At 63.2% G+C, this 56,909-nt stretch carries 49 protein-coding genes and 2 pseudogenes (1 of these 51 cut by a window edge); 35 read left to right on the top strand and 16 right to left on the bottom strand.

Features of this window, described 5'->3' with window-relative positions:
* The 6 genes from ACWGTO_RS10690 to ACWGTO_RS10715 all read left to right on the top strand — a co-directional run.
* A protein-coding gene (locus tag ACWGTO_RS10690; RefSeq protein ID WP_454574819.1) for an autotransporter assembly complex protein TamA crosses the window boundary here: on the top strand, positions 1-1,546 show its 3' portion. The gene continues 383 nt to the left of window position 1, outside the view; the window shows 1,546 of its 1,929 coding nt (coding positions 384-1,929); its start codon lies off the left edge, out of view; its stop codon occupies positions 1,544-1,546.
* Positions 1,547-1,548: 2 nt separating this feature from the next.
* On the top strand, positions 1,549-7,596 hold the full coding sequence (locus ACWGTO_RS10695; RefSeq protein WP_454574820.1) for a translocation/assembly module TamB domain-containing protein: 6,048 nt from the start codon (positions 1,549-1,551) through the stop codon (positions 7,594-7,596).
* 254 nt (positions 7,597-7,850) lie between these two features.
* Complete coding sequence (locus tag ACWGTO_RS10700; RefSeq protein ID WP_454574821.1) at positions 7,851-9,500, top strand: ABC transporter substrate-binding protein; 1,650 nt, start codon at positions 7,851-7,853, stop codon at positions 9,498-9,500.
* A 229-nt stretch (positions 9,501-9,729) separates the two neighbouring features.
* Entirely contained in the window at positions 9,730-10,764 is a 1,035-nt protein-coding gene (locus tag ACWGTO_RS10705) for an ABC transporter permease (protein WP_454574822.1), read from the top strand.
* A gap of 12 nt (positions 10,765-10,776) precedes the next feature.
* Complete coding sequence (locus ACWGTO_RS10710) at positions 10,777-11,934, top strand: ABC transporter permease (protein WP_454574823.1); 1,158 nt, start codon at positions 10,777-10,779, stop codon at positions 11,932-11,934.
* Positions 11,935-12,030: 96 nt separating this feature from the next.
* Positions 12,031-14,352 carry a dipeptide ABC transporter ATP-binding protein gene (locus ACWGTO_RS10715; RefSeq protein ID WP_454574824.1) on the top strand — a complete coding sequence of 774 codons (2,322 nt, stop codon included), beginning with the start codon at positions 12,031-12,033 and terminating at the stop codon, positions 14,350-14,352.
* A gap of 13 nt (positions 14,353-14,365) precedes the next feature.
* Here ACWGTO_RS10715 and ACWGTO_RS10720 read toward each other — a convergent pair whose 3' ends face one another.
* Positions 14,366-14,956, bottom strand: coding sequence for a transglycosylase SLT domain-containing protein (locus tag ACWGTO_RS10720; protein WP_454574825.1), 591 nt, complete (start codon positions 14,954-14,956; stop codon positions 14,366-14,368).
* 219 nt (positions 14,957-15,175) lie between these two features.
* Between ACWGTO_RS10720 and ACWGTO_RS10725 the strand changes: the two genes are divergently transcribed.
* Together ACWGTO_RS10725 and ACWGTO_RS10730 are read left to right on the top strand one after the other, a co-directional pair.
* Positions 15,176-16,714, top strand: a complete 1,539-nt coding sequence (locus ACWGTO_RS10725; protein ID WP_454574826.1) for a trimethylamine methyltransferase family protein — start codon at positions 15,176-15,178, stop codon at positions 16,712-16,714.
* 57 nt (positions 16,715-16,771) lie between these two features.
* Positions 16,772-19,198 carry a GcvT family protein gene (locus tag ACWGTO_RS10730; RefSeq protein WP_454574827.1) on the top strand — a complete coding sequence of 809 codons (2,427 nt, stop codon included), beginning with the start codon at positions 16,772-16,774 and terminating at the stop codon, positions 19,196-19,198.
* Between the two features lie 27 nt (positions 19,199-19,225).
* Here the strand turns inward: ACWGTO_RS10730 and ACWGTO_RS10735 are convergent, their stop codons facing one another.
* Positions 19,226-19,618 carry a DoxX family protein gene (locus ACWGTO_RS10735; protein WP_454574828.1) on the bottom strand — a complete coding sequence of 131 codons (393 nt, stop codon included), beginning with the start codon at positions 19,616-19,618 and terminating at the stop codon, positions 19,226-19,228.
* A 194-nt stretch (positions 19,619-19,812) separates the two neighbouring features.
* Here ACWGTO_RS10735 and ACWGTO_RS10740 point away from each other — a divergent pair, with 194 nt between their 5' ends.
* Positions 19,813-20,301: a hypothetical protein gene (locus ACWGTO_RS10740; protein WP_454574829.1), complete on the top strand. Its 489-nt coding sequence runs from the start codon at positions 19,813-19,815 to the stop codon at positions 20,299-20,301.
* A 63-nt stretch (positions 20,302-20,364) separates the two neighbouring features.
* Here the strand turns inward: ACWGTO_RS10740 and ACWGTO_RS10745 are convergent, their stop codons facing one another.
* Entirely contained in the window at positions 20,365-21,141 is a 777-nt protein-coding gene (locus tag ACWGTO_RS10745; protein WP_454574830.1) for a VOC family protein, read from the bottom strand.
* A gap of 194 nt (positions 21,142-21,335) precedes the next feature.
* Here ACWGTO_RS10745 and ACWGTO_RS10750 point away from each other — a divergent pair, with 194 nt between their 5' ends.
* The 6 genes from ACWGTO_RS10750 to ACWGTO_RS10775 all read left to right on the top strand — a co-directional run bounded on the left by ACWGTO_RS10750 (position 21,336) and on the right by ACWGTO_RS10775 (position 26,837).
* A complete protein-coding gene (locus ACWGTO_RS10750) occupies positions 21,336-22,052 on the top strand; it encodes a gamma-glutamylcyclotransferase (RefSeq protein WP_454574831.1) in 717 nt (238 codons plus the stop codon).
* Between the two features lie 136 nt (positions 22,053-22,188).
* Entirely contained in the window at positions 22,189-23,544 is a 1,356-nt protein-coding gene (locus ACWGTO_RS10755; RefSeq protein ID WP_454574832.1) for an NAD(P)-dependent oxidoreductase, read from the top strand.
* Positions 23,545-23,549: 5 nt separating this feature from the next.
* Positions 23,550-24,392, top strand: coding sequence for a class I SAM-dependent methyltransferase (locus ACWGTO_RS10760; protein WP_454574833.1), 843 nt, complete (start codon positions 23,550-23,552; stop codon positions 24,390-24,392).
* Between the two features lie 12 nt (positions 24,393-24,404).
* Positions 24,405-25,718, top strand: coding sequence for an NAD-dependent dihydropyrimidine dehydrogenase subunit PreA (gene preA, locus ACWGTO_RS10765; RefSeq protein WP_454574834.1), 1,314 nt, complete (start codon positions 24,405-24,407; stop codon positions 25,716-25,718).
* A 111-nt stretch (positions 25,719-25,829) separates the two neighbouring features.
* Positions 25,830-26,333, top strand: coding sequence for an RrF2 family transcriptional regulator (locus tag ACWGTO_RS10770; RefSeq protein WP_454574835.1), 504 nt, complete (start codon positions 25,830-25,832; stop codon positions 26,331-26,333).
* A gap of 45 nt (positions 26,334-26,378) precedes the next feature.
* Complete coding sequence (locus tag ACWGTO_RS10775; protein ID WP_454574836.1) at positions 26,379-26,837, top strand: carboxymuconolactone decarboxylase family protein; 459 nt, start codon at positions 26,379-26,381, stop codon at positions 26,835-26,837.
* A 45-nt stretch (positions 26,838-26,882) separates the two neighbouring features.
* On the opposite strand, the gene ACWGTO_RS10780 is transcribed toward ACWGTO_RS10775, so the two are convergent.
* Positions 26,883-27,602: an SDR family oxidoreductase gene (locus ACWGTO_RS10780; protein ID WP_454574837.1), complete on the bottom strand. Its 720-nt coding sequence runs from the start codon at positions 27,600-27,602 to the stop codon at positions 26,883-26,885.
* Positions 27,599-28,438: pseudogene (locus tag ACWGTO_RS10785) on the bottom strand (SDR family oxidoreductase). The gene ACWGTO_RS10780 and the pseudogene ACWGTO_RS10785 overlap by 4 nt, the downstream one beginning before the upstream one ends.
* Positions 28,439-28,541: 103 nt before the next feature.
* Here ACWGTO_RS10785 and ACWGTO_RS10790 point away from each other — a divergent pair.
* Positions 28,542-29,414, top strand: a complete 873-nt coding sequence (locus ACWGTO_RS10790; RefSeq protein ID WP_454574942.1) for a helix-turn-helix transcriptional regulator — start codon at positions 28,542-28,544, stop codon at positions 29,412-29,414.
* An 11-nt stretch (positions 29,415-29,425) separates the two neighbouring features.
* Here the strand turns inward: ACWGTO_RS10790 and ACWGTO_RS10795 are convergent, their stop codons facing one another.
* Positions 29,426-30,055, bottom strand: a complete 630-nt coding sequence (locus ACWGTO_RS10795; protein WP_454574943.1) for a TetR family transcriptional regulator C-terminal domain-containing protein — start codon at positions 30,053-30,055, stop codon at positions 29,426-29,428.
* Positions 30,056-30,309: 254 nt separating this feature from the next.
* On the opposite strand from ACWGTO_RS10795, the gene ACWGTO_RS10800 reads away from it, so the two are divergent.
* The 5 genes from ACWGTO_RS10800 (at position 30,310) to ACWGTO_RS10820 (ending at position 35,251) form a co-directional block, all read left to right on the top strand.
* Positions 30,310-31,638, top strand: a complete 1,329-nt coding sequence (locus ACWGTO_RS10800; RefSeq protein ID WP_454574838.1) for an aminotransferase class III-fold pyridoxal phosphate-dependent enzyme — start codon at positions 30,310-30,312, stop codon at positions 31,636-31,638.
* 72 nt (positions 31,639-31,710) lie between these two features.
* Positions 31,711-32,961: a Zn-dependent hydrolase gene (locus tag ACWGTO_RS10805; RefSeq protein WP_454574839.1), complete on the top strand. Its 1,251-nt coding sequence runs from the start codon at positions 31,711-31,713 to the stop codon at positions 32,959-32,961.
* Positions 32,962-33,025: 64 nt separating this feature from the next.
* Positions 33,026-34,477, top strand: coding sequence for a dihydropyrimidinase (hydA, locus tag ACWGTO_RS10810; RefSeq protein WP_112560330.1), 1,452 nt, complete (start codon positions 33,026-33,028; stop codon positions 34,475-34,477).
* Entirely contained in the window at positions 34,477-34,851 is a 375-nt protein-coding gene (locus ACWGTO_RS10815) for a hypothetical protein (protein WP_454574840.1), read from the top strand. Before hydA ends, ACWGTO_RS10815 begins: the two co-directional genes overlap by 1 nt.
* Before the next feature lie 16 nt (positions 34,852-34,867).
* A complete protein-coding gene (locus ACWGTO_RS10820; protein ID WP_454574841.1) occupies positions 34,868-35,251 on the top strand; it encodes a hypothetical protein in 384 nt (127 codons plus the stop codon).
* 17 nt (positions 35,252-35,268) lie between these two features.
* On the opposite strand, the gene ACWGTO_RS10825 is transcribed toward ACWGTO_RS10820, so the two are convergent.
* Positions 35,269-35,673 carry a cupin domain-containing protein gene (locus tag ACWGTO_RS10825; RefSeq protein WP_031193071.1) on the bottom strand — a complete coding sequence of 135 codons (405 nt, stop codon included), beginning with the start codon at positions 35,671-35,673 and terminating at the stop codon, positions 35,269-35,271.
* A gap of 116 nt (positions 35,674-35,789) precedes the next feature.
* Between ACWGTO_RS10825 and ACWGTO_RS10830 the strand changes: the two genes are divergently transcribed.
* Genes ACWGTO_RS10830 through ACWGTO_RS10850 form a run of 5 tightly spaced genes read left to right on the top strand, consistent with a single transcriptional unit; the run spans position 35,790 to position 40,147 of the window.
* Complete coding sequence (locus ACWGTO_RS10830) at positions 35,790-36,581, top strand: ABC transporter ATP-binding protein (RefSeq protein WP_454574842.1); 792 nt, start codon at positions 35,790-35,792, stop codon at positions 36,579-36,581.
* Positions 36,571-37,107 (top strand): endonuclease domain-containing protein, encoded by a 537-nt coding sequence (locus tag ACWGTO_RS10835; RefSeq protein ID WP_454574843.1) that lies wholly within the window; start codon positions 36,571-36,573, stop codon positions 37,105-37,107. The genes ACWGTO_RS10830 and ACWGTO_RS10835 overlap by 11 nt, the downstream gene beginning before the upstream one ends.
* Complete coding sequence (locus ACWGTO_RS10840) at positions 37,108-37,986, top strand: ABC transporter permease (protein ID WP_454574844.1); 879 nt, start codon at positions 37,108-37,110, stop codon at positions 37,984-37,986.
* Entirely contained in the window at positions 37,983-39,137 is a 1,155-nt protein-coding gene (locus tag ACWGTO_RS10845; protein WP_454574845.1) for an ABC transporter permease, read from the top strand. The genes ACWGTO_RS10840 and ACWGTO_RS10845 overlap by 4 nt, the downstream gene beginning before the upstream one ends.
* Positions 39,138-39,175: 38 nt before the next feature.
* A complete protein-coding gene (locus ACWGTO_RS10850; RefSeq protein ID WP_454574846.1) occupies positions 39,176-40,147 on the top strand; it encodes an ABC transporter substrate-binding protein in 972 nt (323 codons plus the stop codon).
* A gap of 48 nt (positions 40,148-40,195) precedes the next feature.
* On the opposite strand, the gene ACWGTO_RS10855 is transcribed toward ACWGTO_RS10850, so the two are convergent.
* Positions 40,196-40,654: an Lrp/AsnC family transcriptional regulator gene (locus ACWGTO_RS10855; protein ID WP_454574847.1), complete on the bottom strand. Its 459-nt coding sequence runs from the start codon at positions 40,652-40,654 to the stop codon at positions 40,196-40,198.
* A 123-nt stretch (positions 40,655-40,777) separates the two neighbouring features.
* On the opposite strand from ACWGTO_RS10855, the gene ACWGTO_RS10860 reads away from it, so the two are divergent.
* On the top strand, positions 40,778-42,061 hold the full coding sequence (locus ACWGTO_RS10860; RefSeq protein ID WP_454574848.1) for a cystathionine gamma-synthase family protein: 1,284 nt from the start codon (positions 40,778-40,780) through the stop codon (positions 42,059-42,061).
* Between the two features lie 163 nt (positions 42,062-42,224).
* Positions 42,225-42,662, top strand: coding sequence for a CHRD domain-containing protein (locus ACWGTO_RS10865; RefSeq protein WP_454574849.1), 438 nt, complete (start codon positions 42,225-42,227; stop codon positions 42,660-42,662).
* 43 nt (positions 42,663-42,705) lie between these two features.
* On the opposite strand, the gene ACWGTO_RS10870 is transcribed toward ACWGTO_RS10865, so the two are convergent.
* From ACWGTO_RS10870 to ACWGTO_RS10880, 3 genes are all read right to left on the bottom strand, one after another.
* Positions 42,706-44,355: a thiamine pyrophosphate-binding protein gene (locus ACWGTO_RS10870; protein ID WP_454574850.1), complete on the bottom strand. Its 1,650-nt coding sequence runs from the start codon at positions 44,353-44,355 to the stop codon at positions 42,706-42,708.
* Positions 44,352-45,527 (bottom strand): CaiB/BaiF CoA transferase family protein, encoded by a 1,176-nt coding sequence (locus ACWGTO_RS10875; protein ID WP_454574851.1) that lies wholly within the window; start codon positions 45,525-45,527, stop codon positions 44,352-44,354. Before ACWGTO_RS10875 ends, ACWGTO_RS10870 begins: the two co-directional genes overlap by 4 nt.
* A gap of 81 nt (positions 45,528-45,608) precedes the next feature.
* Complete coding sequence (locus ACWGTO_RS10880; protein WP_454574852.1) at positions 45,609-46,541, bottom strand: alpha/beta fold hydrolase; 933 nt, start codon at positions 46,539-46,541, stop codon at positions 45,609-45,611.
* A 171-nt stretch (positions 46,542-46,712) separates the two neighbouring features.
* Here ACWGTO_RS10880 and ACWGTO_RS10885 point away from each other — a divergent pair, with 171 nt between their 5' ends.
* The 5 genes from ACWGTO_RS10885 (at position 46,713) to ACWGTO_RS10905 (ending at position 52,349) form a co-directional block, all read left to right on the top strand.
* Complete coding sequence (locus tag ACWGTO_RS10885) at positions 46,713-47,720, top strand: ribonuclease T2 family protein (protein ID WP_454574853.1); 1,008 nt, start codon at positions 46,713-46,715, stop codon at positions 47,718-47,720.
* Positions 47,721-47,789: 69 nt separating this feature from the next.
* Positions 47,790-48,407: a hypothetical protein gene (locus tag ACWGTO_RS10890; RefSeq protein ID WP_454574854.1), complete on the top strand. Its 618-nt coding sequence runs from the start codon at positions 47,790-47,792 to the stop codon at positions 48,405-48,407.
* 224 nt (positions 48,408-48,631) lie between these two features.
* A complete protein-coding gene (gene ettA / locus ACWGTO_RS10895; RefSeq protein ID WP_454574855.1) occupies positions 48,632-50,281 on the top strand; it encodes an energy-dependent translational throttle protein EttA in 1,650 nt (549 codons plus the stop codon).
* A gap of 46 nt (positions 50,282-50,327) precedes the next feature.
* A complete protein-coding gene (gene tam / locus ACWGTO_RS10900; RefSeq protein WP_454574856.1) occupies positions 50,328-51,098 on the top strand; it encodes a trans-aconitate 2-methyltransferase in 771 nt (256 codons plus the stop codon).
* 129 nt (positions 51,099-51,227) lie between these two features.
* Positions 51,228-52,349 carry a beta-ketoacyl-ACP synthase III gene (locus ACWGTO_RS10905; protein ID WP_454574944.1) on the top strand — a complete coding sequence of 374 codons (1,122 nt, stop codon included), beginning with the start codon at positions 51,228-51,230 and terminating at the stop codon, positions 52,347-52,349.
* On the opposite strand, the gene ACWGTO_RS10910 is transcribed toward ACWGTO_RS10905, so the two are convergent.
* The 3 genes from ACWGTO_RS10910 to ACWGTO_RS10920 form a co-directional block, all read right to left on the bottom strand.
* Entirely contained in the window at positions 52,350-52,916 is a 567-nt protein-coding gene (locus ACWGTO_RS10910) for a methyltransferase family protein (RefSeq protein ID WP_454574857.1), read from the bottom strand.
* A 107-nt stretch (positions 52,917-53,023) separates the two neighbouring features.
* The gene (locus ACWGTO_RS10915) at positions 53,024-53,416 is read right to left on the bottom strand and encodes a VOC family protein (protein WP_454574945.1); all 393 of its coding nucleotides are present in this window, start codon (positions 53,414-53,416) and stop codon (positions 53,024-53,026) included.
* 32 nt (positions 53,417-53,448) lie between these two features.
* Positions 53,449-53,871 carry a hypothetical protein gene (locus ACWGTO_RS10920; RefSeq protein ID WP_454574858.1) on the bottom strand — a complete coding sequence of 141 codons (423 nt, stop codon included), beginning with the start codon at positions 53,869-53,871 and terminating at the stop codon, positions 53,449-53,451.
* 112 nt (positions 53,872-53,983) lie between these two features.
* Here ACWGTO_RS10920 and ACWGTO_RS10925 point away from each other — a divergent pair, with 112 nt between their 5' ends.
* Positions 53,984-54,655 (top strand): TetR/AcrR family transcriptional regulator, encoded by a 672-nt coding sequence (locus tag ACWGTO_RS10925; protein ID WP_454574859.1) that lies wholly within the window; start codon positions 53,984-53,986, stop codon positions 54,653-54,655.
* Entirely contained in the window at positions 54,609-55,247 is a 639-nt protein-coding gene (locus tag ACWGTO_RS10930) for an MOSC domain-containing protein (RefSeq protein WP_454574860.1), read from the top strand. The genes ACWGTO_RS10925 and ACWGTO_RS10930 overlap by 47 nt, the downstream gene beginning before the upstream one ends.
* 121 nt (positions 55,248-55,368) lie before the next feature.
* Here ACWGTO_RS10930 and ACWGTO_RS10935 read toward each other — a convergent pair whose 3' ends face one another.
* Complete coding sequence (locus ACWGTO_RS10935) at positions 55,369-56,211, bottom strand: SDR family oxidoreductase (protein ID WP_454574861.1); 843 nt, start codon at positions 56,209-56,211, stop codon at positions 55,369-55,371.
* Positions 56,212-56,358: 147 nt separating this feature from the next.
* Positions 56,359-56,706: pseudogene (locus ACWGTO_RS10940) on the bottom strand (aminotransferase class IV); the annotation flags it as partial.
* Positions 56,707-56,909 lie beyond the last annotated feature (203 nt).

Raw genomic sequence — 56,909 nt, forward strand, 5'->3', positions numbered from 1 at the left:
CACCATCACCATCCAGGGCAAGGCGCTCGACGATCTGCCGCCGGACGCCGAATTTGCCGGTCCGCAGCCGATTCCGGTGGTGATCAGCATCGCCAGCGGGCCTAAATTCACCCTCGGCAACATCAGGCTGGAAGGCGATGCCGCCGGGCTGGCGAGCGCCGATTTCGGCTTGATTGCGGGCGGCGATGCCGGTTCCGGCGCCGTGCTCAAGGGCGAGGCGCTGATCGTGCGGGCGCTGAAGCAGGAGGGGCGGCCGCTTGCCCGGATCACCGACCGGCAGGTCGTCGCCCAGCACGACACCTCGACGCTCGACGTGACGCTGACGGTGGCCGCAGGGCCGGTAGCCGGCTATGGCGACACCACCGTCGAGGGGACCGAGAAGGTCGATCGTGAGTTCACCGAATACATGACCGGGCTGAAACGCGGCCGGCAATATTCGCCTGATGAGATCGACGACGCCCGCGACCGGCTGCTCGGGCTGGAGGTGTTCAACAGTGTCACGCTGAAGGAAGCCGACGCTCTCGATGCCGACGGCAACATTCCGATCGGCGTCCAGGTCAGCGAGCGCAAGCCGCGCTATTTCGGCGTCGGCGGCACCTTCTCCAACACCGAGGGGCTCGGCCTCGAAGGCTATTGGGGCCACCGCAATCTGTTCGGCCGGGCCGAAAAGCTGCGCATCGACGGCAAGATCAGCGGCATCGGCAGCAATGATTTGAGCGAGCTCAACTACAATGCCGGCATCATGTTCGAAAAGCCGGGCGTCGTCGGGCCGGCCTCGAAATTCATTGCCAGCGTCAAGACAGTGCTCGAACATCCCGACGCCTACGACCATTTCTCGGTCAAGGGCAGCACCGGCCTGTCCTATGAGATCGACAAGAAGCAGACGGTTTCGGCTGAAATCGCGCTCGACTATTCCAGGATCACCGACGCTTTCGGCAAGCACAAATACCTGATCGCCAGCATTCCGCTGCAATATGTCTATGACAACCGCGACAACCGGCTCAATCCGACCAACGGCTTCAGGGTGCTGGCCTATGCCGAGCCGAGCTACGACATTATGAGCGGCGCCGCCTTCCTCAAGCTCAAGGGCGAGGGGTCGGCCTATCAGTCGCTCGACACGGCGTCGAAATTCGTGCTTGCCGAACGCGTCGCCCTGGGTTCGATCGTCGGCACCAGCCTCGAACATGTTCCGGCCGACCGGCGCTTCTATTCCGGCGGCGGCGGCTCGGTGCGCGGCTATGCCTATCAGGGCATCGGTCCCAAGGACATCGACAATCAGCCGATCGGCGGGCTTTCCTTCTTCGAGACATCTGTCGAGATGCGCATCGCGCTCACCGATACGATCGGCATCGTCCCGTTCGTCGATGCCGGCACCGTCTCGACCAAATCGACGCCGGACTTTTCCGACGTGAAGGTCGGCGCCGGCGTCGGTCTGCGCTATATTACCCCGTTCGGGCCGCTGCGCATCGATGCCGCCCTGCCGCTCAACCGCGATCGTGGCGACCCGCGTTTCGGCATTTATGCCGGCATCGGACAGGCGTTCTGACGATGAGGATAGTCAAACGCATCCTTCGCCTCTTTTTTTACACGCTGCTGATCGTGGCGGCGGCGGGCATCGGCGCGCTCGTCGTGCTGACCAAGACCGAGCGCGGCCGCGAAAATCTCGCCGGCATTATTTCGAATATGGCCTCATCAGGGGACAGCAAAGTCACGGTCAGCGGCATTGACGGCATCTGGTCCGGCGCGCTGACGGTGGACCATGTCGTGCTGGAAGACCGTGAAGGTGCCTGGCTGGTGGCGCGAAAGGTGGCCGTCGACTGGTCGCCCTTGGCATTGCTGTCGAAGAATTTCAGCGCTGACCGGATCGCCGCCGAGCGCATCGAACTGGCGCGACTGCCGGTAGCGAGCACCGAGCCCAGCAAGAACGGGGCGTCCGGCCTGCCGGTTTCGCTCGATATCAGAGCGATCGATCTGCCGCAGATCGCTCTCGGCCAACAACTTGCCGGTAGCGGCATTGCCGAGCTCGCCGCCAAGGGATCTGCCAAGGTCGATGCCTCGCCGCTGGCGATCGAGACGGTGCTCAACCTCACCCGCCATGACGGCAAGCAAGGCAATGTCGACGCCAACATCCATTTCGCGCCTGCCGACAACAAGCTCGACCTCGATCTCAAGGCATCCGAACCGGCCGGCGGCATCATCGCCAATCTGCTCAAGCTGCCGGGCGCGCCGCCGGTCAACATCGTCGTCTCCGGCACCGGGCCGCTGGCCAACTGGAGCGGCGTCGGCACTTTCATGGTCGACGGCCAGATCGTCACCCAGCTCACCGGCCGTCATCAGCTGACCGACAAGGGTAACCGGATAGAGGCCAAGGGCGATGGCTCGTTCGAAGACTTCCTGCCGGAACGGTTCAAGTCACTGTTTGCCGGCAAGACCAGCTTCGACCTCGCCGGCACGGCGACCGCCGCCGGCGGCGTCGACATCGAGCGCGCCGCGATCGAGAGCGACGCTGTCCACGGCACCGCCTCAGGCATGGTCGACCCGAAGGGCGCCAGCGACCTTTCGGTGGAACTCGCTTCCAAGAGTGAGCCGGTCACCGTCAATGTCGGCAGCCCGGCGCAGCCGATCATGGTGGCCATCAATAATATCACCGCGCGCGCGTTCGGCGATGGCAAGGCGCCGATGATCGACGCCAGCGCTTCACTCGTCTCGGTGGTGGCAGGCGGCTCCCAGGTGAACAATCTCGATGCGCAGATCCATTCCGACGGCTTTGACATCGAGAACCGTAGCGGCCCGGTCAAGGTGTCGCTGGCGGCCGCCGGCCTGAAGACCGACTTGGCGACGCTGGCGCCGCTGATCACCGGCAAGCTGACGGCCTCGCTTGCCGGTACGATCAGCAAGGATGAAATCTCGCTCGATGAAGGCACGCTGCGCTCAGATGCGCTCAATGCCGGGCTGACGGCCAAGGTGACGCTGGCCGACCTCGCCGTGACGCTGAAAATGAATGCCGATGCGGTGTCGACGGCGCTGCCGCCGCAGATCAGTTCGCTGCTCGGCGAACGGGTCAAGTTCTCGGCGACCGCAACCCGCGATCCTCAGGGCTCGTTTGCCGCCAATTCGATCGAGCTGACCTCCGGTTCGCTCAGCGCCAGCGGTACGGCAAGCGCGCAAGGCAGCGACATCCAGGCCGATATCAAGGGCAAGCTCGGCGACGTCTCGGTGCTGTCGCCGCTGGTTGGCGTGCCGGTCGCCGGCGGCGTCGATTTCGCACTGACGGCGAGCGGCGCGCGCAACGCGCCGGATTTTTCTGTCACGGCTGAAAGTGTCAGCCTGACGGCGTCGGGCCGGACGGTCAAGGACATCAAGCTGACCGCATCGGGCAAGGCCGACATTCTGAACCCGGCCGCCGATGTGTCGCTGACCGGCTCGGTCGACGAGCAGCCGCTTGCCATCAAGGCAGCGCTGGTGACCAGCGACGGCAAGCGCTCGATCAATGGGTTCAGCGTGGCGCTGGGCGACAACAAGGTGTCGGGCGACTTCGCGCTCGACGATCATTTCCTGCCGCTGGGCACGTTGACGCTCGCCGCTCCCGACATCGCGCCGCTGGCATCGTTGGCCGGGCAGACGGCGGCCGGTGATATCGGCGGCACTGTGGTCTTCGCCAAGGACGGCGAGGCGCCCACCGTCACCATCAATGCGGCCAGCGTGTCGGTTGCGCGCGGCGACGTCGCGGCCAAGGCAATCACCGTCAGCGCGCTGATCGCCAACTATCTCAACAGCCCGGCGATCTCCGGAACGATCAAGGCCGACAGCGTGACCTCGGGGACGACGGTGGTCAGCGGCATAGGTGTCGACCTCAAGCGCGACGGCGACTGGACCAATTTTGCCGGCGGCGCCACCATCGCCGGCATCCCGGCGACGGCTGCAGGGCGGGCGAAGATCGCCGGCGGCACGACCAGCGTCGAGATCGCATCCGGCGAGGCGACGGTGCGCGGCATCAAGGCGGCGATCACCGAGCCGTCCAGCCTGACGATCGCCGATGGCGTCACCACCATTCAAAGACTGGTGGTCGATCTGGGCGGCGGCTCAGTGACGCTTTCGGGCACGGCAGGGCAGACGCTCGATCTGGCGGCAAATTTCTCGGCGCTGCCGGCGGCGCTCGCCAACGATTTCTCGCCAGGCCTCGCTGCGGCGGGCACGCTCGACGGCACGGCGCAAATCACCGGGCCATCGGCAAATCCCGACATCCGCTTCAAGGCAAAACTGGCCGGCGCCGAAACCAGCCAGACCCGCCAGGCGGGGCTCGGGCCGCTCGATCTCGATGCGGCCGGCAGTTATTCCACGGCAGGTGGCGTGGTGCTGGACCAGGCGACGCTCAGTGGCGAAAGAATCTCCGGCAAGGCGGCCGGCACCATCAACCCGAACGGCGCCAGCGATTTCACGCTCGACCTGACATCGTCCGGCCCAAGCCTGCCGCTGACGCTTGGCAGCACCGAAAGCCCGATCAAGCTCGAAGTGCAGGCGCTGTCGGTGAAGGCGGCGGGGCGGGCCGCGCAGGCGAAGCTCGACATCTCGGCGGTGTTGCCGTCGGTGGCGACGAATTTCACCAAGGTTGAAGGCATCGCACTGGCGCTGCACTCCGATGCGTTCGATGTAAAAAGCCGAACGGGCCCGATCTCGGGCACGGTGACGGCGGAAAAGTTCGGTCTGGACAATCCAACCATCGCACCGCTGATTGCCGGCAAGATCACCGCCAAGGTCGCCGGCAGCCTGGCGGCGGACGCAATCACGATCGACAATGGCTCGGTACAGGGCGATGCACTGGCCAGCGCCTTCAATGGCCGCGTCTCCTTCGCCGACGGCGCCATCGACCTCAACCTCAACGCCGATGCACTGTCATCGGCGTTGCCGGCGGCAGTGCGCAGCGTGCTGGCCGAACGCACGCAGCTCAGCGCCACGCTGAAGCGGGATGACAAAGGCAATGTTAGCGCCAATCCGGTCAAACTGGTGTCGGGCGCGCTGACCGCCGACGGCCAGGCCAGTCTCGCCGACAACAAGCTCAGCGCCGATATCAAGGGCGCGCTATCGGACATCTCGCTGCTGTCGAAGGATGCCAAGGGCGCGGTTCGCTTCGCGCTCGATGCGCAGGGCCCGATGATGGCGCCGGACCTGTCGCTGACGGTCAACAGCGACCGGCTGCTGGTGGCGGAACGCGAAATCACCGGGCTGAAGCTGACGGCCACCGGCAAGGCCGATGCCGCCAGTCCGGCGGCCAATGTGCAACTGACCGGCAATGTCGCGGGGCAGGCGCTGCAAGGCAGTGCGGTGCTGGCGACGGCCGACGGCAAGAGCGCCATCAACGGCCTGCTGCTGTCGCTCGGCAAGAACAGGATTTCCGGCGATCTCGCGCTCGACGAGGCCTTCGTGCCGGTCGGCACCATCGCGCTCGACCTGCCCGATATCGGACCGCTGGCAGCGCTGGCGCTGGAAAAGGCCGAGGGCGATATGCGCGGCACCATCGCCTTCTCCAAGACTGCGGACGGTGCCAACGTCGCCGTCAAGGCTTCGACGGCTTCGATCACGCGCGGCGACCTCCAGGCGAAGACGGTGTCGGTCGATGCGCTGATTGCCAACTATCTCGCCGCACCGGTCATCTCAGGCAAAATTCGCGCCGACAGCGTCATCTCCGGCGGCACCGCTATCAGCGGCATCGATGTCGACCTCAAGCGCGACGGCGACTGGACCGGCTTTTCCGGCGGCGCCACCGTCAAGGGCATTCCGGCGAAAGCTGCGGGCCGGGTGAGGGTGGCAGGCGGCACCACCACCATTGAACTTGCGTCGGGCCAGGCAACCGTCCAAGGCATCAAGGCTGCTATCGCGCAGGCCTCGACCGTCAGCATCGCCAATGGCACGACGACGCTGGACAGGCTGGTGCTCAATCTCGGCGGCGGCACGGCGACGGTGACCGGCAAGGTCGGGCAGGCGCTCGACATCAATGCCGCACTGGCCAAGGTGCCGGCTTCGCTGGCCAACAGTTTCTCGCCGGGCGTCCAGGCCGCCGGGTCGATTTCCGGAACAGTCAAGGTGACTGGCGCGCCGGCCAATCCTGCCGTTGCCTTCGACATCGACGCCGGCGGGGTGCAGACATCGCAGACCCGCGGTGCCGGCCTCGGCGGCATGAACATTTCCTCGTCGGGAACGTTCGCCGGCAAGAAGCTCACCTTCAACGCGGACATCAGCGACGGCGCCGGGCTTGGTCTCAAGGGTGGCGGCACGGTGACCACAGCGGGCACGCCGGCGCTGGTGCTCGACTTCAACGGTAAGGTGCCTTTCTCGTTTCTCGCCGCCAAGCTTGCCGCGCAAGGCCTGTCGCTGAGTGGCACTGCCAACGTCAATGTCCAGGTGCGCGGCCCGGCGACATCACCCGTAATCGGCGGCACGGTCAGCACCTCAGGCGCCCGCCTCGTCGACGCGCGCTCGGGGCTTGCCGTCAATGACATTGCCGCCGATGTTTCGATCGGCAACGGCGTCGCCAGGATCAACCGCCTGACCGGCACGCTGTCGACACGCGGCAGCCTGTCGGCCTCAGGCACGGTCGGCATCAATCCGGCGCAAGGCTTACCCGCCGACCTGTCGATCAAGCTGGTCGACGGCCGCTATACTGATGGACGCGTGGTCACGGCCAATCTCGGTGGCGACCTGACCATCAAGGGACCGCTGACCTCAGCGCCGGTGATTTCGGGTACCGTCAACTTGGCCAAGACGGTCATTACCGTTCCGGAAAAACTGCCGGGATCGCTGGCGGCGCTCGGCGTCAAGCACAAGAACGCGCCGGCCAGCGTGCGGGCGCAGGACAAGGCCTTGCGGCCGGTAGCGGCCAGCGGCAGTGGCGGCAGCGGCCTCAACCTCGATGTCACCGTCAATGCGCCGAACCAGATCTTCGTCCAGGGCAGGGGTGTCGACGCCGAACTCGGCGGTTCGCTGAGGCTGACCGGCCCCGCGGCTTCGCCGCAAGCGGTCGGCACCTTCACCCTGCAGCGCGGGCGGCTGTCGATCCTCGGCAAGCGGCTGACCTTCACCGAGGGCACGGTCGGCTTTTCGGGCTCGCTGGTGCCCTATCTCAATTTGACCGCGACCTCGACAACGACGAGCACCACCGTGACGATCGTGGTATCGGGCGAGGCCACCAATCCGAAATTCACCTTCTCCTCCGTGCCTGCGCTGCCGGAGGACGAGGTGCTGGCGCAACTGATCTTCGGCCGCTCTATGTCGAACCTGTCGCCGCTGCAGATCGCACAGTTGGCCGAGGCTGCCGGGCAACTGGCCGGCGTCGGCGGCTCGACCTCGCTGCTTGAAAACCTGCGCAGTGCAATCGGCGTCGACGACCTAGATGTGACTACGGACGATCAGGGCGGTACCGCCGTGTCGGCGGGCAAATACCTGAACGACCGCACCTATGTCACGATCCAGAAGGGCGACAAGCCGGGATCGGGCAAGGCGACGATCGACCTCAATGTCGGGCGCGGCGTCAAGCTGCGCGGCGAGGCCAACGATGGCGGCGAAGCCAAGGGCGGCATTTTCTACGAGAAGGAGTATTGATCCTTCGGCCGGACTCTGGGCCCACCGGTGGAACTGGCCAAGCTTGAGTCGATGTCTCGTTTCATCGACGAAACGAGATTCCCGAGGAATCCGTCAGGCAGTAGCAAATTTGCGCCAAGACTGTCGTTATCGCGCGAACCGCTCCCCCTTCAAAGTTGCACATTCGCCAACATGTTCTCACTCCATGCCGCTTTGACATCGCGGCCTGGATGCGGAATGTTAAAAGGCGGAAAGCCAACAATGGGAGTCAAGTCATGACAATTTACAAGAGTAATGGCGATCGCGTTCCCGACCACATCCTGGCCATGGCCGAAGAAGCCAAGGCAGGCAAGGTCGATCGCCGCGAGTTCCTCGCCATGGCCAGCGTCTTCGGCGCGTCCACGGCGATGGCCTATGGCATGCTCGGTCTCGCCGTGCCGAGCGAAGCAAGAGCCGAAGACGCCCCGAAGAAGGGCGGCATCCTGAAGGTTGCTATGTGGATCAAGGATCCAAAGGATCCGCGCAAGGCCGACTGGTCGGAAATCGCCAATGCCGAGCGCCAGGCGCTGGAACCCCTAGTCAAATATACAGCCGAATATACCTTCCGCCCCTATCTGCTGGAGAGCTGGGACGTGAACGACGACGCCACCGAATACACGCTGCATGTACGCAAGGGCGTGACATGGTCGAACGGCGACGCGTTTACCGCTGACGACGTCATCTTCAACCTGAAGCGCTGGGCCGACAAGAAAGCCGAGGGCAATTCCATGCCTGGCCGTCTAGGCACTCTGGTCAAGGACGACAAGCTCGACGAAAGCGCCGTGACCAAGGTCGACGACATGACGATCAAGCTGAAGCTCGGCAAGTCCGACATCGCGCTGATCCCCAACGTATGCGACTATCCCAGCCTCCTTGTCCACAAGAGCTTCGACGAAAAGGGCGGCGATTTCAAAGCCTGCCCGATCGGCACCGGTCCGTTCGAACTGGTCTCCTACGATGTCGGCCAGAAGGTGGTCTACAAGCGCCGCGAGGACAACAAGTGGTGGGATGGCGACGTCTATCTCGACGGCATCGAGTTCATCGACTACGGCACCGATCCGGCCGCAACAGTCAGCGCCTTCGAGGCGGGCGAAGTCCATTGCAACTACGAGACCACTGCGGACTATGTGGCGATCATGGATGGTCTGGATCTGGTCAAATCGGAAGTCGTCACCGCGACGACGATCGTCTGCCGCACCAATGTCAACAACAAGCCGTATGACGACCAGAAGGTGCGGCACGCGCTGCAACTCGCGGTCGACAACAATGTCGTCCTCCAGCTCGGGATCGGCAACGCCGGCAAGGTGGCTGAAAACCATCACGTCTGCCCGATCCATCCGGAGTACTACGAACTGGCCAAGGTCGCGCGCGATCCGGCCAAGGCAAAGGCGATGCTGGCGGAAGCCGGCCAGGCCGATTTCGAGCATGAGCTGATCACGGTCGACGAGGATTGGCACAAGAACTCCGGCGACGCCATCGCCGCGCAGTTGCGTGACGCCGGCATCAAGGTGAAGCGCACGGTGCTGCCCGGCTCGACGTTCTGGAACGACTGGACCAAATATCCGCTGTCGATGACCAACTGGAACATGCGGCCGCTCGGCGTCCAGGTTCTGGCGATCGGCTACCGCACCGGTGAGGCCTGGAACGAGACTGCCTGGTCGAATCCGGAATGGGACACCAAACTCAACGCCGCACTTGGCGTTATCGACCCCGCCAAACGCAAGGAGATGATGAAGGATATCGAGCAGATCCTGCAGGATTCCGGCATCATCATCCAGCCCTTCTGGCGCAATCTGTATTGTCACTCGACGACTGCGGTGAAGGGGTATTTCATGCATCCCAGCTTCGAGCACGACCTCGGCAAGGTATGGCTCGATCAGGCGTGATCGGACCGATCACGGGAAGGGGCGCTTGCCCCTTCCCGCCACTCCCCGCACAATGCCGAAACCGGAAGCCGACGCAGCAAAATGTTGCGGACTCATCCGGGGGCATCGTGCAATAAGACAAAGGGTTGATCGCATCCGAAGGGCTCGTTTGACAGCCAGCCTCCGCCGCTAGCGGACGCGTTGGTTTCCAGACAAGCTGTAACCCCAACCAGAACGGCAGGGGACCGCCATGCTTTCTTTTATTCTCAGGCGTCTTGGCACGATGGCATTGACGATGCTGTGCCTGACGTTGGTCGTCTTTTTCCTGATCAATCTCGGGCCTAACCTGAAGAAGCTGGCGATCAGCCAGACCGAAATGCACACCTCTGCCGAACAGCTCGAAGACTGGCTGGCCAATCATGGCTACCGCCAGAACTTCTTCGTCCGCTATGGTCAATGGCTGGGCGTTCTGCCCAAGCAGCCGGTGACCGATCCGGCGACAGGCAAGCCGACCCAGCGGTTTTCCTTCTGCAATGACCCGCTGGAGCCGAAATTCTCCGGCATCCTGGAAGGCGATTTCGGCTGCTCGACCAAGTTCAAGACCACCGTCGCGTCAAAGCTCTTCCCCGCACTCGGCGCCACTGGCATCCTGATGCTCTGTGTGCTGGCGGTGATGGTGCCGATTTCGCTGCTGGTCGGCATCCTCGCCGGAATGCGCGAAGGCTCGCGAACGGATCGGACGCTGTCCGTCGCCTCGATCGCGTCGACGGCTACGCCTGAATATGTGTCGGGCGTCATCTTCACCGTCATCTTCGCCTCATGGCTCGGTTTGCTGAACGGTTCGGCCGCATCGGCCAGTCAGGGCATCACCTTCTACAATTTCACGCTGCCGGTGATGACGCTGGCGATCTACGGTATCGGCTATATCGCCCGCATGACGCGCGCCTCGATGGTCGAGGTGATGACGCAGCAATATATCCGCACCGCCCGCCTGAAGGGCCTCTCCTTCGGCAGCGTCGTCGTCAAGCACGCGCTACGCAATGCGCTGATCGCGCCCTTCACGGTCATCATGCTGCAGTTTCCCTGGCTGCTCACCGGCGTCGTCATCGTCGAGGTGATGTTCCGCTATCAGGGCTTTGGCTACACGCTGGTCGAGGCGGCGGGCAACAACGACATCGATCTCCTGCTTGGCTGTTCGCTGGTCTCGGTGTTCATCGTCCTCATCACCCAGCTCATTTCGGATGTCGGCTACGCGTTCCTCAATCCGCGTATCAGAGTGCAATAGGGGGCTGAGCGGATGCAGGTCGAATATATCGGTGCCTTCAGTATCATACTGGGCGTGATTGCCCGTTTCTGGCCGGTCTGGTTAGGGCTTGCCCTGGTGATGGGGGCGAGCTTCGCCTATAAGAAACGCCTCGGCCTCTATGGCCAGCTGTTCGACAGCGGCGTCGGCATTGTCGGTGTCGGCATCTGCCTGTTCTGGCTGTTCACGGCGATCTTCGCAGCGACCGTCGCGCCCTTCGATCCGCTCTCCCAGGTGCCGATCATGAAGGACGCGCTGCCGGGCGGGATTGAGCCGGTATCGAAGCTCATCTACTATTTCGGCGGCGACAAGCTCGCCCGCGATGTCTTCTCACGCATGGTCTATGGCAGCCAGATCGTGCTGATCATCGCACCGGCGGCGACGGGGTTCGCGCTGATGGTCGGCATTACGCTCGGCCTGCCAGCCGGTTATTATGGCGGCAGGATCGACACCGTTCTGTCGTTCCTGGCCAATCTGGTTCTGGCCTTCCCGGTGATCCTGCTGTTCTACCTCCTGGTGACGCCGGGCATCATGGACACGCCTATCCCCTATGCGATGGCCGGGTTGTTCTTCCTGTTTCCGATCATCTTCTTTTCCGTGCTGTTCTGGACCCGCTACAAAAACCGGCCGGATCGGCTCTACATTCTCATGGGGCTGACGCTGGTCATCGGCGGGTGGGTCTATGCCGGCCTGGTCTTCGATGCCGATCCGTTCAGGGTCATCCACATCGATCCCAACCAGCTCAACATCTTCGTGGCGGTGGTGTTCGCCTCCAGCCCCGGCGTGTTCCGCATCGTGCGCGGCCTGGTGATGGACATCAAGACGCGCGACTACGTGGCGGCAGCGCAGACGCGCGGTGAATCACCCTGGTACATCATGCTGTGGGAGATCCTGCCCAATGCGCGCGGACCGCTGATCGTCGATGCCTGCCTGCGCATCGGCTACACCACGATCCTGCTCGGCACGCTGGGGTACTTCGGTCTCGGCCTGGCACCGGAGAGCCCGGACTGGGGCACCGCGATCAAGGACGCCAGCCGCCTGCTGCGCTCCTTCATCCATCCGGCGTTGCCGCCGACGATCGCGCTGATGTCGTTTGTGCTGGGGCTGAACCTGCTCGCCGACTCGCTGCGCGAGCAATCGATGAAAGACTGATCTGCGGGCTCGGCCCGCAGAGCATGGTCCCTGGAAGTGGCACCCGGTTTTCGGACAAGATCATGCTCAGAGAAAAACCAAGGATTGGAGCGACCCATGAATGAGGCAGTTCGAAATCCCGGAGAACCGATCATCGAGATCGAGAACCTGTCGATCTCCTTCTTCACCCGCAAGGGCGAGATCCCTGCCGTCATGGATTTTTCCTGCACGGTAATGCCCGGCGAAGCGATGGGCATCGTCGGTGAATCCGGCTGCGGCAAGTCGACGGTGTCGCTCGGCATCATGCGCGACCTCTCCAACATCGGAAAGATCGTCGGCGGCAAGATCAAGTTCCAGGGCAAGGACATGGGCGAGCTCTCCGACGAAGAGCTGCGCGCCATTCGCGGCAACAAGATCGCCATGATCTACCAGGAGCCGATGGCGAGCCTCAATCCGGCGATGAAGGTCGGCCAGCAATTGATGGAAGTGCCGCTGATCCACGACAAGGTGTCGAAGGAAGAGGCCTACACCCGCGCGCTGGACATGGTGCGGGCGGTGAAGCTGCCCGATCCCGAGCGCATGATGCGCTCCTATCCGCACCAGCTCTCCGGCGGCCAGCAGCAGCGCATCGTCATCGCCATGGCGCTGCTGTCGAAGCCGGCGTTGCTTTTGCTCGACGAGCCGACAACGGCGCTCGATGTGACGGTGGAGGCCGGCATTGTCGACCTGGTCAAGGGACTTGGCGAGAAGTTCGGCACGTCGATGATCTTCGTGTCGCACAATCTGGGTCTCATCTTGGAAACCTGCGACAAGATCACGGTGATGTACTCGGGCGAGGCGGTGGAGACCGGCAAGATCAAGGACGTGTTCGACCGGATGCGCCATCCCTATACGCAGGGCCTGTTCCGCTCGATTCCGCTGCCCGGGGCCGACAAGAATTCGCGGCCGTTGATCTCGATCCCCGGCCAGTTGCCGCTGCCGCATGAGCGGCCGAAGGGCTGCAATTTCGGGCCCCGCTGTCACCATTTCGTCGAGGGCGTCTGCAACGCCGCCGAAATCCCGATGATCGAAGTCGCCGGCCACGAAGGGCATTTCTCGCGCTGCGTGCGCTTCAACGAGATCGACTGGGAGGCGCTGCCGCCGGGCGCCAAGAAGGTCAATGACAAGGTCGAGCCCGGTGCGCCGGTGCTCAAGATCCAGGACCTCAAGAAATACTACAAGGTCGGCGGCAGCGAGGTGTTCGGCTCGAGCGAGGGCCGTGTCGTCAAGGCCAACGAGACGATCTCGTTCGAGGCGCGTGAATCCGAGACGGTTGCCATCGTCGGCGAATCCGGCTGCGGAAAGTCGACCCTGGCCAAGGTGTTGCTCGGGCTGGAGACGGCGAGCTCCGGCAGCGTGACGCTCGGCAACAAGGAGATCCAGTCGACCGGCATCGAGAAGCGCAGCGTCGATACGGTGTCGTCGATCCAGATGGTGTTCCAGAACCCGTTCGATACGCTGAACCCCAGCCACTCGGTCGGCTCGCAGATCATCCGCACGCTGGAAAAATTCAATGTCGGCAAGACGGTGGCCGAACGCCGCAAGCGGATGCTTGAGCTGCTCGACCTGGTGAAGCTGCCGAGAGCCTTCGAGACCCGCAAGCCGCGCCAGCTGTCGGGCGGACAGAAGCAGCGCATCGGTGTGGCGCGCGCCTTTGCCGGCGATGCCAAGGTGGTGGTGGCCGACGAGCCGGTTTCGGCGCTCGACGTCTCGGTGCAGGCGGCGGTGACCGAACTGTTGATGGACATCCAGCGCAAGAACAAGACGACGATGCTGTTCATCAGCCACGATTTGTCGGTGGTGCGCTACATCGCCGACCGCGTCGTCGTCATGTATCTCGGGTACATCGTCGAGCAAGGCACGACCGACCAGATCTTCTCGCCGCCCTACCATCCCTATACCGAGGCGTTGCTGTCAGCGATCCCGATCGCCGACACCAGCGTGGTGAAGAAGCACATCGTGCTCGAGGGCGACATTCCGTCGGCGATGAACCCGCCGACCGGCTGCCCGTTCCAGACGCGCTGCGGCTACAAGAAGCTGGTGCCGGACAATCTGTGCGAGACCAAGGTGCCGCCGGTGAAGAATCTTGGCGACGGCCATATGAGCCTGTGCTGGCTGTCTGACGATGTGCTGGCCAAGATGGATCAGGTGATCAAGTTCGACAAGGAGCATGCCGCGCATGAGGGCGTGCCGGAAGACGCACCGCATGGCAGTGGTCCGGGTTCGACAGGAACAGCGCCCAACCGGCCGCGTGGCAAATCGTCGAGCGCGGAAGCGGACGAGATCGGCGAGGCCGTGGAGCAGGGCCAGGCTGGGATGCGGGCCCGTCGCAACAAAGTGGTCGACGAGGCTTCCGAAACCGGTGTTAAAAAGCCGAAAGATACGACAAGGCGGCACTAAACCGGGAAGGGTGCTAGTTTTCGCATTGCCGTAACTGCGCATCATAGTCGCGGGCCATCTTTTCGGTCGCCCGCGCATAGCCCTGCACACCGGCGTCGCCGCGATTGCCGCGGCCATAGGCGGTCCAGCCGAGATAGTAGGCGAGGTAGAGATTGTAGGTGTCGTTGCGGGCGACGCCGAAGGTGTCGGCGGTCTTGGAATGATACCAGCCGACGAAATCGACGGCATCGGCGAATTTTGTCCGCCGCGCCCCCCAGCTGCCGGTTTCGCTCTGATATTGCGACCAGGTGCCGTCGAGTGCCTGCGAAAAACCGGTGGCCGAGGAGACATGCTTCCACGGAATGAAGCCGAGCAGCTTGGTGCGTGGCGGCCTGGCGTTGCTCTTGAAGCCGGACTCCTTGCGCACCGTCGCCATCAGCACCGGAACCGGGATGCCGTATTTCTGCGAGGCGCGCTCGGCCGCCGCCTGCCAGTTGTCGAACCAGCCGTCATTCTGGTCGAAGACGGCGCAGACATTGTTGATATGCTTTGGCGGCGTCGCGCAGGCCGAGAGAGCCAGCAGGACACCAACCGCTACAATTTTACTAAAACTCGACCAACGCATGGGGAAGACGAATAGGCCGAAATCATAAAGGGAATCTTGCGGCGTTTCTTAACGGCCTGCCGGCCTGGTTGCGCTGGCTGGAGCTGGCATCACTATTCCGACCTTTTGCGTCGCTTTTGTCTTCATTCAAATACGAAAATGCCGCCTTGGCTAAAATCACGCCCGTGAAGGGCGGATTCCTGACAGCCGCGCGCCGATGCCGGCGCTCTGATGCCAGGCATGAACGAACCAAGACGCAAGCGCGGCGCAGAGCGAACCAGCAACAGGGGGCCGTCGGCCATCCCGCAACTGCCGCCCAGGAGGGTGACCAATCCCTATCCGCCGATGGCAATGCTGTCGGCTGACCAGATCGAGGCCATCCATCAGGCTTCGATGCACATTCTGGAGAATTTCGGCATCGAGGTGATGTCTCAGCGGGCGCTGTCGCTGTTCGAAACAGCTGGCGCCACGGTCGACCATGCGACGGCGAATGTCCGCATCGACAGGGGCCTTGTTGCCGAGGCGCTGAAGACCACGCGGGCGAGCTATACGCTTACCCCGCGCAATCCGGCAAACGCCATTCATCTGGGCGGCAACACGATCAATTTCACCCTCGTCGCCGGGCCGCCCAATGTGCATGACATGGAGCGTGGCCGCCGCGCCGGCAATCTGCGCGACTATGCCGATCTCACCCGGCTGGCGCAGCATTTCAACTGCATTCACATGCTGGGCAACCAGGTCTGCGCGCCGGTGGAACTTCCCGCCAACACCAGGCATATGGACACCTATTTCACCAATCTGACGCTGACCGACAAATCCTTCCATGTCTCGGCGATCGGCCGGGGCCGGGCGCTGGATGGCATCGAGATGATGGCGATTGCGCGCGGGCTGACGCTGGACGAGATGCGCGATGATCCCGGCATTGCCACCATCATCTCGGTCAACTCGCCGCGCCGCTTCGATGAGATGATGGCCGAAGGCTTGATGACCATGGCCGAGTTCGGCCAGTCGGTGGCGGTGACGCCGTTCACGCTGATGGGCGCGATGAGCCCGGTGACGCTGGCAGGCGCATTGGCGCAGCAGAATGCCGAGGCGTTGTTCGGCGTGGTGCTGACGCAGCTGGTGCGCCCCGGCGCACCGGTGATGTACGGCGCCTTCACCTCCAATGTCGACATGAAGTCGGGCGCGCCAGCCTTCGGCACGCCGGAGAACACCAAGGCCAACATTGCTTCAGGGCAATTGGCGCGGCGCTATTCTCTGCCCTACCGCACGACGCCGGGGTCGGCCTCGAATGCGGCGGACGCGCAAGGCGCCTATGAGACGTTGATGGCGCTGTGGGGCACGGTGCTGGGCCACGGCAATCTCGTCTACCACGCCGCCGGCTGGCAGGAGGGCGGGCTGACGGCGTCGTTCGAAAAGCTCATCATCGATGTCGAAATGATCCAGCACATGATGGAGTTTCTGCGCCCGATCGTCGTCGACGAGGCGGAGCTGGCGGTCGAGGCGCTTGGCGCGGTGCCGACTGGTGGCCACTTCTTCGGCGAGCCGCACACGCTGGAACGCTATGCCACCGCCTTCTACCAGCCGATGCTGTCCAACTGGCAGAACTACGAGGCGTGGCAGGAAGCCGGCGGCCTCGACACGACGGCGCGCGCGACGCGGCTGTGGAAGAAGGCGCTGGAAGACTATGTCGAGCCGGCGATGGAGCCTCCCGTGCGCGAGGCGCTGGAGGCGTATGTGGCCAAGCGCAAGGAAGCGATCGGGCAGGGCGAGCCGTGATGCTTCCCATCCTGATTCATTTCATCCATACAACTCACTGATATCAGAGAAAAATCCATGAAATCGCATGCAAAGGTCGTGGTCATTGGCGGTGGCGTCGTCGGATGCTCGGTGCTGTTCCATCTGGCACGCCATGGCTGGACCGACGTCGTGCTTCTGGAGCGCGACGAGCTGACTTCCGGCTCGACCTGGCATGCGGCCGGCGGCATGCACACCATCAATGGCGACCCCAACGTCGCCAAGCTGCAGAAATACACGATCTCGCTCTACAAGGAGATCGAGGAGCTTTCGGGTCAGGCGACCGGGGTGCACCTGACCGGCGGCGTGCTTCTGGCGGCCACCGAGGCGCGGCTCGACTGGCTGCGCGGCGTCGTTGCCAAGGGGCGTTATCTCGGTATCGACCTTGAGGAAATCTCGGCCAATGAGGCGGCCGAACTGATGCCTCTGCTCGACCCGAAACAGTTCGTCGGCGCCGTCCGCAACAAGGAGGACGGCCACCTCGATCCCTCGGGTGTGACCCACGCCTATGCCAAGGCCGCGCGGAAACTGGGCGCGGAAGTGGAGCGCTTCACCAAGGTGGAGGACGTTGTACGGCGGCCCGACGGCATGTGGCGCGTCGTCACCAACAAGGGCGAGGTCGTGGCTGAGCATGTCGTCAATGCCGGTGGTCTGTGGGCGCGGGAGGTCGGCCGCATGGTCGGGCTGGAACTGCCGGTGCTGGCCATGGAGCACATGTACCTGATCACGGAAGACATGCCCGAGGTCGCGGCGTGGAATGCCAAGACCGGCACAGAGATCATCCACGCCGTCGATTTCGACGGCGAGCTGTACCTGCGCCAGGAGCGCGGCGGCATGCTGATGGGCACTTACGAGAAGGCCAACAAGGTCTGGTCCGAGTTCTCCACACCGTGGAATTTCGGCCATGAATTGCTGGAGCCCGACATCGACCGGATCGCGCCGTCGCTCGAGGTCGGCTTTCGGCATTTCCCGGCCTTCGAGAGGACCGGCATCAAGCAGATCATCAACGGACCCTTCACCTTCGCCCCCGACGGCAATCCGCTGGTCGGGCCGGTGCGCGGCCTGCCGGGTTTCTGGGTCGCCTGCGGCGTCATGGCCGGCTTCAGCCAGGGCGGCGGCGTTGGACTGGCGCTGTCCAACTGGATGATCGAAGGCGATCCCGGCGCCGACATCTGGGCAATGGATGTTGCGCGCTATGGCGACTGGGCGACGATGGCCTATACCAACGCCAAGGTGCGCGAGAATTATTCGCGCCGTTTCTCGATCCGCTTCCCCAATGAGGAACTGCTCGCCGGACGGCAGCTGAAGACGACGCCGATCTACGATTTGTTGTCGGCCAAGGGCGCGCAATGGGGCGTGTCCTATGGGCTGGAGGTGCCGCTCTGGTATGCGCCTGAGGGCGTCAAGGACGAGTTTTCGTGGCGGCGCTCGAGCGACTTCACCCATGTCGCGAAGGAAGTTGCGACCGTCCGTGAAGGCGTCGGCCTCGCTGAGATTTCGAACTTCGCCAAATACAAGGTGACGGGCGAGGGGGCAGCCGCTTGGCTCGATCGCATCTTTGCCTGCAAGCTGCCGAAACCTGGCCGGATGACGCTGGCGCCGATGCTGAAGGACGACGGCAAGCTGATCGGTGATTTTACCCTTGCCACCATCGGCGACGGCGAATGGTTCATCGCCGGCTCGGGTGTCGCCGAGCAATATCACATGCGCTGGTTCGAGGCGCATCTACCCAAGGACGGCTCGGTCCGGATCGCGGCGCTGGGGCAAAAACTCACCGGCCTGGCGATCGCCGGGCCCAAGGCGCGGGCGGTGCTGGCGAAGGTCAGCCGCGTGGATGTCTCCAACGCAGCGTTTCCGTTCATGGCCGTCGCCAAAATGGATATCGGCATGGCGCCGTGCCTGGTTGGCCGCGTCAGCTACACCGGCGACCTCGGCTACGAGATCTGGGTGGCGCCGGAATATCAGCGCGCCGCCTTCCAGGCGCTGACTGCGGCGGGCGAGGAATTCGGCATCGGCCTGTTCGGCTCGCGCGCTCTCAATGCGCTTCGGCTGGAGAAAAACTACGGCTCATGGGTGCGGGAGTACCGGCCGATCTACGGGCCGCTGGAGGCCGGGCTCGACCGTTTCGTCGCGTATGGCAAGGAGGCGGATTTCATCGGCAAGGCGGCGGCTCTCGCCGAGCGCAAGCAAGGCGGCAAGCTCAGGCTGCGCACCTTCATCCTCGATGCCGACGATGCCGATGTCATCGGCGACGAGCCGATCTGGTTCGGCGGCGCGGTGCGCGGCTGGGTGACGTCAGGCGGCTACGCGCACCATCCGAAAAAATCCGTCGCGCTGGGCTATGTGCCGAAGGAGATCGCTGATGAGAGCGACGGGTTCGAAATCGAGCTGCTGGGCAAGCGCCACGCGGCGCGCATGCAGGCGGCGCCGCTGTTCGATGCCAATTTCGAGCGCATGCGGGGGTGACGGCTCACCTCCCTCTTGTCGTGCTTGTCAGGCGTTGCGGCGGTTGTCAAGCGCGAAGGCGCCGGCGCCGGCAAACACCAGATAGAGGAAGATGAAGCAGAAGGAGATGGCTGAATCGCCGCTGTTGTTGACCGGGAAGAAGTCGCGCGGGTAATGCGCCATGAAATAGGCGATGGCCATCTCGCCGGCGAGCAGGAAGGCAACGGGTCGGGTTAACAGCCCCAGCGCCAGCAGGATGCCGCCGGCGAATTCCAGAATGCCTGCCGTCGTCGTCAGCCCGTTAAGAGCTTGAGGCTCGGCGCTGACCGGGAAATTGAACAGCTTCTGCGAGCCATGCTCGATGAACTGCAGGGCCGTGATGATGCGCAGAATTCCGAGTGCCTGCGGCTGAAATCTGGCGAGACCGTCAAAAAGCTTCATCTAAATCTCCAATTACCCCCAGATCGCCCATAAATGATCGTCCGACGGTGGACCATTCACTTCCCAGGGCCTGTCATCAACAATCGGTGATGGTGACGTTCCACAATTCTGGGTGAATATTTTTCGCGCATGGGTTGCATTTGTATCCTTGGGGTTGTATCGATGGCGGTGTTCCAACGGGTGGTTCACGCATCATGAAAACATTCGCCATCAGCCTCTTCGCAATCATTGCAGGCACCAGCGTCGCCATGGCTCAGGACGCCGGCTGCGATGCCTTCAAATGGCCAGTTACGCGAGAGCAGACACTGTTTGCGGCAGCACCCGCCGCGCAGTCCGGCGCTGCCTTGGCGGTCGGCCACGCGGTCGACTTCACACTGGAAGCGGTGGATGAGGTCGCCTTCACCTTGCCTCCGGAACGCGCGCCGGCAGCAGGGACGTTCGGCGCGACAGCAAATGTGACCGTGCCGCCTGAAGGCGAGCTGCAGATAAGCCTCTCCGGCGAAGCCTGGATCGACGTCATCCAGGGCGACCATGCAATCAAGTCGGCAGGCTTTAGCGGGGTCAAAACCTGCCCCGGCATCCGCAAGAGCGTGCGTTTCAAGCTGCCGGCGGGGCTGGCCTCGATCCAGATCAGCGGCGCCAAGGAACAGACCATCAAGGTCGCGGTGCTGGCGCCGGAATGACGTTCTCTCTTATCGCGCCGGACGGCGCGATGAGAACTGTTCGGTTCATGCCTGTCAGCCGGATCAGCGTCCCGGCGCAATGAGGGCGAAATAGGCGCCTTGCGGATCGGTGAACTGAGCGATCCATTGGCCGGTCGGCACCGGCATCGGACCCATGACGATCTTGCCGCCATTGTCGGTGACGCGCTTGGCGGCGGCGTCGATGGCGTCGACATTGAAATAGAACAGCCACACCGGCACCGGAAGCTGCTGCGGCTTGTTCATGATGCCGCCGCCCGATTCCGGGCCGGCCGAGAAGGTCTGATAGATGCCCATCTCGCCGATGTCCATGCTGCCAGCATCGGTCCAGCCGAACTGGCTGGAATAGAAATCGAAGGCCTTCTGCCGGTCCGCTGCATAGAGCTCATGCCAGCCGACATGGCCGGATGTGGTAGACGGCAGGACGGGCTGGTCAGGCCCATTGGGCTGCAGGAACATGAAGGCAGCGCCTTGCGGGTCGGCGACGACGGAGAAACGGCCGACGCCGGGAATGTCGTCGGGTTCGCGGTGGACGGCCCCGCCGGCGTCCTTCAGCGCCTTGGTCGAGGCATCGGTATCCCTGGTGTGGATATAGCCGAGCCAGGCCGGCTTCATGCCCATTTTGGCGGCGTCCTCGGGTATGGTCATCAGCCCGCCGACGCCTCTCTCGGCGGAGTTCATCACGATGTAGCGCGGCATGCCGGGCGCCTTGTCGAAGGGTTCGGCCCGCCAGCCGACGACGGTTGTGTAGAACGCTTGCGCCGCATCGAGGTCGGTGGTCATCAGCTCGTACCAGAAGAAGGGCATTGGGAATTTTGTCATTTTGGTCTCCTCACCTTCATGCATCGATGATTGTCCGATCCATCTTAGGACGATTTCGGTGACGCGCACCCGACAGCGAACCGGAGTAAATTCAACGGCTGCGTTGACACATCGTTCCGCATTTCGCCCCACCCGGCGGCTTGCACGTGCGGCGGTTTTCGACTTTCCTTGGGCGAACGAGGGGTAGTCGTTTCATGCGCCGTATGTCGCTCACGCCTGAGCTTGTGTCACTGTGCCATCGCGAGGAGGCCGATCCCGGCCCCGACGGCAGCTGGACGCAGCTCACCGACGAGGACTTCCGCACGCTTGCCTTGCAGCTCTCCGACGAAGCCGATGCGGGGCCGCTGTGGGTGTTCGCCTATGGCTCGCTGATCTGGAAGCCGGCTTTCGATTCCGTCGAGCGCCAGCGCGCCACGGCGTTCGGCTGGCATCGCTCGTTTTGCCTCGACATAGTGCGCTGGCGCGGCAGCGTCGCGCAGCCGGGGCTGATGATGGCGCTCGAACGCGGCGGTCGATGCGATGGCGTCATCTATCGCCTACCCGAGGGCGACAAGCCTGAGCAGATCGAAAGGCTGTTGCGGCGCGAGATCGACGACCACGAGAGTGTCAGCTCAGTCCGGTGGGTTCCGGTGCGCACGGCGCAAGGGATGGTGCGGGCGCTCGGCTTCTGGGTCGGCGTGACCGGCAGGGGAACGTCGCTCGGGCAGCCGCTGGACCGGGTCGCGCAGGTGCTGGCGCGGGCCTGCGGCCATGTCGGCTCGGGTGCGGAATATCTCTACAACACCGTCAGCCACCTCGAGGAATTCGGCATCCGCGACCGCAATCTGTGGCGGCTGCAGCAACTGGTCGCCGACGAGATCCGGTCGATCTATGATGGCATTCCAGGCTCCGGCTTTTCGCCTGCAAGCTGAGGTGAAAACCCATAACATGAGTAAAAAAATCATGTTATTATCGAAACTTTTCAGAGCCTTGCGCCGAAAATTGACCAATTGATAAAAAAATAAAACGTGCTAGCCTTCCCCAAAACGAAAACATGGGGAACTGACGATGCCAGAAGGCCAGTTCAAGGACGGTATCGCCGGCGGACGGCTCCCGGCCGACCAGTATGCCGAGAATTTTTCCGACCTGCATCCGCCGCTCGATCATCACGAGGCGCTGGTCGAATCCGACCGCTGCTATTTCTGCTACGACGCGCCGTGCATGAACGCATGCCCGACCTCGATCGACATTCCGCTGTTCATCCGCCAGATCTCGACCGGCAACCCGATCGGTTCGGCCAAGACGATCTTCGACCAGAACATTCTGGGCGGCATGTGCGCCCGCGTCTGTCCGACCGAGACGCTGTGCGAAGAGGTTTGCGTGCGCGAGGTGGCGGAAGGCAAGCCGGTGCAGATCGGCCGCCTGCAGCGCTACGCCACCGATGTCGCCATGGCCGAGCACAAGCAGTTTTATCCGCGCGCGGAATCGACCGGCAAGTCGGTCGCCGTCGTCGGCGCAGGACCGGCCGGCCTTGCCGCCGCGCACCGGCTCGCCCGCCATGGCCATGAGGTGACCATTCTCGAAGCCCGTCCAAAGGCCGGCGGCCTCAACGAATATGGCATAGCCGCCTACAAGAGCATCGACAATTTTGCCCAGGCCGAGGTCGACTACGTTACCGCTGTCGGCGGCATCGACATCCAGAACGGCAAGGCGCTCGGCCGCGACTATCAGCTGTCCGACCTGATCCGGAATTACGATGCCGTCTTCCTCGGCATGGGGCATGGCGGCGTCAACGCGCTGCGTGCCGATGGCGAGGATGCCGACGGCGTCGCCAATGCGGTCGAGTTCATCGCCGAACTGCGCCAGGCCAGCGATCTCGCGAGCCTGCCGGTCGGCCGGCGCGTTGTCGTCATCGGCGGCGGCATGACGGCGATCGATGCGGCGGTGCAGTCGAAGTTGCTCGGCGCCGAAGAGGTGACGATCTGCTACCGGCGCGGCCAGGAGCACATGAACGCCTCCGAATTCGAACAGGATCTGGCCGCCGCCAACGGCGTCACCATCCGCCACTGGCTGCAGCCGAAGCGGGTCATTGCCGAAGGTGGCAAGGTGTCGGGTATCGAACTCGAATACACAACAATGAACGGCGACAGGCTTGCCGGCACTGGCGAGACGCTGACGCTCGCCGCCGACCAGGTGTTCAAGGCGATCGGCCAGAGCTTTGTGCCGGCCGCACTCAACGGCAGCGGCGCGTCGATCGAACTCGAAGCTGGCCGCATCAAGGTGGACGCGGAAGGGCGCACTTCACTCGCCAATGTCTGGGCCGGCGGTGATTGCATTTTTGGCGGCGACGATTTGACGGTCTCGGCCGTCGCGCAAGGCCGCGATGCGGCGGAGAGCATCAACAGGAGTCTGACGCAGGGATAGAGATCATGGCCTCGGTGGAATCGGGCATCGCCCGTCACTACGACGTATCGGATCTTGAGCAGCACATTCTTGCCGTGCTCGCCGATACCGGCGTGGACATTGCCCATCTGCGCGCTGGCGATCTCGAAGCGGTCGACGAATTCCACATTGGCGGTATCGCTGCCACCCGGGAACTCATCGGCCAGATGGGGTTGAAGCCGGGGGCCAGGCTGCTCGACATTGGTTCCGGCGTGGGTGGCCCAGCCCGCTTTGCCGCCAACAATGCCGGCGCCGATGTCACCGGCATTGATCTGACGCAAAGCTATGTCGACATCGCGACCAGCCTGTCGAAGCGGGTGGGAATGGCCGACAAAGTCCGGTTCGTGCAGGGCAGCGCGCTGGACATGCCGTTCGGCAACAAAAGCTTTGATACGGCCATGATCCTGCATGTCGGCATGAATCTTCCCGACAAGGCGAAGCTGATGAGCGAGGCCGCACGCGTGCTCAAGTCGGGCGGCGTCTTTGCCGTCTACGATGTGATGCGGCTGAAGTCGGGCACGCTGACCTATCCGCTGCCATGGGCATCCGACGAGAGCATGTCCTTCGTCGCCACGCCCGACGATTATCGCTCGGCTGCCGCGGCTGCAGGGTTCTCCGTAGCCGCCGAGCGCCCACGCGGCGCCTTTGCCATCGAATTCTTCGCCACGATACGAGCGCGCATGGCTGCGGCGCAGGCGGAAGGCAAAAAACCGCCGCCCGGGGTCAATCTTATCATGGGCGAGAACGCGCGGACCAAGATCGCCAATCTCACCGCCGCGCTTGAAGGCGGCATTCTCGCACCCGTCGAACTGCTTCTTCGTCTCGGTTGAAAGGGACCTGTCATGGCTGACATCCGCAACAATTTCGTCGGCATCAAATCGCCCAATCCGTTCTGGCTGGCCTCGGCGCCGCCCACCGACAAGGCCTACAATGTCATCCGCGCCTTCAAGGCGGGCTGGGGCGGTGTGGTCTGGAAGACGCTGGGCGAGGAAGGCCCGCCGGTGGTCAACGTCAACGGCCCGCGCTATGGCGCGATCTGGGGCGCGGACCGCCGCCTGCTCGGCCTCAACAATATCGAGCTCATCACCGACCGCGACCTGCAGGTCAACCTGCGCGAGATCAAGCAGGTCAAGAAGGATTGGCCCGACCGCGCCATCGTCGTCTCGCTGATGGTGCCTTGCGTCGAGGACGCCTGGAAGGCGATCCTGCCGGTGGTCGAGGAGACCGAAGCCGACGGCATCGAGCTCAATTTCGGCTGCCCGCACGGCATGTCCGAACGCGGCATGGGCGCGGCTGTCGGCCAGGTGCCGGAATATATCGAAATGGTGGTGCGCTGGTGCAAGCAGAACACCCGCATGCCTGTCATCACCAAGCTGACGCCCAATATCACCGATGTGCGCAAGCCGGCACGCGCCGCCCTTGCCGGCGGTACCGACGCGGTATCGCTGATCAACACCATCAACTCGATCACCGGCGTCGATCTCGACAGTTTCGCGCCGCAGCCGACCATCGACGGCAAGGGTTCGCATGGCGGCTATTGCGGCCCGGCGGTGAAGCCGATCGCCATGAACATGGTGGCCGAGATTGCACGCGATGCCGAAACCCGCGGCCTGCCGATCTCCGGCATTGGCGGCATCACCACCTGGCGCGACGCTGCCGAATTCATGGCGCTCGGCGCTGGCAATGTGCAGGTGTGCACCGCGGCGATGACCTACGGTTTCAAGATCGTACAGGAGATGATCGCCGGTCTGGAAAACTGGATGGACGAGAAGGGCCATGCGACGCTCGACGACATTATCGGCCGCGCCACGCCCAACGTCACCGACTGGCAGTATCTCAACCTCAACTATGTCGCCAAGGCGCATATCGACCAGGATGCCTGCATCAAATGCGGCCGCTGTCACATCGCCTGCGAGGACACCTCGCACCAGGCGATCACCAACATGGTCGACGGCAAGAGGCACTTTGAGGTCATCGAGGCCGAATGCGTCGGCTGCAATCTGTGCGTCAATGTCTGCCCGGTGGAGAACTGCATCACCATGGAGCCGCTGGCCGCCGGCGTGATGGATCAGCGCACCGGCAAGCCGGTATCGCCGGTCTACGCCAACTGGACGACGCATCCCAACAACCCGATGGCGAAGGTGGCCGCGGAATAGGGAACGCATTGATGAGAAAAAGCGGCGCCTTCGGGCGCCATTTTTTCATTTTCCTATTGCAGATAAAACTTATCCACGATATAAAATATCCATGAATAGGAGATCGCACCCATGAAGCTGGGCGAGGGCGTTGAAGCGGCCATCCATTGCGCGGCCACGCTGGCCAGCGTGGAGGGCAACAGCACCATGCCGGGAGCTGCTTTGGCGGAGTCCTTTGGGCTGTCGCCGAGTTATCTGCTGAAGCATCTCAACATGCTGACCGCAGAGCGCATCCTGGAATCGGTGCCCGGCCCGTCGGGCGGCTACCGGCTGGCGCGGCCGGCCGAGCGCATTACGCTGCTCGACATCGTGCTGGCCATCGAAGGCCGTGAGCCTGCTTTCCGCTGCGGCGAGATCCGCCAGCGCGGCCCGGTCAAGATCGATGCTTCGGCCTATGTGAAGCCCTGCGGCATCAATGCCGCGATGCTGAAGGCCGAGCGCGCCTATCGCGCGGCTCTGGCGGAAACCCGGTTGTCCGACATCGTGGCTGATTATCAAGCCGAAGGCGATCCGCGTTCGATTGCCGGCAGCTGTGCCTTTGTAGCGCGCCATCAGCGGCCGCAGAAATCCGCTTAGACCAAGCGAAATCAAACCCACCAGACAGATGTGAAAGGAAAGATGATGAAACAGAGACTGGAATTCTTCGCCAAGGCGCCCGAGATCATGAAGGCGGTGTCGGCGCTCAACAAGGCGGTCGACGACTGCGGGCTTGAGGTGGGCTTGCTGCATCTGGTCAAGCTCAGGGCGTCGCAGATCAATGGCTGCTCCTACTGCGTGGAGATGCACAGCCGCGAGGCGCGGCGCGACGGCGAGACCGAGACACGGCTCTATCTGGTTTCGGCCTGGAAGGATTCGCCGCTGTTTTCCGAGCGCGAACGTGCCGCCTTTGCCTGGACCGAGGCCACGACCCTGATCGCCAACAATAGCGTGTCGGACGAACTCTATGCCCGCACGCTCGCGCATTTCTCGGACGAGGAGTTGGTCAAGCTGTCCGTTGCGATCGGCATGATCAACACCTGGAACCGGCTCTGCATCCCCTTCCACGCCATTCACCCGATGCCGGCTGCCAAGGCTGCGTGATCGGACGCGCTGCGCGCGGATGAAAGGTCCGCGCGCCCTCATTGTTCAGGCTGCGTAGCGCAGGCCCCCGTCGCAGGTCAGCACCTGGCCGGTCATGAAACCGTTGGAAACCAGGAAGGCGATTGCGCCGGCGACGTCTTCGGCGTGGCCGATCCTGCCGACAGGGGTCTTGCCGGCATATTCGCGGAATACCGCCTGCCGCTGGTCATTGGGCAGAAAATCCCACCATGGCGTATCGATGACGCCGGGCGCCACGACGTTGACGCGCAGCGGCTTCAGCTCGACGGCGAGGATCGGCACGACAGTCAGCAGCATGCCGTTGACGGCGGCGATGCCGGCGACGCCGGGCGCCGACAATTGTGCCGACACCGCCGATATGAAGGTGACCGATCCCGATCTGTTGAGGGTCGGCAAGGCTGCCTGCAGGCATGACAGCTGCGGCCGCACCTTTTCGTCAACGCCGCCGGCGATGTCGGCAAGGTCGAGGCTTTCGAAAGGGCCAAGCCCCTTGCCGCCGCTGGCGGCGAGCACGAGGTGATCGAAAGGTCCGAGGCGCTCGAAGAACGCGCGGACTTCGTCCGGCTTCGAAGCATCGAAGGCAGCCTTCTCGGCCGCGCCGCCGAGGCTCTTCCAGGCGCTCGTCAGCTTTTCCTCATTGCGCCCGGTGATGGTCACCTTCATGCCCGGACCAAGCAGCTTGCGCGCCGTCGCCAGCCCGATGCCGGAGGAGCCGCCGATGATGACTGCGTGTTCGATCTTGCTCATGAATCCTGTTCCTTCGTTTTTGGGGAAGCCTGGCCGACGAGGTCGAGGCTTAGAGCTCGCAGTTGCTGCCGTGCCTTCGCGTCATAGGCTTGCGCGTCGGCGCGGGATTCTTTTTGGCCGTCGAAATAGAGGCCGCTGCAGCCCTCCAGCGCGGGCGATGTCGCAAGGTTGAGAATGGCCTCGGCACCGGTCTCGACCGAACTCCAAGGTGTCACGCCGGCCTGTCGGACCATGGTGGTGTCCATGTAACTCGCGGGATGCAGGGCGTTGACGGTGACGCCGCTGCCTTTCAACTGCTCTGCCAGATCGATGGTGAACAGGATCTGCGCCAGCTTGCTCTGGCAATAGGCGCGCACGCCGTCATAGCCATGGCTCAGCATGACATCGCTGAAATCGAGCGCCTGCTAGCCGGCCGAGGCGACATTGACGATGCGCGCCGGCGAACTCGCCTTGAGCAACGGCGACAGTTCCGATGTCAGCAGGAAGCCGGCGAGATAGTTGACGGCAAAGCGCAGTTCGAAGCCATCGGCGCTGAGCTGCCGCTTGGCGCCGGCGGTGCCGATGCCGGCATTGTTGATGAGGATATCGAGCCGCTCGGTGCTGGCACGCACGGCTTCGGCAAGGCGGTGGACCTCGGCCAGCGAAGCGAGGTCGGCGGCGAGAAACTCGGCCTTGCCGCCGGCAGCTTCCATTTCGGCGACGGTTGACTTGCCGCGCGGCGCATCGCGGCCATGCACCAGGACGCGCGCGCCGGCTCCACCCAGCCTTTGCGCGACGACGCGGCCGACGCCGTCGGTCGAGCCGGTGATAAGGATTGTCTTGTCTTTCACGTCCATATCGGGAGCCTCCATGTTCGCTCTGCCTGCCAAGATGGGGCGCTTTGCGCGCCGCAAACAGTTCAAACTTTATCCTGGTATCGATACTGCTATATTGAGCCTCATGGACGTTTCCGTACCATCACCCGAAGACAGCCGCCGGCGTGAGCTCGGTGCCTTTCTGCGTTCGCGCCGTGAAAGGCTTTCGCCGTCGGCCACCGGCATTGCGGCCGGCGCCAGGCGGCGCACGCCCGGCCTGAGACGCGAAGAGGTGGCGATGGTCGCTGGCGTCGGCACCACCTGGTACACCTGGCTGGAACAGGGCAGGGATGTGCGGCCTTCGGTGGAGGTGTTGACGGCGCTCAGCGAGGCCTTGTGGCTCGACGCCGCCGAGAAGCGGCATTTGTTCACGCTGGCCGGCCGCCAGCAGCCGGAGCGGCGGCGCATTACCCCGGTCAAGGTCGAAGGCCCTTTGCTGCACATGCTGCAAAGCCTGGTCCTGCAGCCGGCCTATATTGTCGGGCCGCGCTGGGATGTGCTGGCCTGGAATGCCGGGGCGGTCGCCATTTTCGGCGATTACGGGCTGTTGGAGGGCGACGCCCGCAACATCCTCCATGGCGTGTTCACCGATCCGCACCGGCGTCATTTGCTGGTCGACTGGGAACAGCTGGCGCGCGCGACCCTTGCCGCGTTTCGCGCCGAGAGCGCGAAATATACCGGCGATCCCGATTTCGAACGGCTGATCGCGCTGATGATGCGCTCAAGCCCGGAGTTCCGTGAGTGGTGGCCGCAGCGCGATGTGGTGCATCGTCTGTCCGGCAAGAAGTATCTGCGCCATCCGATCGCCGGCGCCATGGCGTTCGAGCATATGAGCCTGTCGATCGATGACGGCTCGGACATGAAGCTGATCGTCTACACGCCGCTGGCCGAACAGAATTCGATCGCCAAGCTGGAAGAACTGCTGAAAGCGCAGCCACAAGAGCTGCGCAGCGCCTGATCGTTGGCGCCTCAGCCCTTCGGCTTCAATCCGTCGATAAACAGCTGTTCGAGAAAGCGCGCCGCGTCCTCGAAGCGGCCGTCGCCGCCGCGGTCGGGGCCGAGCACGGCACGGACCTGGACGTCGAAATCGGCGTAATGCTGCGTTGTTGCCCAGATCGAGAAGATCAGGTGCCAAGGATCGGTGCGGGCGATCTTGCCGGCGCGCATCCAGCCCTTGATGACATTGGCCTTCTCGTCAACCAGCGTTTTCAGCTCGCCTTCCAAAAGTGGCATGATGCGCGGCGCGCCTTGCAGGATCTCGTTGGCGAACAGCCGGCTTTCCCTGGGAAAATCGCGCGCCATTTCGAGCTTGCGCCTGATGTAGCTCCGGAGCTCGGTCAGGGGATCGCCGATATCGTCGAGTTCCCTGAGCGGCGCCAGCCAGGTCGCCAGCAGCCGCTCCATCAGCGTCTCGTGAATGTCTTCCTTGCGGCGGAAATAATAGAGCAGGTTCGGCTTCGACATCCCCGCGGCTTCGGCGATCTGGTCGATGGTCGAGCCGCGAAAGCCGTTGGTGGAGAAGACTTCGAGCGCCGCTTCCAGGATCAGTTCGCGCTTTTCCTGCTGGATGCGGGTGCGGCGAGGAGCGGAGCCTTCCATGGCGTCGGTCATACGGCCAGGCCTTGGCCGCGCGGATCATCTGGACCAATTCTCTGGACCAGTTTTTCCCTGAGCCGTGGAGCGCACTTCGGAGGCCGCATTTCCGCTAGTAATCCCTTGACCGCCGACAGCGCGGTGCTAACGTTTGTCCAATCGGTCAAAATTTGCGTAGCATGAAAACGCAGCAAAGACCAAGCGTTGGAAAGACCAAGCGTTAGCCGCACCGAAACAGGTTACAAGGGGAAGTCTTGGTCATGTCCAACCGGCTGAAAGTCACGCCGAACGATCTCAGCGCATTCTGGATGCCATTCACGGCAAACCGGCAGTTCAAGCAGGCGCCACGCATGTTCGTGTCCGCCAAGGACATGCACTACACCACCAGCGACGGCCGCAAGGTGCTCGACGGCACCGCCGGCCTCTGGTGCGTCAATGCCGGCCACTGCCGGCCGAAGATCACCGAAGCAATCCAGCATCAGGCCGCCGAGCTCGACTATGCGCCGGCCTTCCAGATGGGCCATCCGATCGTGTTCGAACTGGCCAACCGCCTGGTAGACATCGCGCCCAAGGGCATGGACCATGTCTTCTTCACCAATTCCGGATCGGAATCGGTCGATACCGCGCTGAAGATGGCGATCGCCTATCATCGCGTGCGGGGCGAGGGAGCGCGCACCCGCCTGATCGGCCGCGAGCGCGGCTATCACGGCGTCAATTTCGGCGGCATTTCGGTCGGCGGCATCGTCAGCAACCGCAAGATGTTCGGGACGCTGCTCGGCGGCGTCGACCATATGCCGCATACGCATCTGCCGGAGAAGAACGCCTTCTCCAAGGGCGTGCCGGAATATGGCGCGGAGCTTGCCAACGAGCTGGAGCGCATCGTTACGCTGCATGACGCCTCGACCATCGCCGCCGTCATCGTCGAGCCGGTCGCCGGTTCCACCGGCGTCATCCTGCCGCCGAAGGGCTATCTGCAGAAGCTGCGCGAAATCTGCACCAAGCACGGCATCCTGCTGATCTTCGACGAGGTCATCACCGGGTTCGGCCGCCTCGGTGCGCCGTTCGCCGCCGACTATTTCGGCGTCACACCCGACATCATGACCACCGCCAAGGGCGTTTCCAACGGCGTCATCCCGATGGGCGCGGTGTTCGTCAAGAAGGAGATTCACGACGCCTTCATGACCGGCCCCGAGCACATGATCGAGTTCTTCCACGGCTATACCTATTCGGGCAATCCGATCGCGTGTGCGGCCGCACTCGGCACGCTCGACACCTACAAGGAAGAGAGCCTGCTCACCCGTGGCGAGGAACTCGCGCCTTACTGGGAAGATGCGCTGCATTCGCTCAAGGGCGAACCGCATGTCATCGACATCAGGAACATCGGCCTGATCGGCGCGATCGAACTGGCGCCGATCGCCGGCAGCCCGACCAAGCGGGCCTTCTCTGCCTTCGTCAAGGCGTTCGAGCGCGGCGCCCTGATCCGCACCACCGGCGACATCATCGCGCTGTCGCCGCCGCTGATCATCACCAAGGGCCAGATCAACGAATTGATCGACCATGTGCGTGAAGTGCTGAGGGCGATAGACTAAGCTGGCTTTTTATCTGGGCGGGTGGCGATGGGAACCGCCACGCGTCCAGAACATGAAATGGAAGGACTGTGCATGGCCGCACCCGGCGAGAATCTGCGAATCAATTCAGACCGTTTGTGGGGTTCCATCATGGAGATGGCGAAGATCGGTCCCGGCATTGCCGGCGGCAACAATCGCCAGACCGTGACCGACGAGGACGGAGAGGGCCGGCATCTGTTCAAGCGCTGGTGCGAGGCGGCAGGGCTCGAAATGGGCCTCGACGAAATGGGCACCATGTTTGCCCGCAGGGAAGGCGCCGATCCCAGCCTGCCGCCGGTCTATGTCGGCAGCCATCTCGATACGCAGCCGACCGGCGGCAAATATGACGGCGTGCTCGGCGTGCTCGGCGGGCTGGAGATCATCCGCTCGCTCAACGACCTCGGCATCACGACCAGGCATCCGATTGTGGTCACCAACTGGACCAACGAGGAAGGCGCGCGCTTCGCGCCGGCGATGATGGCGTCCGGCGTCTTTGCCGGCGTGCTCGACCAGGCCGACGTCTACCAGCATGTCGACAAGGACGGCAAAAAATTCGGCGAGGAGCTGGAGCGTATTGGCTGGAAGGGATCGGAAAGGGTCGGCGATCGCAAGATCCACGCTTTCTTCGAATTGCATATCGAACAAGGGCCGATCCTCGAAGACGAGGGCATCGACATCGGCGTCGTTACCCACGGCCAAGGCCTGAAATGGCTGCAGGTGACGCTGACCGGCAAGGAAGCGCATACCGGTTCGACGCCGATGCCCAAGCGCCGCAATGCCGGGCTCGGCATGGCCCGGGTTATCGAACTGGTGCACGAGATCGCCATGGACTACCAACCCGATGCGGTCGGCGCGGTCGGCCACATGGAGGCCTACCCGAACTCGCGCAACATCATCGCCGGCCGCACCGTCTTCACCATCGACATCCGCTCGCCGGAGAAGGAAGTGCTCGACGCCATGGATGCCCGCATCCGCGAAGGCATCGACACGATCTGCGATGCGCTAGACATCAAGTATCAGATCGAACAGGTCGGCCATTTCGACCCGGTCACATTCGACAAGAACTGCGTCAAGGCAATCCGCGATGCCGCCGACCGCCTCGGCTACACGCATCGCAATATCGTCTCCGGCGCCGGCCATGACGCCTGCTGGATCAACCGCGTCGCGCCGACCGCCATGGTGATGTGCCCCTGCGTTGACGGGCTGTCACACAACGAGGCCGAGGAAATCACCAAGGAATGGGCCGGCGCCGGCGCCGACGTGCTGTTCCACGCGGTGGTGGAAACTGCGGGGATCGTGGCGTGAACTAAAAATCTGGATTCAAACGACGCTCACAAAGAAGCGCGACAAGAACAAGGGAACACGAAAAATGACCAAAGTCATCCGAAACGGCACTATCGTCACCGCCGACCGCACCTGGAAGGCGGATGTACTGATGCAGCACGGCAAGATTGTCGCTATCGGCTCCAACCTGCATGGCGACCATGAGTTCGACGCCACCGGCTGCTACATCATGCCGGGCGGCATCGATCCGCACACCCATCTCGAAATGCCGTTCATGGGCACGTATTCGGCCGACGATTTCGAGTCCGGCACGCGCGCCGCACTTTCGGGCGGCACGACGATGGTGGTCGATTTCTGCCTGCCGGCGCCGCAGCAGTCGCTGCTGGAAGCCTTGCAGATGTGGGACAACAAGACCTCGAAAGCATCCTGCGACTATTCCTTCCACATGGCGATCACCTGGTGGGGCAAGCAGGTGTTCGACGAGATGGCGACCGTCGTCGACAAGGGCATCACCTCCTTCAAACACTTCATGGCCTACAAGGGGGCGCTGATGGTGGACGACGACGAGATGTATGCGTCGTTCCAGCGCTGCGCCGATCTCGGCGCGCTGCCGCTGGTCCATGCCGAGAATGGCGACGTGGTCGCCGCTCTGTCGCAAAAGCTCTTGGCCGCCGGCAATAACGGGCCGGAGGCGCATGCCTATTCACGGCCGCCTGAGGTGGAAGGCGAGGCGGCCAACCGCGCCATCATGATCGCCGACATGGCCGGCGTGCCGCTCTATATCGTGCATGTCTCCTGCGAGCAGGCGCACGAGGCGATCCGCCGGGCGCGACAGAAGGGCATGCGGGTGTTCGGCGAGCCGCTGATCCAGCATCTGACGCTGGATGAGAGCGAGTATTTCGACAAGGATTGGGACCACGCGGCGCGGCGCGTCATGAGCCCGCCCTTCCGCAACAAGCTGCACCAGGATTCGCTGTGGGCCGGGCTGCAGGCAGGCTCGCTGCAAGTGGTGGCGACCGACCACTGCGCCTTCACCACGAAGCAGAAGCGCAATGGCGTCGGTGATTTCACAAAGATCCCGAACGGCACCGGCGGGCTCGAAGACCGCATGCCGGTATTGTGGACGACCGGCGTCAACACCGGGCGGCTGACGATGAACGAGTTCGTTGCGGTAACCTCGACCAACATCGCCAAGATCCTCAACATGTATCCGAAGAAGGGCGCCATCGTTGAAGGCGCCGACGCCGACATCGTGGTGTGGGATCCGAAGCGCAAGAAGAAGATCACGTCGAAGAAGCAGCAGTCGGTGATCGACTACAATGTCTTCGAGGGGTTCGAAGTGACCGGCCTGCCGCGCTTCGTTTTTTCACGCGGTGAACTGTCGATCGAGGAAGCCGAGATCAAGGCCAAGCCCGGCCATGGCGAGTTTGTCGCCCGCGAGCCGAACGCGGCGGTCAACCGGGCGCTGTCGACCTGGAAGGACATTACTGCGCCGCGCAAGGTGGAGCGGACCGGCATTCCGGCGACAGGGGTCTGATGTTGCGGAGCTGCGCAGCGCTTATCTCACTGGTGGTGGCGACGGTCGTTATTGCTCCGGCACATGCGGCCAGCGTGCTGCTTGGCTCCTGGGGCAACGATGCCGGCTGCGTCGTCGCAAAGGCCGGTTACCAGGACGGCGACGACTACATCGTGCTGACCGCGGAGGGTATCGAGACCTATGGCAGCGGCTGCCGGTTCGAGCAGCAATTGACCTCGGCGCCGGGTACGCAATCGCTTGATGCGACCTGTTCGGCCGAGGGTGAGGCGGGTACGACGGCTGAAACCGTTGTGGTCACCAACAAGGGCGACGATGGGTTCTTCGTGACCATCCCCGGCCTTGAAGAAATGGGGCCGCTGCAACCGTGTTCGTGACGTTGGATTTGGGGGAATGAGTGTGCGTGGTTTTGGTCTCTCCGTAGCGGTGCTTGCCGTTCTGGCCGCTGGTCCAGCTTTCGCGGCCGGCATCGACCTGTCGAAACCCTATGGCGACAAATATGGCTGCATCAACCGGAACGGCCAGGAAGTCGCCGCCGATCAGATGCTGCTTTTGACCGACGAGGCGTTGGTCACCGCGGCCAGCGCCTGCACGTTCACGCAGAAGCAGGCGCAGGCCGATGGGTCGCTGGTGGTGATGGCAACATGCGAAGCGGAAGGCGAAGAGGGCTCGGAGCCGACCAAGTTCACCATCAAGCGCAGCGCCAAGAACGCCAAGAAACTGACGATCACCGACGAAGACGGCAACGTCATGGGCGAGGTTGCGCGGTGCAAATGACGGTGAGGCGTCCCCCGTCAGGCGACCAGCGCATCCAGTTCCGGCAGCAGGACCACGCTTTCCTGCTCGTTTGGGTCGGTGCGAGCGATGACGGCCGACGAGGGGGCGTTGCTGAGATTGGCCGGCAGATGCGGCACCCCGGCGGGAATGTAGAAGAGGTCGCCGGCCTTGACGACGATGTGGTTCTCGAGCCGGTCGCCATACCAGGTGTGGACCTCGCCGGAGAGCACATAGATCGCCGTCTCATGGCTTTCGTGCAGATGCGCCTTGGCGCGGGCGCCGGGCGGCAAGGTGAGCAGATGCATGCAGATGCCGGACGAGCCGACGGTTTCGGCGGCAATGCCGGCGAAATAGGTCAGTCCCTGCTTGCCTTCATAAGTGCTTTCAGGACGGATAAGATGACAGGTGGGTTTGGGCGACATCGGCAAGGCTCCGGGCGTCGATTGACTGGGATTGGACGAGTGGAAAACAACATCAACGCAAATGCAACGGCATTTCATCCTGCGTGCCAGAGGCTGCGAAAGGCAGGCTGCAGCCAATGACGGGAACCTCGCCAGCCGTCGTTTCGGCAAGCAAACTTGGCCTCACCTTCCAGACCAATGACGGTCCGGTACAGGCACTCTCCAATGTCGACCTCACCATCGGCAAGGGTGAGTTCGTCTCCTTCATCGGCCCGTCCGGTTGCGGCAAGACCACCTTGCTGCGCGTCATCGCCGACCTGGAGAAGCCGACATCGGGCACCATTTCCGTCAATGGCATGACGCCGGAGCAGGCGCGCGAGAAACGCGCCTATGGCTATGTCTTCCAGGCGGCGGCCCTGTTCCCGTGGCGCACCATCGAGCGCAATGTCGGGCTGCCGCTGGAGATCATGGGCCTGTCAAAAGCGGAACAGAGGGAGCGGATCAACCGCACGCTCGACCTCGTCAACCTCTCAGGTTTCGAGAAGAAATATCCTTGGCAGCTTTCCGGCGGCATGCAGCAGCGCGCCTCGATCGCCCGCGCGCTGGCCTTCGACGCCGATCTGCTGCTGATGGACGAGCCGTTCGGCGCGCTGGACGAGATCGTGCGCGATCACCTCAATAAGCAATTGCTGGAATTGTGGGGACGCACCAACAAGACCATCTGCTTCGTCACCCACTCCATTCCTGAGGCCGTGTATCTTTCGACGCGCATCGTCGTCATGTCGCCACGCCCGGGCCGCGTCACCGATGTCATCGAATCGACGCTGCCCAGAGAGCGGCCGCTCCACATCCGCGAGACGCCGGAATTCCTGGCGATCGCCGCACGCGTCCGCGATGGTCTGCACGCGGGGCACAGCTATGAAGATTGAGGGGGTGGGGCAAGAGATTCCTCCTCTCCCCAACGGGGAGAGGGTGGCCGGAGCGAAGCGGAGGTCGGGTGAGGGGGCAGCGCCGACGGACCCGACTAAAAGGAAGGTCGGGGCAACTGCCCGCGCCCGAAAGCTGCGGGTTGACGAGACCGAAGCTGAGTGCCGACTTTGGGGAGAACTGAGGGGGCGTCATCTCAACGGCTACAAATTTGTGCGGCAAGTACCGCTCGGACCTTTCATCGCCGATTTCGTTTGCCGAGAAACAGGGCTGATTGTCGAACTTGATGGCAGCCAGCACGCCGATTCACTGACGGATCCTGCTCGGACGGATTGGTTGAACAACCAGGGTTATTCCGTTCTCCGGTTCTGGAATCATGAAGTCTTGGCCGAGCGCCGAGCCGTGCTTGATACGATCTTGGCTTGCCTTGACGGAAAGATTTCTACCCCCTCACCCGACCTCCGCTTCGCTCCGGCCACCCTCTCCCCGATGGGGAGAGGAGGGCGCCCTGCTGACGAGGCTCGCTAGATGGACAGCTTCCGCGACAAGCTTGTTCCGGTGACATCGATCCTCGCTGGGTTGGTTGTGCTCTGGTACATCTTCGCCGTCATCCTCAACGCGCCTTTCCAGCGCGATCTCGACACCCGTGCCAACGAAACCCCCGGCACCGTCGAATTCATCGGCAAGACGCTGTCGCAACCGAAGCCGACGCTGCCGGCGCCGCACCAGGTGGCGGTCAATTTCTTCGAGAACACGTTTCTGCGGCCCATCACCTCGACCCGCAGCCTCGTCTACAACGCCTGGGTGACGCTGTCGTCGACGCTGCTCGGCTTTGCCTTCGGCACCGCGTTAGGCATCATCATTGCGGTTGGCATCGTCCATGTGGCGACGCTCGACCGCAGCCTGATGCCGTGGATCATCGCCTCGCAGACCATCCCGATCCTGGCGGTGGCGCCGATGATCATCGTCGTGCTGGGGGCAATCGGCATCAGCGGCCTGATCCCGAAGGCGATGATCTCGACCTATCTGTCGTTCTTCCCGGTGACGGTGGGCATGGTGAAAGGCCTGCGCTCGCCCGAACTTATGCATCTTGACCTGATGCATACCTACAATGCCAGTGTCTCGCAGACCTTCTGGAAGCTCCGCGTGCCGGCCTCGGTGCCGTTCCTGTTCACGTCGATGAAGGTGGCGGTGGCGGCAAGCCTTGTCGGCGCCATTGTCGGCGAGCTGCCGACGGGTGCCGTCGCCGGTATCGGCGCCAAGCTGCTCGCCGGCGCCTATTACAGCCAGTCCATTGACATCTGGTCCGCGCTGGTTGCCGGCTCGGTGGTGGCCGCGCTGCTGGTCATGGTGGTCGGCATAGCCGGGCGCCTCGTCGACCGCGCCATGGGCGGGAGGCCGGCATGAACTGGCTGAAGCCATCCTGGCAAGCGATGCTGGCCATTCTCCTGTGTCTTGTCGCTCTGGCGCTCGGCGCGATGTCGAAGCCGGAGGCGGCAGCCCTTGCAGACCCGACGGCCAGCTTCGACTATCCCTATCTCGGAATAAAGACCCCGATGATCGGTCTGGCGGTGCTGGCGGGGCTGATCTCGATGCTCAGGATTTCGTCGCTGGCAGAGGCCGTGGTGCTGTTTGTCGGCGCCCATCTCGTCGCCTGGATGCTGATCTCGGGCATTGCCGGTTTCGAAGGCACTGCATTGGCGCCGTATTTCCTGCTGCTCACGGCTGCCTGGCTGCTCGCCTGGCGCTGCGTGGCGGTGCTGTCGGGGCTTCGACCGATGGAAAAAGGGGTGCGGATGGCGCTGCGCCTGATCATCCCGGCGATCTTCGGCGCCTGGATCCTGATCATCTGGGAAGCGGTGACGCGCGGCGCCGGCATCCCCTTCATCCTTTTGCCGCCGCCGAGCGCCATCGGCGCGCGCATCGCCAGTTCACTGCCGGTGCTTGGCGCGGACGTGCGGCAGACCATCTTCAAGGCGGTGATCTTCGGCTATGTCGTGGGCAGCGGCGCCGGCTTCCTCGTGGCGATCGCGGCCGACCGCGTGCCGTTCCTGCGCCGCGGGCTCTTGCCGATCGGCAACATGGTCTCGGCGCTGCCGATCATCGGCGTGGCGCCGATCATGGTGATGTGGTTCGGCTTCGACTGGCCATCCAAGGCGGCGGTGGTCATCATCATGACCTTCTTCCCGATGCTGGTGAACACGGTCGCCGGCCTTGCCGCCTCCGGCCATATGGAGCGCGACCTGATGCGCACCTATGCGTCGAGCTACTGGCCGACGCTCTTGAAACTCAGGCTGCCGGCAGCGGCGCCCTTCATCTTCAACGCGCTGAAGATCAATTCGACGCTGGCGCTGATCGGCGCCATCGTCGCCGAATTCTTCGGCACGCCGGTCGTCGGCATGGGCTTCCGCATCTCCACCGAGGTCGGGCGGATGAACATCGACATGGTCTGGGCCGAAATCGCAGTTGCAGCACTGGCGGGTTCGGTCTTTTATGGCGTGGTCGCTCTCATCGAAAGAGCCGTCACGTTTTGGCATCCCTCTGTCCGTGGTGGATAGGGCGGTGGGTTTGGGTGTTAACTTCAGAGGGTAAAAACATGAAAAGACTGATCATTCCTGTTCTCGCCGGCGCGATGTCGCTGGCCGCGTTCCAGGCCATGGCCGCCGACAAGGTGACCTTGCAGCTGAAATGGGTCACGCAGGCCCAGTTTGCCGGCTACTATGTCGCCAAGGCCAAGGGTTTCTATGAGGCCGAGGGCCTCGACGTCGACATCAAGCCGGGCGGTCCCGACATTGCGCCGGAGCAGGTGATTGCCGGTGGTGGCGCCGACGTCATCGTCGACTGGATGGGCGGCGCGCTGGCCGCGCGCGAAAAGGGCGTGCCGCTGGTCAACATCGCCCAGCCGTTCAAGAAGGCCGGCATGGAACTGGTCTGCCCCAAGGACGGTCCGATCAAGACCGAAGCCGACTTCAAGGGCCACACGCTCGGCGTCTGGTTCTTCGGCAACGAATATCCGTTTTACGCCTGGATGAACAAGCTTGGCCTCAAGACCGAGGGGGGGCCTGACGGCGTCACCGTTCTGAAGCAGAGCTTCGACGTGCAGCCGCTGATCCAGAAGCAGGCCGACTGCATTTCGGTCATGACCTACAATGAATACTGGCAGCTGATCGACGCCGGCTACAAGCCGGAACAGCTGACCGTGTTCAACTACTCGGCGATGGGCAACGACCTGCTCGAGGACGGGCTCTATGCCTCGGAAGACAAGCTCAAGGATCCGGCCTTCGAGGACAAGATGGTGCGTTTCGTGCGCGCCTCGATGAAGGGCTGGAAATACGCCGTCGACAACAATGACGAAGCAGCCGGCATCGTCATGGACGCCGGCGGCCAGGACGAGAACCACCAGAAGCGGATGATGAGCGAAGTCGCCAAGCTGATCGACAATGCCGACGGCAAGCTCGATCCGGCGACCTATGAGCGCACCGCCAAGGCGCTGCTCGACCAGAAGATCATCACCAAGGCGCCGGAAGGCGCCTACACCACGGCGATCACCGACAAGGCGATCAAATAAGCCTGGTTCGATAATTTCAAACTCGAGAGCGGCGCCTTCGACCAAGTGTCAAAGGCGCCGTTCCTTTATGGTGTTCATGACAAAGCTGGTCTCGATCGAGGCGACGCATTTCAGCCGCGCGATCTTTTCCTTGATGAAGCGCTCGTACTGTTCGAGGCTGCCGGTCACCACCTTCAGCACATAGTCGCGCGACCCGGTGACGAGGTGGCATTCCAGTACCTCTTCCCAGCCACGGATCGCGTCCTCGAACATGACGATCTCGTCCTCGTTCTGGCGGCTGAGCCGAACGGTGGCGATGGCGACCATGCTCCAGCCGAAAGCGGCCGGATCGACCAGTGTCGTGTAGCCTCTGATAATGCCGGCTTCCTCCAGCCGCCGTACCCGCCTCAGGCAAGGCGAAGGCGACAGACCGATGCGTTCGGCAAGCTCGTTGTTGGTGATGCGGGCGTCGGCCTGCAGTTCGCGCAGGATCTTAAGGTCGAAATCGTCGGCTATCTTCTGCTGCACTTTTATCGTCTCTCGGCAATTTGTTGCTCATATGCATTCATGTGAGGCCGAAAATAGCAAGGACTGCGCGATGGGGATCGCATAAATTGCCCCGCGAGGCTCCTCCAGAACGCAGGAAAAACCATGACCGCGCCGCGCCCGTCGAAAACCCACATCGGCAACCACAAGCTCCATCCCGAGACGCTGATGCTGAGCTACGGCTTTGATCCGCAGCTGTCGGAAGGCGCCGTCAAGCCGCCGGTGTTCCTGACCTCGACCTTCGTGTTCAAGTCGGCGGAAGAGGGGCGCGATTTCTTCGACTACACCTCCGGCCGCAAGGAGCCGCCGAGCGGCACGGCGTCCGGTCTGGTCTATTCGCGCTTCAACCATCCCAACTCGGAGATCGTCGAGGACCGGCTGGCGGTCTATGAGGGGACCGACGCCTGCATCCTGTTTTCGTCGGGCATGTCGGCGATCGCCACCACGCTGCTTGCCTATGCCCGTCCGGGCGATGTCATCCTGCATTCGCAGCCGCTTTACGGCGGCACCGAGACGCTGTTGACGCGTACGCTGTCCGGCTTCGGCATCGGCGCCGTCGGCTTTGCGGATGGCGTCGACGAGAAGGCGGTGCGGGCGGCTGCCGATGCTGCCGTGGCGAAGGGGCGCGTCTCGGTCATCCTGATCGAAACCCCGTCAAATCCGACCAACAGCCTGGTCGACATCGCGCTGATCAGGAAGATCGCCGACGAAATAGGCGCTAGCCAAGGATCGACGCCGATCGTCGTCTGCGACAACACCCTGCTCGGCCCGGTGTTCCAGCGGCCGATCGACCATGGCGCCGATGTCTCGGTCTATTCGCTGACCAAATATGTCGGCGGCCATTCCGACCTGATCGCCGGTGCAGCGATGGGCAGCAAGGCGGTGACCAAGCCGATCAAGGCGCTGCGCGGCGCCATCGGCACGCAGCTCGACCCGCATTCCTGCTGGATGCTCGGCCGTTCGCTGGAGACTCTGTCGATCCGCATGGAGCGGGCCAACGACAATGCTCGGCTGGTGGCCGAATTCCTGCGCGACCACGCCAAGGTCGAGAAGGTGCATTACCTGCCGTTCCTCGGCGAGGATACCGCCGCCGGCCGCGCCTACAAGGCGCAATGCAGCGGCGCCGGCTCGACATTCTCTTTCGATATCAGGGGCGGGCAGAAGGCAGCCTTCGCCTTTCTCAATGGGCTGCAGATCTTCAAACTGGCGGTGAGCCTTGGCGGCACGGAATCACTCGCCAGCCACCCGGCGGCGATGACCCATTCCGGCATCCCCTTCGACGTGCGCCAGCGCATTGGCGTGCTCGAGACCACGGTCAGGCTATCCATTGGCGTCGAGCACCCGGACGATTTGATCGCCGACCTGACGCAGGCGCTGGCTGCCGTCTGACCGCGGTCTTCATGAAATCCGAAAGGGGCTGGCGCCCGCCCCTTTTTCGTTGGCTGCGGTAAAATAAATGTGCGCAGGGATACAAAGCGCCGCCCAACCGTTTCACTGATGCATCCGCGCGCCGGGGAGCCGTGCAGGATGCTGCCATCAACGGAGGTTCTTTATGCGCATCCTGTCCGTGCCGATGCTTTCGGCCCTAGCCGTTTCGACCGCCTTCCTTCTCGCATCGCCGGCCATGGCCGAGACGATGAAGTTCAAGGCGACGCTCGACGGCAGCCAGCAGAGTCCGCCCGTGACGACCAAGGGCAAGGGAACCGCTACCTTCACTTTCGACACCACCAAGAAGAAGCTCACTTGGAACGTCAAATATTCCGGTCTCAGCGGATCGGCTGTGGCCGCCCACATCCATGGCCCGGCGGATATGGGCGCGAACGCGGATCCGGTCATTCCGTTCAAGAAGCTGAAGAGCCCGATCAAGGGATCGGCGACGTTGACCGACGCGCAGGCTGCCGACCTTGAAGCCGGCAAGTACTACGTCAATGTCCACACCGCCGCCAACAAGGATGGCGAGATCCGCGGCCAGATCGAAGCTGTGAAGTAGCGCAACCAGGCCGACAAAAGGGGCGGTCGACCGCCCCTTTTCGTCAGGCCTTGTCGCGGATCTGCGTCATCGTCCTTGTCGGCGTGATTGCCTCGGGGTCGAGCCTGATCTCGACGATCGCCGGCTTGCCGCTGGCCCGCGCGCGTTCGAAGGCGGGCGCGAAATCGGTCGTCTTCTCCACGGTCTCGCCATGGCCGCCATAGGCGCGGGCAAGGGCGGCAAAGTCGGGGTTCTTCAAATCTGTGGCGACGACGCGGCCGGGATAGTCGCGCTCCTGATGCATGCGGATGGTGCCGTAAATGCCGTTGTTGACGACGATGACGATGATCGGCAGATCATACTGGACGGCGGTCGCAAATTCCTGGCCGTTCATCAGGAAGCAGCCGTCGCCGGCAAAGGCGATCACGGTGCGGTTCGGATAGAGAGCCTTGGCGGCGACCGCGGCCGGGGTGCCGTAGCCCATCGAGCCGGAGGTGGGAGCGCCTTGCGTGGCGAAGCGGCGGAAGCGGTGGAAGCGATGGACCCAGGTGGCGTAGTTGCCGGCGCCGTTGGTCAGAATGGAGTCGTCGGGCAGCATCTTTTCCAGGTAATTCATGATCGGTCCCATCTGGACCGGTCCGGGGCCGCTCTCCGGCGGCGTCGACCAGTCGAGATAGGCGGCGTGCAGCTTGGCTGTCTCGTCGGCCCAGGCTGGCGCGGAGGTCGGCTTGCGCTTGGCAAAGGCTTCGACGAAGGCCGATGGTGAAGCGTTGATTGCCAGCGTCGGCCGGTAGACGCGGCCGAGTTCACCGGCATCGGCATGGACATGCACCAGCGTCTGGTCGGGATAGGGGCTCTTCAGCAGCGTGTAGTCGGAAGAGGGCATCTCGCCCATGCGGCCGCCGATCAAAAGCACCAGGTCGGCTTGCTTGATCGCCGTCGCCAGCTTCGGGTTGATGCCGATGCCGACATCGCCGGCATAGTTAGGGTGGAGATGATCGAACAGCATCTGGCGGCGGAAGGAACAGCCGACCGGCAGCGACCAGGCTTCGGCGACCGCACGCATGCGTGCCACTGCTTCCTCGTCCCAGCGTGTGCCGCCCAGGATGACGAAAGGACGCCTGGCTTTGCCGAGCAGTTTCTCCAGCGCGTCGAGTTCGGCTTCGCCGGGGCGAGTTTCGACCGGCGTGTGCGGCAAGGCCGCGGGCGCTTCGACGACACTGGTCAGCATGTCCTCGGGCAGCGAAATGACGACAGGGCCGGGACGGCCCGATGTCGCCACCGCAAAGGCGCGGGTGACGAATTCGGGGATGCGCGCGGCGTCGTCGATCTCGACCACCCATTTGGCGATGTCGCCGAAGAACCGCTTGTAATCCACCTCCTGGAAGGCCTCGCGCTCCTTGGCGTGGCTGGCGACCTGGCCGATGAACAGGATAACGGGTATCGAATCCTGCATGGCGATGTGAATGCCGGCCGATGCGTTGGTGGCGCCGGGGCCGCGGGTGACGAAACAGATGCCGGGCTTGCCGGTCAGCCGCCCTTGGCAATCGGCCATCATCGCAGCACCGCCTTCCTGGCGGCAGACGATGGTACGGATCGGCGAGTCATGTAGCGCGTCAAGCACCGCGAGATAGGATTCGCCCGGCACGCAAAAGATGCGATCGGTGCCGTTCGCTTCCAGCGCGTCGACGATCAGTTGTCCGCCGGTCTTCATTTCGCTGATTTCTCCAGTTCGGCAAGGATTTCTTCGGTGTGTTCGCCAAGGCGCGGCGAGGGGCGCTCATAGACCAGCGGCGTGCCCGACATCACCATCGGCGCGCGCACCGACGGCAGACGATTGCCGTGTCCGTCGTCGAGGTCGAGGCGCATGCCGCGAGCGATGGTCTGCGGATCGGCAAACATCTGGCCGATATTGTTGATCGGGCTCGCCGGCACGCTTGCCGCTTCGAGCTTCGCCAGCAGCGGATCGCGATCCCATTGCTTCAACGTCTCGATCATATGCTCGCGCAATTTCGCCCGGTTGGCGACACGGGCCGGATTGGTGGCGAAATCGGGATTCGATGAGAGATGGTCGAGACCGACAGCGGCACAGAATTTGCCGAACTGGCCGTCATTGCCGACAGCGAGGATGATGTGGCCGTCCCTGACCGGCACGACCTCATAGGGCGCGATGTTCATATGCGCATTGCCCATCTGCACCGGCGACTTGCCGGAGACGAGATAGTTGAGGTTCTGGTTGCCGAGCGCCGAGATCTGGGTGTCGAACAGCGCCATGTCGATATGCTGGCCCTCGCCGGTCTTCTCGGCATGTCGAAGCGCTGCCTGGATGGCGATGACCGAATAGAGGCCGGTGAAAATGTCCGAGATGGCTACGCCGGCCTTTTGCGGCTCGCGTCCGGCCTCGCCGGTGATCGACATCATGCCGGCCATGGCCTGGATGATGAAATCATAGCCCGCGCGTGGCGCATAGGGCCCGTCCTGGCCGAAGCCAGTGATCGAGCAATAGACAAGGCGCGGGTTAATCGCCTTCAGGCTCTCGTAGTCAAGGCCATACTTCTTCAGGCCGCCGAGCTTGAAGTTTTCGATCAGTACGTCGGCCGAGGCGACCAGCCGGCGCACTGTCTCCGCCCCTTCGGGCGTCGAGAAATCAACCGCAATGGAACGCTTGCCGCGATTGCAGGAATGGTAATAGGCGGCGGACAGGTTTTCGCCGTCATGGCTCATGACGAAGGGCGGGCCCCATTTGCGGGTGTCGTCGCCGCCATCGGGGCTCTCGACCTTGATGACATCGGCGCCGAGATCGGCCAGCAATTGCCCGGCCCAAGGCCCGGCCAGGATGCGGGCAAGTTCGACGACGCGGACGCCTTTCAGCGGAGGTTCAGCCATAAATCACCAAAAACGGGTCGGAACCGCAGCCTCTATCAATCCGGGATGCCGCTGTCACGGGCCTTGCGCTGGGCCAAGCTTTCATCCCTTCAGGATGCCGTCAGCCCAAGCGGCGAAATCGTCCATGATGAGGTTGCGGTTCACTTCGTTCAGGCTTTCGTGGCGGGTATCGGCGTAAACCTTTGAAACCAGATTCGAAAAGCCCATCGCGCGCATGCGTTTGGCGAGATGGTCAATGCCCTTGCCATAGTCGGAAGCCGGGTCCTTCTCGCCGCCGACGATGCTGACGGGGAGGTCGCGCCGGATGCCGGCAAAGCCGGAATCCTTGCCGCCATTTTGCGCCATCTGGACGACATCGAGCCACATCGAGATCGAAGCATCCCAGCCGCAGAGCGGATCGGCGATGTATTTGGCCACTTCCGCTTCGTCGCGCGACAGCCAGTCGAACAGCGTCTTGTGGTTGGGCACCGCCTTGCCCCAGGCCTGGAAGGTCAGCCGGGGCAAGATGCGCGAGGGGACGTCGGAGCCTAGCCTGAATCGCTCATAAGCCAGGATGGCGAGCGCAAGCTGACCAAGCAGACCTTGCGAGAAATTGCCGTTCCAGATCGCGGCGGCGTGCACCCGTGGCGAGTGCGCCAGGAGGTAATTGAGCGCCACCGAAGCACCCATCGAATGGCCGAACAGGATGACCGGCAGGCCGGGCTGCTCCTTGGCGATCAAATCGTGGACTGCGTCGACATCGGCGATCACCTTGGCCTGGCCGCCTGTGCCGGCAAACCTGCCGAGCGGGGCATCGGGCGCCTTGGTCGCGCCGTGGCCTCGATGGTCCTGGACGTAGACATGAAAGCCACGCGGCGACAGGTAATCGGCGAAACGGGCGTAGCGCGCGGCGTGCTCGGCCAGGCCGTGGTTGATCTGGACGACCGCGCGCGGGCTACCCTCGGCGTGCTTCACGTAAAGGTTGAGCGCCGCCCCGGTCGGTGAGGCCAGCGTCGTCTGCTTGTCAAATGCCATGTCTCGCTCCCTCAGCGACTGTTGGGCGACGGCGGGAGCGACGTCAAGGGGAGGTCGGGAAGCGCCAAGCCGCACCTTGTGGAGATTGTTTTTTGCGGCCGGCGAAAGAAATCGTAATTCTGACATGTCGCACGTTTCTAGCTTGCGCTATGACACGCTAGGAGTGCTGGAATGCGGATATCGGCAATAGTGGCTGCGGTGTTTTTTGCGCTGGCCGGCGCGGGCACGGCGCGAGCCGACGTGAAGATGAGCGGCTCCTTCGTGGCCGATGCCGCATGTCCGGCAACGCAGGCGATCAAGAGCGGCAAGAACCCGGGCAATGTTTCGACAACGGCCGGGCAGAGCTACGACCTCCTGGCCGGCAACAAGGATACGCCGACGCATTACCTCATCCGCGTTCCCGGCGCCGATCCGGAGCGTCGCTGGGTCAAGATCAGCTGTGGCCATGTTACCGGCGGCAGCGCGTCGGCCCAGCCGGCTGTACCAGCCGATCAGGGCAAGCCTGCGGCTTCGGCAAAGCCTGAATATGTCTTTGCGCTGAGCTGGCAGCCGGCCTTCTGCGAAACCAAGTCGAGCAAGCCCGAATGCCAGGCGCAGACGGCGGGCGGTTTCGACGCGTCGCATTTCACCTTGCACGGCCTGTGGCCGCAGCCGAACGGCAATTTCTATTGCCAGGTGCCGGCGAGCGACAAGGCCAATGACAATCCGGCTCATTGGGCAGACCTGCCGCCGGTCGATCTCGATGCCAACACGCGCGCCGAGCTCGACCAGGTGATGCCGGGCACGGCGTCCAAGCTCGAACGGCATGAGTGGATCAAGCACGGCACCTGCTACGGCAAGAGCCAGCAGGAGTATTTTGCCGAGGCGTTGAACCTGATGCGGGCGGTGAATGCCTCGCCGGTGCGCGAGCTTTTCACCAAGAATGTGGGCAAGCAGCTGACCTCGGACCAGATTCGCAACGCCTTCGACAGCGCCTTCGGCGCCGGGGCCGGCGCGCGGGTGCGCGTGTCCTGCCTGGTCGATCCGTCAAGCGGCAGGCGGCTGATCGGCGAGCTCACGCTCGGCCTGACCGGCCCGATCGGCCCCGACAGTTCGCTGGGCAATCTGATGCTCGCCTCGGCGCCGACGACCAAGGCCGGCTGCCCGAAGGGCTCGGTCGATGCGGCCGGGTTCCAGTAGGATTTCCGTCTGTCGCCTCGCAGCGACGCGGTGATAAGGTCTGGACGCATTTCATTCGGCGGGGTGGCGATGAGCGGCATGACATCAGGCGCACTGGCGCGGCTGGCTTTCTGGGCCAGGGGAATGATCGCAATCCGGGACGGCCGCATGGAATGGCCGGGCTTTTCCTATACCGATGCCGAGTGTGCGCGCATGCGCGTGCTCGCCGCGCCGATCGGGGCCGGCCGCTACCAGCTGTTCACCTGGGTCAATGCCGCGATCTTCATCGCCATGGCCGCGCTCGGCATCGTCTGTGTCTTCCTGCCGCTGGCAACCTTTTTGTTTCCGGTGCCGGCCGAGACCAGCGCGTTGAAATTCTCAGCTCTCCTGGCGGCATGCGCTTTCCTCATCATCGGACTTGGCCTGCCAATCTCAATTCGCCTGTCCAGCGCGCTCATGGCCTCCAAGGAGATGCGCACCGGCCTTGTCACCGAGGCCGGCGACGATGCGCTGGCGGCGAAAGTGTCCTGGCAGATCAACCGCATCATGCTGGTCATGTGCGGCCTGCTGGTGCCGGGCATCCTGCTGTTCATCGCGTATGACATCGATGCCGGTCCGATCATCACCACGCTGAAATGGCTGGCGATCGTGCTGATGGCCGTCTCGGTTGCGGTCGGCGCGTTGCAGCAGCGCAAGCGCAGCCAATAGGCGCCAGTGCTTTCTCGATCGCGAAAGCCAGCGATCGGTCCTGTTTTGACGCTGAAGAGTTAACCGGAGATTTCAGCGCACGCTGCGCCGGCAGAAAACTTAACGTGCGGTGTACGCCCGGCTTGAAATGGCAAAAGCGATTGCCGTTCGGCCCGGCATCGCCTACATAGCGCCCAACCTCCATTCAATCCGACATTTTCGGTCAACTGTCAGGGAAAGCGCGCGTGGCTCGCCAGTTCATCTATCACATGTCCGGCCTGTCCAAGGCCTATGGCACCAAGAAGGTGCTCGATAACGTTCATCTGTCATTCTATCCGGATGCCAAGATCGGCATTCTCGGCCCCAACGGCTCGGGTAAGTCGACCATCCTGCGCATCATGGCCGGGCTCGACAAGGAGTTCCAGGGCGAGGCCTGGCTGGCCGAGGGTGCTACTGTCGGCTATCTCGCGCAGGAGCCGCATCTCGACCCGAACAAGACCGTGATGGAAAACGTCATGGAAGGCGTCGCCCGGAAGACCGCCATCATCGAGCGCTACAACGAATTGATGATGAACTATTCCGACGAGACGGCGGACGAGTCCGGCAAGCTCCAGGATGAGATGGACCGGCTGAACCTGTGGGATCTCGAACAGCAGGTCGAGATGGCGATGGACGCGCTGCAGTGCCCGCCAGGCGATTCCGAAGTGACCAACCTGTCGGGCGGCGAGCGCCGCCGCGTCGCGCTTTGCCAGCTGCTGCTGCGCCAGCCCGACCTTCTGCTGCTCGACGAACCGACCAACCATCTCGACGCCGAGACCACGGCGTGGCTGGAAAAGCACCTTCGCGACTATCCTGGCTCGGTGCTGATCATCACCCACGACCGCTACTTCCTCGACAATGTCACCGGCTGGATCCTCGAACTCGATCGCGGCCGCGGCATTCCATACGAGGGCAACTACACCAAATATCTCGACGCCAAGGCCAAGCGTCTGATCCAGGAAGGCCGCGAGGACGACGCCCGCCAGAAGTCGATCTGGCGTGAGCGCGAGTGGATCCAGTCCTCGCCCAAGGCACGCCAGACCAAGTCCAAGGCGCGTATCAAAGCGTACGAAGATCTGGTCGAGCAGTCGCAGAACCGCAAGCCGACCGACACGCAGATCGTCATCCCGTCGAGCGAGCGTCTCGGCAATGTCGTCATCGAGGTCGAGGGGCTCAACAAGGGCTTTGGCGACGAGCTTCTGATCGAGAACCTGTCGTTCAGGCTGCCGCCCGGCGGCATTGTCGGCGTCATCGGCCCGAACGGCGCCGGCAAGACGACGCTGTTCAAGACGTTCACCGGCCAGGAAAAGCCGGATTCTGGAACGGTGCGCATCGGCGAGACGGTCAAGCTCGGCTATGTCGACCAGAGCCGCGACGCGCTCGATGGGAACAAGACGGTCTGGGAAGAGATTTCAGGCGGCGCCGAGATCATCAAGCTCGGCAAGCATGAGGTCAACAGCCGCGCCTATTGCTCCTCCTTCAACTTCCGTGGCGGCGACCAGCAGCAGAAGGTCGGCAATCTCTCGGGCGGCCAGCGCAACCGCGTGCACCTGGCGAAGATGCTGAAGGGTGGCGGCAATGTGCTGCTGCTCGACGAACCGACCAACGACCTCGATACCGAAACGCTGGGCGCGCTGGAAGACGCGCTCGAAGCCTATGCCGGCTGCGCTGTCATCATCAGCCACGACCGCATGTTCCTCGACCGCATGGCCACCCATATGCTGGCTTTCGAGGGCGACGCGCATGTCGAATGGTTCGAAGGCAATTTCGAGGAATATGAGAAGGACAAGCTGCGGCGCCTGGGTGCGGAAGCAGCGGCGCCTCACCGCATGACCCACAAGCGTCTGACGCGGTAAGGGATACAGCGGGCGGCGGGTTCTCAAAGCGATATGAGGAGCTCAAATGGCTGATTGGTCCGCCGCCCAATATCTGAAATTCGAGGATGAGCGTACGCGCCCGGCGCGTGATCTCGTCGCGCAGGTGCCGGTGGATTTCCCGCGCCGGGTGGTCGACATCGGCTGCGGGCCGGGCAACTCGACCGAGTTGCTGGTCGAGCGCTGGCCGGATGCCGAGGTCAGTGGCTTCGACACTTCGCCCGACATGATCGAAAAGGCGCGGGCGCGCCTGCCCGGCGTCAATTTCGACCTCGCGGATGCCTCGACATGGCAGCCGGCCGAGCCGGTCAACGTCATCTTCGCCAATGCGGTGTTCCAGTGGCTGCCCACCCATCCGGCTGTCTTCCAGCGGCTGATGGGCTTTCTCGCGCCCGGCGGCGCGCTGGCCATCCAGATGCCCGACAATCTGCTTGAGCCTTCGCATCAGCTGATGCGCGAGACCGCAGCCGAAATGCCGTTCACTGCCAAGATGGCGGGGGCTGCGCGCGGACCTTTGCCGCAGGTATCGTTCTACTATGATCTCTTGTCGCCGCTCTCCGACCGGGTAGACATCTGGCATACGGCCTACAACCATCCGCTTGATGACGCCGAGGCGATCGTCGAATGGGTGAAGTCGACCGGGTTGAAGCCCTTTCTCGATCCGCTGGACACGGACGAGTGCAAGATGTTCCTCGACAGCTACACCGCCAAGATCGCCAAGGCCTATCCGAAGACCGCAAACGGCAAGGTGCTGCTGCGCTTCCCCCGCATCTTCATCGTCGCCAAGCGGGCCGGCTAGTAATCAGGTGAACGCCGCCAATGCCCTCGGCTTAAGCCGGCGTAAACCGGCCGGGTGAGAAAAGTGTTGCGCCGAGCCTTTTCGTCGCCCACATGAGAACGACAACGCCTGCGCATGGACGGACTGGATATGCATCGCGTCATCATCAGCGGCATCGGCGTTGAAATCCCTGAAGCCAAGATCACCAATGAAGAACTGGTCGCCAGCTTCAATGCCTGGGTCGACGCTGAGAATGCGCGCCGGCAAGGCACGGATGAGACGCTGCTGCAGAAATCCGACAGCGCCTTTATCGTGCACGCCTCGGGCGTCCACACCCGTCATGTCATCGAGCGGGAAGGCATTCTCGATCCGACCCGGATGGCGCCGCGCATCCCGGCGCGGCCCGACGATGCGCTGTCGCTGCAGGCCGAGTTCGGCGTCGCCTCGGCGAAAAAGGCGCTCGATCATGCCGGCCTGAAGCCGTCCGACATCGACATGGTGATCTGCTCGGCCTCGCACCAGCAGCGGCCCTATCCGGCAATCGCCATCGAAATGCAGGAGGCGCTGGGCACCAAGGGCGCCGGTTTCGACATGGGCCTTGGCTGTTCGTCGGCGGCCGCCGCTCTGCACATCGCGGTTAATCTGGTGCGCACGGGCGCGCACAAGCGGGTGCTGGTGGTTACCCCGGAGATCATCACCGGTCATCTCAATTTCCGCGACCGGCAGACGCATTTCATCTTCGGCGACGCGTCCGTGGCGATGGTGGTCGAGGGTTTGGCCAAGGGCGAGAAGCGGCCGGGGCGCTTCGAGGTGCTGGACACGCGCACCTGGACGCAGATGTCGAACAATATCCGCACCAATCTGGGCTACCACACCCGCACCGCCCAGGACGATCCCTACATGATCAACCTCGAGGGCAATCTGATCAAGCAGGTCGGCAACAAGGTGTTCAAGGAAGTCACCGTCGCCGGCCACAAATTCATCGTCGAGTTCCTGGCCGAGCACGGGCTGACGCCGCAAGCCGTCCGGCGCTTCTGGCTGCATCAGGCCAATGCGCGGATGAACGCCATGATCCTGAAGCTGGCTTTCGGCCACGAGGTCGACCACGACCGTGCGCCAATGGTGTTGGAGCGGCTCGGCAACACCGCCGGCGCCGGCGCTATCATCGCGCTGTCGGAAAACCACGCTGACATGAAGCCTGGCGATTTCGGCGTGCTGTGCGCGTTTGGCGCCGGTTATTCGATTGGTGGCGCGCTGTTGCGGAAGTTGTAATCAGGCTGGCGCGAACGGCACCAGCATCGGCACCCGTCGAGCATAATCGTCATAGGCGCTACCCAGTTCGCCGCGCAGAAAGCGCTCCTCAAGCCTTGCCTTGACGACGATGCCGATGGTGAGAAAGGCCGCGCCGGCGATGCCCCAGACCGTGCCTTTGGCCGCCATGGTGGCCAGGATCGCCAAGAGCAACCCGGTATAGATCGGATGGCGGACCATTCCGTAGGGACCGGTATCGACGACACGGTGTTCGGCCTTGGCCGTCACCGAAGCCGACCAGAGACGGCCGAGATGAAGCCGCGCCCACCAGGCGAACAACAGGCCAATGGCGATGAGCCCCGCGCAGATCCACGCTTCCGCAAGCGTCGGAAACCAGAACCTCAGCCGGCCGGCATAGCCATGCGCGGGAATGAACAGCAGCACCGCGCCGAGCAACCACATAGCGCGATAGCGCAGCTCCGCCTGGATGCCGGCGCGCTTTTGCGCCGGATCGGACCAGAAGGCGGCCAGAAACCAGGACACGACCCAGATCAGCCAGAGCAATGTGATTGCCGTCCCGGGACGCATGGGAGATCTCCACAGACTTTCCTACCATGAAGCCGGTGCAGCACGGCGGCAATGCGGCGCAATACGGAACCGGTGCTGCTTTCAGGTAAGAAGATCGTGATCCGCGCTCATTGGCCGGAGAACATCCACTGCACACCAAAGGCGTCGACCAGCATGCCGAAACTGCTTCCCCAATATTGCCTCGCCAAAGGCACGGTGATCCGGCCGCCTGCGGCCATGCGGTCGAAAAGCTCGCGCTTTTTGGCCGGGTCGTCGAACTCCAGCATCAAAGCGGAGCCTTTCATCGGCTCCGCATCATCATTGTCGGAGGCGTGAAACAGCACGCCCGGACCTTCGAAGCGCGCATGCAGGACCTTTCCGCGCATGGCTTCGGTGCGCACCGGCATGCCGTTGTCACCCCAGCGCAGCAGGATGGTTGCCCGGCCAAGACCGCATTGTTCGTAGAAGGCCAGTGCTGGTTCGCAATTGCTGGTGAAGAACAGCGAAGGGGAGAGCCGTATGGGTTCGATCCTGTTCGATGCCGTTAGCCGCATCACTGCGCCGCCGCAGCAGCGGCAGCGATGAGGGCCTCACCCGTATACTGCCTGTCGCCGATACCCCAGCCGCCGTCGGGCGCGTTGACGATGTTGATCCAGGTGTTTTCCGGCCTGTGACCGGGCACGCAGAGATCGGCGACGATCGCGGCTGCAACGGTGATGAATCCCTCGCGGGCTTCGACCGAGCCAAGGCCGATGTTGGGGAGTTTCAACTCGACCATGACGACAGGTCGATTGCCGCCGCCGGCATAGATCAAATGCGGTGGCAGGATGTGGACCGTGCCACCGACAATCTCAGTGAAGAACGCATTGCCGGTGGCGCCTGAGGCTTCGATGAGGGCGGCGCTGAGACGCGGCAGGATTTCGCGCTCTCCCGCCGGTGTCAGTACGCCTTGCGGCGCGGTCACGGTGATGGGCATTTTTCTCTCCTCTCCTGGTATCGCATGGCCTTGCAGTTGCCGCTTGCCATGTTTCGTATCGATTGTTACGTTACGCAGAGACGCTGAGTCAATAGGTTTCGTATCGATCGCTATGGATAATTTGGAAAAGCAGCGCGGCGGCCGGCCACGTGCCTTCGACCCCGACCGGGCACTGGATGCGGCGATGCATCTGTTCTGGGAGCATGGCTATGAGGCGACGTCGCTCATCATGCTGCGCGAGGCGATGGGGCTGACGCCGCCACAGATCTACAACGCCTTCACCGACAAGGAGACTTTGTTCCGCATGGCGCTTGAGCGCTACCACCAGACCGAGATCGGCTTTGCGCTGGAAGCGCTGAGCGCCCCGGTTTCGACGGGGGAGGCGATCCGGCGGTTGCTGCTCGGGGCGGCGGAGGCCTATTCCAGGCCCGGCAAGCCCGGCGGCTGCCTGTTCGTCAGCGGCGCGCTGGCAGCCTCACCACAGGCGCAGGCCATTGCCGATGAGCTCAAGACCTATCGCAAGGCGAGCGAAGCGGCGATCGCGGGACGGCTGGCGCAGGGCAAGGCAAAAGGTGACCTGCCGGAAGGATTTTCCGTCGAGGGCTTCGCCAAATACCTGGCCGGGACCATGAACGGCATGTCGATCCAGGCGCGGGACGGCGCTTCGGTGGAAGAGCTGCGCGCTTTGGCCGAGACCGCTCTTGCGGCCTTGCCGCTCGACAGGCAAAACCAAGGGCATGATTCAGAGACAGAACGCCACGCCGGATCTCTTCCCCGAGGCTGAGAGGCCGGTCGAAATCATTCCTGCCAAGAAGCTTTCCGCCAAAGTGGCGGCGCTCTACGTCGCGCCGTCAGATCATTTCCAGACGCGCCTGGTGGAAGAATTGCGGCTCGGTTTCGACGGTATCGACGGCGACTTCCACGCCGGCGCCACGCGCCCTTCCGGCGGGCGCGAACCCTGGTATCCGCGTGGCACCGAAATGCGCAACGAAAGGCAGATATCGATCGTGGCGGCGGACGAGCTCGCCATCGTCGCCGAACGGATGGGCCTCGCCGAAATCAAGCCGGGATGGATCGGCGCCAATCTGCTGATGGAAGGCGTGCCGCATCTGTCGATGCTGCCGTCAGGCACGCTGTTGTTCTTCAGGGGTGGGGTAACGATCAAGGTCGATGCGCAGAACGGACCGTGCCGCCTTGCCGGACGTTCGATTGCCGAAAATGCCGGCATGGCCGATCGCGAGGCCGGCGCGCTGGCCTTTCCCAAGGCGGCGAAGCGGCTGCGCGGCCTGGTTGCCTGGGTCGAGAAACCGGGTTGTATTACCACAGGGGAAGAGATTTCGGTCCGCGTGCCCGAGCAGTGGGTCTATCGGGCCTAAGTATCGCTGAGGGCAGGGGCTGCGCCGCCAAGGCGACGCAGCCCGATCTGCCTCTTTGTTTTTTGCGCAATCCCGGACGGAAAACCGTTACACACTTTTCCTGGAATTGCTCTAGACGCGTTCAAGCTGCCTTGCGGTTCTTCTTCGCGCCCTGCGCTTCGACCGAAACGTGATCCCACTTTTCCCAAAGCGCGATGCGGTTGGCGTATTCCTGCTTGATCATTGGCAGGCCGCCGTCGCCGAAGAACACGCGCAGCGGCGGCTCCGCGGCATCGACGATTTCGAGCATCGCCGGTCCGGTGGCCTCGGGGTCGCCGGCCACGGCGCGGCTGCGGCGATCGGCCATTGCGGCACGGGCAGGCGCGTAGGCCTCGATCGGCTTGGAGACCTTGGCCGAGGCGCCGGACCAGTCGGTGGAGAAGCCGCCCGGCTCGACCAGCGTGACGTGGATGCCGAATTCGGCGACTTCCAGGCTAAGCGACTGGCTGAAGGCTTCGAGCGCCCATTTCGAGGCGTGGTAGAGGCCGAGCGAGGCAAAAGCGTTGACGCCGCCGATCGACGAGATCTGGATGATGTGGCCCGAGCGCTGCGACCGCATGATCGGCAACGCGGCCTGGGTGACCCAGAGCGCGCCGAAGACATTGGTCTCGATCTGGTCGCGGGCTTCCTGTTCGCTGACTTCCTCGATGGCGCCGAAATGGCCATAGCCGGCATTGTTGATGACGACGTCGAGCCGGCCAAAACGCTTGTGCGCCTCGGCGATTGCCGCATCGACGGCCTTCTTGTCGGTGACGTCGAGCTTTATCGCGGCGATGTTGTCGCCATAATCGGCGACGAGATCGTCGAGGGTGCCGGCGTCACGCGCGGTCGCGGCGACACGGTCGCCACGAGCGAGCGCTGCCTCGGCCCAGACGCGGCCAAAACCCTTCGACGATCCGGTGATGAACCAAATCTTTGATGTCATGATGTGGAATCCTTGCCCATGCGGGCCGTGAATTGGGGATGGAAACGGAGGCTTCTCCGTTTGTGCCATATACGGCGCATCCCGCGATTTTCCAGAGGCGAGGGGAAATCTTTTTGAGCCTGCCGGTTGAGGAAGAGGCTCGGTTGGTCAGGGATAGCGCACCGGGCTCGACCAGGCCGGGTCGTCATGCTTTTGCCAGTAGGCCGCCATCAGCCGACTGGTGATCGCGCCTAGCTTGCCGTCGGCGACAGGAGCGCCGTCGATCACCGTCACTGGCATGATGCCGCCGGCTGTGGAGGTGATGAAGACTTCGTCGGCTCCCTTCAGCGCGGCGACGCTGACATCGGCCGGGGCGGCCGCAAGGCCGGCTTCGGCGCAAAGATCGAACACGGTTCGCCGGGTGATGCCGGGCAGAACGCCGATGGCCGGCGTCGACAGTTGGCCAGCCTTGACGCAGAACACGTTGAGGCCGGGGCCTTCGGCGACATTGCCGTCTGGAAATGACATTTTGTAATCTCCCCTTATCCCCACACGGGCTGTAATAGTGCCGTATCTGTAGGCGGACTGTCGAATCCCGAGGCACTGTGATGCGACTTACAGAGCGGCCAGCCAAAGGTCGTTAACCATGGCGCAAAGGTCTGAAGCGCGGAACAGGCTGGAACAACAGCGGACTCTAAAGGTTGGTTCTGCGCCGGGTC

This window comes from Mesorhizobium sp. PL10 (genome assembly GCF_053714315.1).

Excerpts from the sequence above, each read along its gene's own strand:
- ACWGTO_RS10925 (WP_454574859.1), top strand. The coding sequence starts at position 53,984 with ATGGATAATTTGGAAAAGCAGCGCGGCGGCCGGCCACGTGCCTTCGAC.
- ACWGTO_RS10725 (WP_454574826.1), top strand. The coding sequence starts at position 15,176 with ATGAACGAACCAAGACGCAAGCGCGGCGCAGAGCGAACCAGCAACAGG.
- preA (WP_454574834.1), top strand. The coding sequence starts at position 24,405 with ATGGCTGACATCCGCAACAATTTCGTCGGCATCAAATCGCCCAATCCG.
- ACWGTO_RS10755 (WP_454574832.1), top strand. The coding sequence starts at position 22,189 with ATGCCAGAAGGCCAGTTCAAGGACGGTATCGCCGGCGGACGGCTCCCG.
- ACWGTO_RS10935 (WP_454574861.1), bottom strand. The coding sequence starts at position 56,211 with ATGACATCAAAGATTTGGTTCATCACCGGATCGTCGAAGGGTTTTGGC.
- ACWGTO_RS10800 (WP_454574838.1), top strand. The coding sequence starts at position 30,310 with ATGTCCAACCGGCTGAAAGTCACGCCGAACGATCTCAGCGCATTCTGG.
- ACWGTO_RS10700 (WP_454574821.1), top strand. The coding sequence starts at position 7,851 with ATGACAATTTACAAGAGTAATGGCGATCGCGTTCCCGACCACATCCTG.
- ACWGTO_RS10775 (WP_454574836.1), top strand. The coding sequence starts at position 26,379 with ATGAAACAGAGACTGGAATTCTTCGCCAAGGCGCCCGAGATCATGAAG.
- hydA (WP_112560330.1), top strand. The coding sequence starts at position 33,026 with ATGACCAAAGTCATCCGAAACGGCACTATCGTCACCGCCGACCGCACC.
- ACWGTO_RS10730 (WP_454574827.1), top strand. The coding sequence starts at position 16,772 with ATGAAATCGCATGCAAAGGTCGTGGTCATTGGCGGTGGCGTCGTCGGA.
- ACWGTO_RS10740 (WP_454574829.1), top strand. The coding sequence starts at position 19,813 with ATGAAAACATTCGCCATCAGCCTCTTCGCAATCATTGCAGGCACCAGC.
- ACWGTO_RS10695 (WP_454574820.1), top strand. The coding sequence starts at position 1,549 with ATGAGGATAGTCAAACGCATCCTTCGCCTCTTTTTTTACACGCTGCTG.
- ACWGTO_RS10930 (WP_454574860.1), top strand. The coding sequence starts at position 54,609 with ATGATTCAGAGACAGAACGCCACGCCGGATCTCTTCCCCGAGGCTGAG.
- ACWGTO_RS10845 (WP_454574845.1), top strand. The coding sequence starts at position 37,983 with ATGAACTGGCTGAAGCCATCCTGGCAAGCGATGCTGGCCATTCTCCTG.
- ACWGTO_RS10840 (WP_454574844.1), top strand. The coding sequence starts at position 37,108 with ATGGACAGCTTCCGCGACAAGCTTGTTCCGGTGACATCGATCCTCGCT.
- ACWGTO_RS10770 (WP_454574835.1), top strand. The coding sequence starts at position 25,830 with ATGAAGCTGGGCGAGGGCGTTGAAGCGGCCATCCATTGCGCGGCCACG.
- ACWGTO_RS10860 (WP_454574848.1), top strand. The coding sequence starts at position 40,778 with ATGACCGCGCCGCGCCCGTCGAAAACCCACATCGGCAACCACAAGCTC.
- ACWGTO_RS10825 (WP_031193071.1), bottom strand. The coding sequence starts at position 35,673 with ATGTCGCCCAAACCCACCTGTCATCTTATCCGTCCTGAAAGCACTTAT.
- ACWGTO_RS10870 (WP_454574850.1), bottom strand. The coding sequence starts at position 44,355 with ATGAAGACCGGCGGACAACTGATCGTCGACGCGCTGGAAGCGAACGGC.
- ACWGTO_RS10820 (WP_454574841.1), top strand. The coding sequence starts at position 34,868 with ATGAGTGTGCGTGGTTTTGGTCTCTCCGTAGCGGTGCTTGCCGTTCTG.
- ACWGTO_RS10715 (WP_454574824.1), top strand. The coding sequence starts at position 12,031 with ATGAATGAGGCAGTTCGAAATCCCGGAGAACCGATCATCGAGATCGAG.
- ACWGTO_RS10815 (WP_454574840.1), top strand. The coding sequence starts at position 34,477 with ATGTTGCGGAGCTGCGCAGCGCTTATCTCACTGGTGGTGGCGACGGTC.
- ACWGTO_RS10880 (WP_454574852.1), bottom strand. The coding sequence starts at position 46,541 with ATGGCATTTGACAAGCAGACGACGCTGGCCTCACCGACCGGGGCGGCG.
- ACWGTO_RS10745 (WP_454574830.1), bottom strand. The coding sequence starts at position 21,141 with ATGACAAAATTCCCAATGCCCTTCTTCTGGTACGAGCTGATGACCACC.
- ACWGTO_RS10875 (WP_454574851.1), bottom strand. The coding sequence starts at position 45,527 with ATGGCTGAACCTCCGCTGAAAGGCGTCCGCGTCGTCGAACTTGCCCGC.
- ACWGTO_RS10920 (WP_454574858.1), bottom strand. The coding sequence starts at position 53,871 with ATGCCCATCACCGTGACCGCGCCGCAAGGCGTACTGACACCGGCGGGA.
- ACWGTO_RS10835 (WP_454574843.1), top strand. The coding sequence starts at position 36,571 with ATGAAGATTGAGGGGGTGGGGCAAGAGATTCCTCCTCTCCCCAACGGG.
- ACWGTO_RS10850 (WP_454574846.1), top strand. The coding sequence starts at position 39,176 with ATGAAAAGACTGATCATTCCTGTTCTCGCCGGCGCGATGTCGCTGGCC.
- ACWGTO_RS10710 (WP_454574823.1), top strand. The coding sequence starts at position 10,777 with ATGCAGGTCGAATATATCGGTGCCTTCAGTATCATACTGGGCGTGATT.
- ACWGTO_RS10705 (WP_454574822.1), top strand. The coding sequence starts at position 9,730 with ATGCTTTCTTTTATTCTCAGGCGTCTTGGCACGATGGCATTGACGATG.
- ACWGTO_RS10780 (WP_454574837.1), bottom strand. The coding sequence starts at position 27,602 with ATGAGCAAGATCGAACACGCAGTCATCATCGGCGGCTCCTCCGGCATC.
- ACWGTO_RS10910 (WP_454574857.1), bottom strand. The coding sequence starts at position 52,916 with ATGCGTCCCGGGACGGCAATCACATTGCTCTGGCTGATCTGGGTCGTG.
- ACWGTO_RS10795 (WP_454574943.1), bottom strand. The coding sequence starts at position 30,055 with ATGGAAGGCTCCGCTCCTCGCCGCACCCGCATCCAGCAGGAAAAGCGC.
- ACWGTO_RS10830 (WP_454574842.1), top strand. The coding sequence starts at position 35,790 with ATGACGGGAACCTCGCCAGCCGTCGTTTCGGCAAGCAAACTTGGCCTC.
- ACWGTO_RS10790 (WP_454574942.1), top strand. The coding sequence starts at position 28,542 with ATGGACGTTTCCGTACCATCACCCGAAGACAGCCGCCGGCGTGAGCTC.
- ACWGTO_RS10750 (WP_454574831.1), top strand. The coding sequence starts at position 21,336 with ATGCGCCGTATGTCGCTCACGCCTGAGCTTGTGTCACTGTGCCATCGC.
- ACWGTO_RS10735 (WP_454574828.1), bottom strand. The coding sequence starts at position 19,618 with ATGAAGCTTTTTGACGGTCTCGCCAGATTTCAGCCGCAGGCACTCGGA.
- ACWGTO_RS10720 (WP_454574825.1), bottom strand. The coding sequence starts at position 14,956 with ATGCGTTGGTCGAGTTTTAGTAAAATTGTAGCGGTTGGTGTCCTGCTG.
- ACWGTO_RS10905 (WP_454574944.1), top strand. The coding sequence starts at position 51,228 with ATGCATCGCGTCATCATCAGCGGCATCGGCGTTGAAATCCCTGAAGCC.
- tam (WP_454574856.1), top strand. The coding sequence starts at position 50,328 with ATGGCTGATTGGTCCGCCGCCCAATATCTGAAATTCGAGGATGAGCGT.
- ACWGTO_RS10865 (WP_454574849.1), top strand. The coding sequence starts at position 42,225 with ATGCGCATCCTGTCCGTGCCGATGCTTTCGGCCCTAGCCGTTTCGACC.
- ACWGTO_RS10890 (WP_454574854.1), top strand. The coding sequence starts at position 47,790 with ATGAGCGGCATGACATCAGGCGCACTGGCGCGGCTGGCTTTCTGGGCC.
- ACWGTO_RS10885 (WP_454574853.1), top strand. The coding sequence starts at position 46,713 with ATGCGGATATCGGCAATAGTGGCTGCGGTGTTTTTTGCGCTGGCCGGC.
- ACWGTO_RS10805 (WP_454574839.1), top strand. The coding sequence starts at position 31,711 with ATGGCCGCACCCGGCGAGAATCTGCGAATCAATTCAGACCGTTTGTGG.
- ACWGTO_RS10760 (WP_454574833.1), top strand. The coding sequence starts at position 23,550 with ATGGCCTCGGTGGAATCGGGCATCGCCCGTCACTACGACGTATCGGAT.